The organism is Parvibacter caecicola (assembly GCF_003725335.1).
GTDB classification, from domain to species: domain Bacteria; phylum Actinomycetota; class Coriobacteriia; order Coriobacteriales; family Eggerthellaceae; genus Parvibacter; species Parvibacter caecicola.
Genome location: NZ_QIBY01000016.1, coordinates 1 through 52184, shown reverse-complemented (window position 1 = coordinate 52184; position 52184 = coordinate 1). Strand labels below are relative to the sequence as shown.

Genomic DNA, 52184 nt, shown 5'->3' with positions numbered 1-52184 from the left:
GGCGGCGGCAGCAGTCGCAGCAGAAGCGGCGCCGGGGGCGGGGCAATCGAGCTGCGGGACGGCCATGGCCTCTTCCCAGGTTTGATGGCGAAGGCGCAGCTCCAAACTAGCTTGGGCCAAATCGGCATCCACTTCGGCGGCGTCCTTCGCCACGCACAGGCGCGCCTCCAGCCCCTGCGCCGCCAAAATGCGCACCAGTCGGCACGGCACCTCGTGCAGCAGATACACCGACGCGATGCCCAGCGTAAGGTCGTCTTCGCAGCTCACCGCCAGAAAGTTCAGCCCACGTGTGGAGGTGAGACAGCCGATGGAGCGCACCTCGGCAGCCGCAGCCGGCGGCAGCACCACGCGCCCCAGGTTCGAGAATGTGCAGGTAACCTCCCGCCGCGCCTTCCAATCGCCCAGCGCCAGGGCGGCGTCCTTCACAAACGATGGCACCCAGCGCACCACCGGGTTCTTCTCCAACTTCACCATTTGGTTCATGCGGCGCGCCAGGTTGGCGGGGATGGTGGCGTCGGTCAGCTGCCGCTGCACGTCGCGGGCAATGGCGTCCAGCGGGCCGGTGGCCAACTGCGGGCTGCAGCTGATGAAGGCCAGCCCAAAGAAGTTGCGCAGCGTTTCCGAACCATACACACTGCGCAGGTCAACGGGCACGTCCATGGTGATGGGGCGATTTTCGGCGCCTGTGGACATGCCGGCCCGCAGCGCCTGCACGAGGGCCGCCACCAGAAACGACGTGACGCTCACGCCCATCCTCTTCGCCGCGGCCACCACCCCGGCCACTGGCAGGTGCACCTCCATGAAGGTGGGGTTGGCCTCGTTGCGCCAGCCGGCCAGGCGGTAAGGTCTGGTAGACGGCGTGGCGCCCGCCTTGCTCTTGTCGAAGTAGCGGCTGAAGCTGTCCTCCGCCTCCTGCGTCGTGTTGCCGCCGCCCTGCTCTTCCAGCATGGCCAGCGCCTCCGGCGAAGGGGCCTCGTGACGCAGCAGTTCGGCATAAAACTCCAGCAGCGTTTTCAGGAACGCCAGCGCGCCGCGGCCATCGGCAATCATGTGGGACATCTCCAGATTGATGCGGTCGCGGAAATAACTCACCCGGTACAGCACGCTTTTGCGCCCCGCATGCAGCCCGAAGCACACTGGCTGGTTTTCCGGCTGCACCTGCGGCACTTCCGGCGCCTGTTGCAGGTAACGCCAGAACAGACCGCTGCGCAGTACCACGTTGAACGACGGCAGCTGCCCCACCGTGGCCTCCAGCGCCTGCTGCAGCACATCCGGGCGCACCTCGCGGCGCATCACGGCGGAGATGCGGAACACCGTCTGCTTGGGGTCGCCCGCCTGCGCCGAGTAAAACTTGCCTACATTGTCGAGTCGGTACCAAGCAACTTTATCCATCGCTTCCTGCCCTCCTGCGAAAACGCGCCCCCCAGCCCCAGTGATTCCGCCACGGGCTTGAGCAATGCGGAAAGCGGGTTCTCGGGAACCTCGTCAGCCGCAGAATCTGCGCCCTTGAAAGCCGCCGCGTGCTTCGGCCCGCGGCCAGCCGCTTCGGCTGCGCCCTTGCTCGGCTCCCCGGAAACGCCACTCGCACCCGGCGCCTCTCCTGCGCCGGCGGCCCCGTTCGCATTCGAACCGGCCGCCCCTGCCGCCGCAGCTGCGCCCGACCCAGCCGCCGCCTGGCCGAACGGCCCCTTCCCCCCGTGCTCGGGACTGGCCGTGTTCAAGAATTCCTCCAGCAAATCATAGGTATCGCGCACGAACGACAGCACCGACGGGTACAGGTAGTAACCGTGCACGGCGTCGCGGATGCGCACGCACTCCACCTCGGTGCCGTCGGCCTCCAGCCGCGCGGCAAACGCCTCGCCCTCGTCGCGCAGCGGGTCGTACTCGGCGGTTATCACCAGCGTGCGCGGCAGATTCCCCAGGTCAGGAGTCAGTAGCGGCGCCAGCAGCGGGTTCTCCAAATCCTCGGGGCCGTTGATATACATGTCGGTGTAGTCCACAATGGCCTCGCGGGTGAGGATGAAGCCTTCGCCGTTTTCACGCACCGAATCGAAAATGGTGGCCGGGCTGTGATCGCTGTAGGTGAGCGGGTACAGCAGCACCATGTTGTTGGGACGGAAGTCGCCGCGGTCGCGGGCCAGGCACGCCACGCCGGCCGCCAGGTTGCCGCCGGCGGAGTCGCCCATCAGCACGATACGGGGCACGCGCACGTCCGGCAGCAGCTGCTTGGCGAACAGCGCGCAGGCCACGTTGTAGCAGTCCATCAGCGGACGCGGGAATTTGAACTCGGGGCTGCGGCGGTATTCCACCGCCACCACGCGCCGCTCCAGCTTCAACGCCGTGCGCATGCAGGCGTCGCTGTAGAAGTCCACGTCGCCGTTGGCCCAGCCACCGCCGTGGAAGAACAGGATGGTGCCGCGGTAGTCGTCGGTTACCTTGAGGCCGGTGCGCAGCGAAAAGTCCACGTCAAGCGGGGTGAACACGCGGCAGGGAATCTCGTAGCCGTCGTCGGCGGTTACGCTTAGGTTGTCGATGCGGCAGCGGGGGCTGGCCACCGTCAGCTTGCCGGCGGCGTCTTCGGCCTTGCGCTGGGCCAGGTAGCCTTCGGAAGGGTCGGGCTGCAGGCGCGTGATAGCGGCCACCGCCTTCTGCGCCAGTTTGCTCATTGCCATGGGGCCTCCGTTCGTTCAAAGGACAAAACACACTTCCCATGCTAGCGCAAGCATTCGGCGGCCCTTCAGCCGCAGCAAAACCGCTGAATTTCCGTTAATAACCCGTAGGCGCGGGCGAGGCAGACATAGAATGCCTGCCTTACGAAAAAACGGGCGCGCGGGGCAACCGCAGAAACCATGGGCAATCCGCTCGCCTCGGCGAATCCGAAACGCCCCCGCCGAAATCCGGCGCAGCGGCCCGTCCCCGCTGAGGCCCGACGTTGGCCGTTCGTAGGGCAGAGACTTTATCTCTGCCTAACTCAGCCGCAGGGGCGTACAGCGCAGTTCGAGGCGTTACCCCTGCACCTTCGCGGCGCGCTGGGCTTGCAGCCAATCCACCAGCGCGGGGATGCCTTCGCCGGTGCGAGCAGACGTCTCGAAAATCTCCAGCCGCGGGTTCAGGCGACGCGCCTCTTCGTGCAGCCGCGCCATGTCGAAATCGGGGTTCAGCGGCAGGTAATCGCACTTAGTTACAATCAGCGCGTCCACGGCGGCGAACATGGGCGGGTACTTCATCACCTTGTCCCAGCCTTCGGGCACCGACAGCAGCATGATGCGGGTGTGGGCGCCGGTGTCGAAGTCGGCCGGGCACACCAGGTTGCCGATGTTCTCCAGGAACAGGTATTCGAACTGCTGGCCGGCGAAAGCGGCGAAGGCCATGTCCACCATGTTCATCTCCACGTGACACACACCGCGGGTGTTCAGCTCAACCGACGGCACGCCGGCTTCCTTGATTTTCAGGGCGTCCACATCGGATTCCAGGTCGGCCTCGATCACGCCTAGCTTTTCCACACCGCGGGCGCGCAGCTCTTTAATCACCGCCAGCAGCAGCGTGGTTTTGCCCGCGCCGGGCGAGGCCATTTCGTCTACAAAGAAGGTGCCCTCCGCCGCGCGCGCCGCACGGAACGCATCCGCCGCCGCATCGTTGGCGGCCAGGATGTTCTTCTTCACTTCAATAACGCGCTTCTGCTCCATGGGGGTCCTTTCGCTCGCCGGCCCGGCATTCGTCGCTTTTGGGCGGTTGGTCATTTGCTCGTCACCATAGTAATCCAAGCACAAGGCTGGCGCATGACATTCTGGCCATACGCGGGCTTTCGCCACCATTGCCGCTCCTTGACCAAAAAGGAAAACTTAGGAAAAGAGGGAGGATCGTGAAATCCGTCGAAGCTGAAGCCCTCCCCTTTGACCTTAGCACGGAAAATCTTCCGCCATGCGACGCGATTGCCTCGATTGCCCTCAAAGCCCCTCTTGATGAGGACGGCGTTCCCGTGTTGCCCGGCGCGTGGGACAACGAAGACGAGTAGCTGCCCCTTGCGCCCACGCCACGCAGAGCAGCCCCCCATGAAAAAGGGCGGAGCAATCTGCTCCGCCCTTTTAACTACACACCGCTTCCCGCTAGGCTTTCCAGGTTCGCCCTCGCAGGATGTACACCAACGAGGGCCGATTGCCCACATCGGGCACGCGATGCACCTCGTCTTGCCCGTACGGCTCCGCGATTTCCTTCAGCGTCACACGCGAAGCGTGCACCGCGTCGTAGTCCTTGCTCCCATCCAACGACTCGTAGTCGCCCGGTGCAAGAAAGCCGTCAATCCCCTGATCCAAATCTCCGAAGAAACGGGCACGGCCTCCGCACATGGTCACGCAGTGGGGCAACTCGCCTTGCGCCACTTTCTGCTCGCAGAGGGTGCACTTCTCCACCACTTTCTCTTCCTCGTTCAAGTAGCGCACGTTATAGGGACATGCCATAGCGCAGAATTGGCATCCGATACACTTCGATTTGTCAATTTGCACCGTACCGTCTTCCAGTTTGTGGGAGGCATTAGTGGGGCAAACGCTCACACAAGCGGGTTCTTCGCAATGCTGGCACTGCATAGGCAGGTAGTACATCTCCACATCGGGGAAGTGGCCGCTGCCACCCTCAACGGGGTTTGGCCCCACGCGCAAAACCTTGTTCCAGTAGTTGCCCACCGGCACATCGTTGACCACCTTGCAAGCCACCGAACAAGCCAGGCACCCAACGCAGCGATTAAGGTCCGTAACGATTGAATACTGAGTCATCTCTACCTCCTAATCCTCGTAATGCTGATCGGTGCCGGTTCCGCCTGGCAGCCACGCCTTGAGACGCGGGTCGTCGGGCGTGGAAATCATGGGCGTGCCATCGATGTCACAGGGAGTCGGGTTTCCATTGGGAGAGTTCTCAGGAGTTGCCTTATACAGCTTCACCGGCACGGCTCGGATATTGGTGGCACCGCCGATGGGGCATTGGGCGTCTTTGTCCATCAGGCAGTTGATATTCACCAGCTCAAATCCCTTCGAAGGGCTGGAGAACTCGGGTAGCCACCACTGGTGCTCGCAGTTGATAACGCCCTTGTCGATGCCGTAGTACAAGTCGGCGGTTTGGCGTACCTTGCCCCATTTTGACTCAATCCAAACCCAATCGCCTTGGTTGATGCCCAACTCGGCCGCGTCTTCGGGGTTGATTTCCACTCTCGGCACGGGCCATTGCTCGCGACACCAGGGCAGCTGGCGATGCTCGTTGTGGAAGTAAACGGGGATGCGGCGCCCGGTGGTCATCACGTAGGGGTACTCCTGGCACAGCTCTGGATCGGCAATGGGGCTGTGGGGCGGCTCTTTGTAGCTGGGTAGCTCGAATCCACTGTCGGGCATATAGGTTTCGAGCACCGTGGACCAAATCTCCTGCTTTTGGGTGGGGGTCCAGAAGCCAGGGCTTCCTGCCATGTACTGGCCGGTTTCGTAGCGCCGATAGGTTCCCCAAGTGTCGGGGTATTTCTCCTTGCAGTCGGTCCAGCCGTTGTCCTGGAAGTGCTGGCGGAATTCCTGCCAGGTCATACCGTAGGCTTTCTTCGTGGTTTCCGAGAGCTGTTCCTCCCCCGTGGGATAGTCGCTCTCCGCCGTTGACAGCCATTCCTTGCCCATCGCCTTCACCACGTTGGTATAGATATCGATGTCCCACATGGTGTCCGATGGCGGCTCGATGGCGCGGCAGGTGGCGCCTTCCACGCCCGTTGCGCCTTGGCTGATGCGCACGCAGTCCACCTCAAGCCAATGATGCACCGGCAGAAGGATGTCTGACAACTGAGACGTGGGCGCATGCCACAACTCGGAGGCGAACATGAAGTCCAGCTTCTTCAACTGTTCCCAGGCGTAGCTGGCGTTCACCATGTTCATATGGTCGCCGGAAGACAGCATGCACAAATGCATGCCATAGGGCTTGCCCGTTTCAATGGCTTCGAGCACCGTGCGTGCGTCGGAGAACATGCCCAGCCACGGATACAGCAGAGGGAACTGGTCTTTGCCGAGAATCTTCTCCGTAATCTCGGGCGGGTTCATCTTACCGCCCGGGGTAAACTGGCTTCCCCAGCCGCCCTTGGTGCCGCCGCGGTTGCCGCCGGGAGTATCGAAGTTGCCCGTGATGCCCACCAGCGAGTCAAAGCAGCGCACGTTCTGTACCGCGTTGCCCGAGTGCTCGATGGCCAGCATGTACTGGATGCCACCATTGCCGTAACCGGTAGAGGGGTCGAGCCGCTGCCCATAGGCAAGGGCGGCCTTGCGAATCGTTTCGGCGGGAACGCCGGTGATCCCTTCCGCCTTTTCCGGAGCGTATTCGGCGCACCTTTCCGCATACAGCTGCCAAACGGGAACCACCTTGGCGGATGCGCCGCTCTTCAGGGTCACCTCGAATTCGCCGTAAAGCGCGGGGTCTTTCTCAGGGCTGAACTGAACAGGGTCGGGCAAAAATCCCGGCACGGCGCCCGGCGCATATTGCTCGGACTGCTTGCCCTGGGTTTGAGGGGTCCACGGGCCCTCGCCTTCAAAATTCCCCAGATCAACATCATAAAACGTCAGGCAGTCGTTGCCGCTCTTCCCTTGGGCCTCCAAAAGGTTGTCCCAAATCATAAAGCGCTTCGGGCTGCCGCCGTCTTTGATGTCCGACTCTTTCAGCAGCCTCGTTTTCACCTCAAACATGCGCGTGGAAGGTGCTTTTGTCTCGAACCCAGTGGGCTCGATGTCGGCGCAATAGAGGAACGGGCCGTTGGTCCACCGCTTCACGTAGAGGTCGTCATAAAGTTCGTTTTCGATGATGACGTTCGCCCACGAAAGCGCCATGGCGCCGTCGGTGCCGGGCCGCACGGGACACCAGATATCGGATTCCTTGCCCATGCCCGTCATGCGCGGGTCCACAATGATGTGAGTGTCGGCAGATGAAGCCGCGTCCACCGTAGACCGGCAAGAGTCATCGTAGTTGGAAATCTCGGACGCGCCGCCCCACTGCACATACACCCGAGGCATTTCGGTGGTAGCAAGCCAGAACATGCCGTCGTATGAGCTGATTCGCGTGCCCACGAAACGCGGCCCCTTGCAAATCTGGCTGGCGTAATGCACGTTGGGCGACTCGAAGTAGTAGGTCATGGCATTGCCGCCCGACATCGACCAAATGCGGCTGGTGCCTATCATGCTGAAAATGGACTGGCCGCCGTACTTTGCAATCGTCTCATTAACCTTGTCGCCAATCGTGCGGAAAGCCTCGTCCCAGCCAATTCGCTGCCAGCCGGGGTCTTCCCCTTTTGGGTTGGTGCGCTTGAGCGGGTGCTTCAACCGGTCGGGATGATAGGCCGCCTGCAGCGACGATTGCGATTTGCTGCAGCAGTTGCCGCGGGAATGCCAGGCGCTCTCATCGCCTTCGACCTTCACCGCGCGGCCGTTTTCCACCGTCACCCAAACGCCACATTCCATCTTGCCACACGCGCGGCAGCAAGAACGAACGCGTTTCACTTCCGTTGGAGCCGAGGGCCCGTCAGCCGCGGCCAAGGCCTGCATAGGCTTCGGACCCGCAGCCACAGCAATTGCCCCAAACAACGCACTGGCCTTGATCAGCGAGCGCCGGGTCATGGTTAGCGTACTCATATTCAACCTCCTCTGTTGGCGTTACGCTACGGCGCAAAAACTACCAACAAGAAGGCCGCCTGCCATCCCTTGCCCCAGGGGAGCCTATCCCCTGTTGTATGGGATTTTCTCGTTTCCCCTTATCAGGGGGCTATTTTTCAGGGGCCTGCATTTTGAGGGCGTTATCCACAAGGTCGTACAGCTCGCCGCGCGAATGAACCCCCAGCTTCTGATAGATGTGTTTCATGTGGGTAGCCACCGTGCTGGAAGAAATGTAGAGCTTCTCCTCTATCGCAGAAACGGGCGCACCCTTGGCCAGAAGGCAGAACACTTCCTGCTCGCGATTTGTGAGCCGCCCCTTCTCGCACATGTCCTCGCATACCTGATGGAAAACGCGCTCCTTTTTCGCGGTGCGATCTTCGCCAAACATAAGGTCGCTGTCTTTTTCGGAAAATAGGAATACATAGGCAATCACCAGCAAAAGAACGGCTGCCACCGAAACGAGCTCATCGCCCAGAATAGGCTCGAACGGACCCATGTCCCAAAAGGCGTCGAAGAGAGCGCTGCCGGCAAGGGAGCCGCCGTTCCAGGCTACGCTCATAAAGCTAAAGAACGCCACCGCAGAAAGCCTGTGCTTTCGGCACGCCAGATAGACGATCATCCACACAAGCAGCTGTAGGCATTGGCGACCGGCGGTGCTCACGGAGAAAAGCAGCGAAGAAGCCACTCCCGCATAAGGGAACAATAGCGCCCCTATCACGCAGAGCACCACAGCGCACTTGCAAATAAAGTAGAAACCAGAAGGCTTACCTGAGCGCAGTTGGTGTATCACGCCCGCTGTGATGACCGCCATGATGGCAACCATTATCCAGCTTTCAGCCCCGCTCTTCAGCACCGCCGCCGCGTGCTCTGGGCGCAAAAGCTTTATCATCTCGTTCGCCATGCTCACCAACAGAGCGCCCAGCCCCACCTTCAGCATGAAGGAACTCAGGTTTTGCGACCAGCCCTCAGACATCCAGCTATTACCAGCGCTCTTCCCTTTTGCAAAAAACAGCAGCAGCACCGAAAAAGCCGTGGGCAACAGCGAGAGCACGGTGGCTGTTGCCGAACCCATCAGGCCAGAGGAAGAAAGCAGGCTGCAGACAGCGAGGCCAACTACTGCGACGAGGAACGCCAGGGTGAAATCCAGCACACTACCGGACTCGATGCACCTAACAGCCCAGGTGATGAGCAGGAGAGCAGGAGGAGCGACTGCATGTCCGCTGCGCCGGCAGATGGCCCCGCGCCCAAGGGGAGCCACCGCGTTGTCATCCCCACCTGGAACAACCCAAGCCCGAAATAGAGGACCGGATTCGCCTCCGACAGAACAGCGGAAACCGATTTTTCGACGGCCTGCTCTTTAGGTTCCCTCATTTGCCCTCCCCATGCACGGCTTAACTACAGCGCAACTGCGCAAGCTGATTCCCGACTAACTTTTATAGCAACGCATAAGCCGAACGGCTCGCTAGCCACCCATAAACACGCGACAAGGCTACATCAATAAGAGGAAGGATTAAGTCAAAAGAAAGATGGTGCCCGGGGTGGGATTCCCGCGCCCGCCTGCGGCGAACGCTCAACCCCTCGCAATCACAGATTGCTCGGGCGAATTCCTAAAAACGCCCCACTGGGGCGTTTTCTTAACGGAATTCCACCTCATCGGTTCGAATCCACCCTAATGGGGGCTCGATTCCGCAAGGCACTGCAATCGCGGCTCTTCGCTTTTCAAAATGGTGCCCGGGGTGGGATTCGAACCCACACGCCTTTCGGCATCGGTTTTTGAGACCGACATGTCTGCCGTTCCATCACCCGGGCACGTGCAAAAACGAAGTATAGCGCAACCAGCGCCCCTCACCAAGAAGCATTGCTCCAATTGCCCAAAATGACCAGGAGACGCTGCGGAATCGGCCCATGCACCCAAAGGAAAACCAGAGAGCCCCCGGAGGGGCTCTCTGTGCATGAAGCAGACTCGCAATGGGTAACGGGATGGGGCTTTACTTCTCGTCGGCGGGCTTCAGGGGCAGGAACTTGATGCCGGCGAACAGCACCAGGAACGCCAAACCAATCACGCCCACCGCAATGCCGAACTCCAGCGCCGTAGGCCAGTATACCAGCCCGCTGTAGGCCTGGGCCATGTTGCCCTGCCAGTCGGTCACGGTGTAGGGGGTCAGCACCGCCGGGTAATCGATGTTGGCAATCTGGAAGCCACCCACCAAGAGCTGCACGCGCTTGCAGAAGATGGCGGCGATGGCGCAGATGCCGGCCACCACCAGCAGCGGGTTGGTGCGCAGGGCGGGCACGAAGGCAATCACCAGCGCCACCAGCGACAGCACCACCTCGCCCCAGAAGAACGGCGCCAACGGGCCGCTTACCAGCATGTCCACCACGGCCATGCCGCCGGCGGCCGGGAAGGCCTCGGTGAGCAGGTCGCAACCGAAGAAGTACAGGTCAACGCACACGAACACGCCCAGCAGCTTGGCCAATTTCACCAGGTTGGCACGCTGCACCTTCAGGTAGCCGGCCTTATCCATGGCGATGACCACCACCATCACCAGGCCGGTGCCGCACACCAGCGCCGAACTGACGAACCAGGGGGCCAGCAGCGCGGTGTGCCACATCTCGTGGCTCTGCTGCAGGCCAAAGATCCAGGCGGTGACGCTGTGGACGAGGATGGCGCACACCAGCGCGATGACGGAAATCACCCGCAGGGCGGCAGCGGACACTTTGCCCTTTTCCGCCTGCACCTGCGCCCACAGATACACGCAAGAGAGGATGAGGTAGGTCATCAGCACGATGATGTCCCACATCAGGGGCGACCCTAAGTTGGAGTACACGAACAGCTCCCACACGCGGAAGGGCTGGCCCATGTCCACCACCACGAACCCGATGGCGGCTACGGTGGCGGCGATAGAGGTCATGACGGCCACTTTGCTGATGCCACCGAAGCCCTTGATGCCGAAGGCCTTGGGGACAGAAGAGATGATCAGGCCGCCGGCGGAAAGGCCCACGAAGAACATGAACATGGTGATGTACAGGCCCCAGGAGTCCAGGTTGCGCATGGCGGTTTGCACCATGCCGCCGGAAATCTGCATGGCCCAGAGGGCTATGCCCGCCACCGTGATCACGGCGGAAACGCCGATGGCTACGTTCAGGGCCGCGCCGCTCTTCGCCTTGGCGCGTGCACCGGCCGCCTCGCGAGCAGGCGCTTTCGCGGCGGACATGTCCAGCTCGTCCATAACGGCTTCGGAGTTGTGATTAGTCATGATTGGTCCTCCTTAGCTAGACGAGATAGTAAACGGACGGCTTGGTGCCCATCTCGGGCAGCAACTGCGTGTGCTGACGGCTTGCCAGCATCTTCGACACATCGGATTCCGGATCGTCCAAGTCGCCCCAGAAACGAATGCGCGAGGGGCACACTTCGATACAGGCCGGCTCTTCGCCACGGGCAATGCGGTGCCAGCACATGGTGCATTTTTCAACCACATGCTTCTGGTGCGCCGGAACGTCGGCATCGCCAAGGGCATAATCGGTACCGTTTTTCGGCTCGTCCCAGTTGAAAGAGCGCACGCCCGTGTAGGGACAGGCGGCCATGCACATACGGCAGCCAATGCATTTTTCGTAATCTTGGCGCACCACCCCAGTGTCGGGATCGCGGTACGTAGCGCCAACCGGGCACACTTTCACGCATGCCGGATTCTCGCAATGCTGACACGCCACCGGCGCAAACGAGAGGGACAGGCGCGGGTGCACGCCCGCCGGCGCCTCCATCGTGTCCCCGCCTACGGTCATAATTCGGTTCCACCAGGTTTTCTCAGGCAGATTGTTCTCTATCTTGCACGCAGCCGCGCAGCAATGGCAGCTGATGCAGTACTTTGCGTCTATCACCATTCCATAATGCATAGCTATGCCCCCTGCTCTACTTTCTCGATCTCACAGAGGAAATCGTAAAAGCTGCTGTTCCAACAAAAATCATTCATCAATCGTGGCGTCAGATTCTGCGCATGGCCGCTGATGAAATGATCCGACTGCCACCCTTGGCGAATGCACATCGTTTCGGGGCGGACGCCCTCGGTAACCTCGGCCTTGATAACCACTTCTCCGCGATCGTTGAAAACTCTCACGATGTCGCCTGTGGCAATGCCGCGCGGCTCTGCGTCCGCGGGGTTTATCTGCACCAACGGCTCAGGCTGCAACTCGCGGATAAGGGGGGTATGGGCCTGCTGGGAATGGGCGCTGAAGCGGCTGTGGTTGCTGTTGCCGTAAATCGGATACTTCTCCTTCAGCGGGTTGGTTTCATACGCTTCCGTCGCATCGATGTAGCAGGGAACGCGCTCGACCGAATAGTCCACTTCTTGCCCGAAGTCATAGCGGGGAGCAGGATGCTCCCAATAGAATTCCAAACGTCCCGAAGCCGTCATGCCGTTGGTGAAGGTCTGTTCTTCCGTGAAGCTCATATCCAGGGGACACTTTACCAGCTCTGCCCGCGAGGCCGCATCCAGCACCATCTTCGAATTGATGCCGAACATCCCCATAAAGGGAGTGTCGAACATGGCGGAAATGTACTCCTCGTCGGTCTTGTCGTACAAGTCCCCGAAGCCCATCTTTTCCGACAGCTCGCGGAACACATCCATATCGGTCTTGCATTCGTAGCTTGGCTCCACCGCTTTGACGAACGGATGGAAGTAGCCAGTAGGACAGCTGCTGAACGGTGCCGAAATATCAACCTCTTCGAAGGGATGGCAGATGGGAAGGAGCAGGTCGGCCATTCGGGCGGTGTCCGTCATAACGCTTTCGGAGCACACAATGAAATCAACCTTATTGACCGCCTCGATCAGCTCCGAACGGCCGCTTTCCATGGCCATGGGGTTGCCGTTCATGAACCAAAGGGCCTTGGGGTTGATCTTGTACTGGCCTATACCGCCATTGGCCATCACGTCCGGGAAGAGCATGCCCGGAACCATCGCAACCGGCTTCGGATCGGGGGCAACGCACTCGGCGTAGTCGAGGACGAAGTACCCGCGCATCACGCCGCCAATGGAGAAGATACGCCCTTGCTGCCCCTGGTTTCCCGTCAGGGCCGCAAGCAGAGCCAACGACTTGTAGTTGTGGTGGGAATTGTTGTGGTGCGAGAAGCCGTTGTAGGTAATGAACGAGGACGGCACCGAGGCAAACTCTTCGATGAGTGCGGTGATTTCGTCAAGGTCCATTCCGCAGCGCTCTGCCGCCACTTCCATGGTGTATTCCTTGATGGCCTCACGGCACAGGCTCAGCGTGGTCGTGGTCTTGAACCCACCCACCTCGTATTGCCCGTACAGCGCCGGCTGCACGGCTTCGTCCCGCGTACTGTGGGAGTTCGTGCTCTCGTCCCAAACAACGTAGGCGTCATAGGGGACTTCCATGCCGGTGTTCGGATCCATGACCATGGCCGGCTCTATGCCCAAATCGCTATTGCGCAGATAGGTTCCGTCTTCTTTGAGAAGGTACGGGGCCACGGAGCCCTTTGTTGCGAATTCATAGTTCACGAGGTCGTTGTCCATCAGGTAGTTGCACCACGCCATGAACAAAATGGCATCGGTTCCAGGTCGAATGGACAGGTACTGGTCAGAAACGGCCGCCGTCGTTGAGAAGCGGGGGTCGATGGTCACTAGGCGGGCGCCTTGCTCCATGGCCTTCTTGATGAAGGTCCACTCGCCCTGCATCGAGTTTGCGGGGTCGCCGCCGCAGCAGATAATCAGCTTCGAGCCAATTACGTTGACGGTGCTTCCGGTTGAGAAGAGGCCGCAGAGCATCGTCCCCCAGATTCCACCCCAGTCAGCGGCGGAGTCGAACGAAGACGCGCCCACCTTCGAAGAAAAGCGTCCGTATCCGATATTCGTCGTGCCGTGCGTGTCGGCCCCGTTCAAAAAGCCCTGAGACCCATAGCCTACCCACATGCACAGAGAAGAGCCTCCGAATTGGTCGATGACATCCGTGAACTTCGTGGCCATAAGGTCAAGGGCCTCGTCCCAGCTGATGCGCTCGAATTCTTCAGTGCCCCGCTCGGTGCCCTCAATGCGGCGCATGGGGTACTTAAGACGATCGGGATCGTACAGGCGCTGCGGCTGCGAAAGCCCCTTCACGCAAATGCGCCGATAGAGTTCGTCTCCCTCGGGCATGTCGGCGGGTTCCGTTTTTACAACTTTGCCGTTGCGCACTTTTACCTTGAGCGGGCATTTGCCACCGCAGTTGCTGCGGCAAGAGCCTATGACCTCTTTGTTCTGCGCGGCCTCCTCCGGGCCGCCGGCCGCATAAGCCGCCACTCCTGCTGTTCCCGCAACAGCCGCTACACCAGCCGCTGCCGCAGTGGTCTTTAGGAAGCTGCGCCTGCTGAGCGAACGCGAAGTGCTTGCCTTTTCAGCCATCTCTCCTCCTTATGTTGGTTGGAAGGCCAATGCGGCAACTGCGCGAGACGCGTTTCCCTGCGCTCGCCCACCACGCCAGGCTGCATTCATGTAAGGCTTGGCAAAATCCCCCAATTTCGCCCTGATGAATCGCCAACCGAACGGGCCGCCCGCGGCAGCCCTCGCCTTCCCCCTGCATTGCTATCAGATTGGCCAATCTTGATGGAGCCACCATATCAACTTATCCTAGGACATTCAAGACTTATCCTAGGATAAATTTTCCCCGTATTATTTTATTTTGAGGATAGCTGAAGCTTACGCCCCACCACCAACACTGCAAACGCCGCCACTCAACAGCTCTTCAGGTTCGGCCCCTGCGCACATCGGGTGCTATCTTTTCAGGGCCGCCACCATATAAACCGGGCAATAGGCAATGGCCCCATCAACCGACAAATTGTCCTCACATAACACAATCGCTTCGGAAATCCCGTAATTGGTAGTGTCAAGCAGGTTGCGCAGCGCATTGTGACGCTTGTAGCTTTTCCCCGACTTAACCTCAATGGGTAAAACGGCATCATGGAGCTGAATGAGGAAATCAACCTCCCCTACTTTTCGGTTCCGGAAGAAAAATCCGCTAAACCCGTGGGAACGCAGCTCCTCCGCCACCGCGTTCTCGTATATGGCCCCATAATTCATATTGAATTCATTGGATACCATGCTGCGCGCCGTCTCAAGCCCAAACGCCCTTGACAAAAGCCCCACATCATTCATGAACAGCTTGAAAAAACTCCGGTCCTCCGACAGCCGCAGCGGCCTTTTCGGCTCCTTTACATTTCGAACAGGAATCGCGACCCCTGCATCCACCAGCCATACAAAGTCTTCCTTGTAACGCTCGTAGGTGCCGCGCGGAGCCAGTGTCGAGAAGTTAAACCGCTTGCTCTGCGAATCCAGCTGCGACGGCATTTCGTCGTAGATTTCTCGAATCATCAGTTTTTTATCGACGTTGGCGTACTTTGCTATGTCGAACCGATACAAGTCTAGAATGTCCATCTGGCGCTGCTGGGCAACTGCCACATTGGTGCTGCGAAGGAATGCGTCCACCGGGCGCGGCATCCCACCTATAAGCAGATAGAGATGGAACAGCTTGAGCAGCCGCTCATGAACGGCGGCCTGCACCGGCCGTTTCTCACGAAACGCCGCCAGCATTTCCTGCCAAGCCTCATTGCCCACGCCATTCGCCCAGCAGAATTCCTCAAAGTCGAGCGGAAACATCTCGACAATCGTCAAGTAGCCCACGGGGGCAGATCGCAGATCCTTAAGCTCCACTCCAAGAAGCGATCCGGACAAAATGAAGTCGTACTCCGTTCTTTGAGCAAAGTATTTAATCAGCGTAAGAGCCTCTTTGCACTCTTGGATCTCGTCGATGAAAACCACGGTGCTGCCCGGTACCAACCCCGCGCCTGCAAATGCGGAAATTGCCAAGAACAAATCGTCGGAAGAAGTTGCAGCGTCAAAAGCTCTTTTCACATCGGCCTGGTCAACAAGGTCGAACTTCACAACATGCCGGTAATTGTCCTCGATGAAGCTCTCTATCAGGAAGGTCTTTCCCACCTGGCGAGCCCCCATCACTAAAAGGGCTTCTTTGTGATGGTCTTTCTTCCATTCCATCAGGGATTTTTCAGCTTTTCTTTTGAGCATAATTGGTCCTTTTCCTGACTTTGCAAACCATTAATACCACGATTTTATGTACTTTGCAAACCAGAAATAGGGATGGTTTTGGTATTTTGCAAACCGAAAAATGTCGTGTTTTGCGTATTTTGCAAACCTCAGGCGACAAGGAATCAGTCACCTTTGGCACACAAGTCTCTGCAGCGCCCACCGGCTACTTCGCGGCGGCCTTCACCACGTCGGCCACATCGCCGCCGTCGGGGGTGAAGCCGTCGGCGAAGGCGCTGGGCAGCACCACCGTGCCGCCGGTGTCGCGCACGCTCTCGTACATGAGGTGCATCCGGCGCACGTCCAGCGCGTTCTCGTTCCCCTCGTAAGCATCGCCAATCTCGGCCGCCATCTCGGCGATGGTCTGCTCCGCCTCCATCAAAATGATGCGCGCCTTCTTCCGCTGCTCCGCCTGCGCCTCCAGGCTCATGGACTCCTGCAGCCCTTCCGGCACAATGATGTCGCGAATCTCCACCGACAGCACCGTGATACCCCATTCCGACACCTTCTGGTCCAATACCTTGGTAAGCTCTTGGTCCAGCTGATTGCGGCGAATAGTGATGCTGGCAACGGTGGAGCGCCCGATGGCATCGCGCAGCGCGGTTTGAGCCGCCAGCTGCACCGCCAGGCTGTAGTTGTTGATTTCCATGCAGGCCTTTTCGGCGTCCCACACCATCCAGTACAGCACCGCGTCGATGTCCAGCGGCACCAGGTCGGCCGTGAGGGTTTCCTTTGCGCCGAACGGGATGGAGCGGGTGCGCATGTCCACGTACAGGGCGCAGTGCTCGATGATGGGCACGGTGAACACCAGCCCCGGGCCGGAAACGCGGTTCAGCTTGCCCAGCCGCAGCACCACGATGCGCTCCCACTGCTGGGCGATGTGAATGCCGGAAACCCCCAGCCAGCCCAGCGCCAGGCCCACCAAAATGCTGGCGAAGGTGAGCTGCCCCGCCAGCGCCAGCCCCACTGCCTGCACCAGCCCGAACAGCACCACGAACAGCGCCGTGGAGAAGATGAGGGCGCCGGCCCGCGATGCGGTGCGGTCGGTTTCAAGCACCTGGGAGTCCACCACTACGCCGCGGCCCCATCGGCCGGCGGGGGCCGCTGCCGGGGTTGCCGCCGCAGCTACGCCATGGTTGTTACGAATGCCTCTCGCCATCTTGCCGCTGCCTTTCCATCTCGTGTATCTTCTTCTTGATGCGCTTGCTCACTTCGTCGAAATCCAGGCCCATGGCCAGGCAGGCGTCCACGCAATCTTCAATCAGCACGTCCACCGATTCCAACTTCTGGCTTTCCTTCTCGCTGATGTTGCGCACGATGGTGCCCTTGCCGGGCTTCGATTCGATGAACCCCTCGTCGGTAAGGCTGATGTAGGCCTTGTTCACCGTGTTGAAGTTCATCGACACCTCGGCGGCCAGGCCGCGCACGGTGGGCAGCTTTTCGCCCGGCTTGAAGTAACCGGACGTGATGAGGTAGGCCAGGCGATTGCGCAGCTGCAGCCACGGGGGCAGATCGCTTTTCGCATCCAGCTCGAACAGCGCCATGCGCGCCGGCACCTCCTTCGCACCACTCGTGCGGCGCCGCGCTGCCGCCGCGGCCGCCATCTAGCCCGCCCCCAGCGCAACCATCACGGCTGCCGCCACGTCGGGGGCCATTCCCACTTGCACAACACACCAGCGCAGGAAAAAGCAGCTGATGAGCAGAGCCGCTGACACCGAGAGCATCATGCGCTGGCTGCCAAGGCGCCCGAGGCGTTCGGCCAGAAACGGGAACACCAGGCCCGTAGCCACCACCATGATCCAAAATTGCGGGGCAACGCTTCCACTGAGCAACATTGTGGCAGACTCGCGCGCCGTAGTACCCTGGAAATACGCAGATAGCAGCAAAAGAATGAGGCAGGCCGCCTCGATGGCGATGGCCAGCGCGTCCCACTGCTTGATGCGCAGCAGGGTGGTGCGGAAGGGGCCGTCGCCGCACAGCACCACAGCGGCCACCACCAGGCCGATGCCGGTGGAGATGTCGGACGCGATGAACAGCAGTGGCAGCCACGCGCTGTGCCAGAAGGGGACCGCTTGCATGCTGGCCAGCAGAAGGCCGGTGTAGGTCATCACCGCCACGGCGCAGAGAGCGCAGCCGGTGCGGGCCGCTGCCACCAGGCCGCGGGGCAGGTGACTGGCGCCGTAGCACCAGATGGCGCACAGCAGGCCCGCGCACAGGCCGAGAGCCATCAGCAGCCACACCCCTACCGAGATGAACGATAGGGTGGGGGCGAACAGCAGCCGCAGTAGGCGGTCGGGGCGGCCCAGGTCGGCCAGCAGGCACAGGGCACCCACCACCACGGCAATGAGCCCCACACCGTATGCGGGGCCGAAGAACTGCGGGAAGGGGGCGCGGGGTGCCGCCGGCATGGCAACGCGGGAGGCGATTCGCGCGAAGCCGTTGCGCACTGCGGCGTCTGCAGGCCCCACCGCTTCGCAACAGCGCACTTCAAAGGGAGTAAGAGCTTCCAATACGGCGGTCACCAGCAGCGCACCGGCGCCGGCGCCGGCCAGGAACAGGTACCAGGTGGCAAGTTCGCCAATCACGCCGCACCTCCCCCTCTCCGTCTGCCGCCTTCGCCATGCGCCGTCCCAGGGACGCCTTTTCAACTTAGCCTAGGACAAGTTGCGTTCCATGGTAGCGAGGAGCCCTGCCAAACACAAGTGCCGCCTTGCCAACAACGCCCTGCACCCCCTGACGAGCCGACCCGCGCGGCCCCACGCACGCCGCGCCGATCGGCCACCACTGCGCCCGCGCCCGCCATGATTCCCGCACCTGCGCCTTACCAAAGTCGAATAATCGATCGGCGGCTTACGCGTTTTTACAACTTTGGTAACGAAATCCGCCCCATTTTAGGGACTTTGGTAACACAAGCCCCTTCGCAGAGAAATCAAGCTTTGTTGCTTTTACGTTTCTCCAGTTCACAGCCGTTCCTGTTCAGCAGCCCAAGCGCAAACGCGCCCCCGGCGTACCAAAGCCGCCAAAACGTGCACAACGCTCACTTCGGCAACTTTGATAGCGGGGGCGAAAACGTTACGCGCCTCTACAACTTTTCCTTGGCCTTAATCTCAACCTTCACCCTGCCAGGCCTTATTGCGCAGGATGTACGCAAAACTAGGACTGTTGCCCACATCGGGCAGATGGTGTACATCGCTTTCGGCATAATCCCTAACAGCGTCGCCGAACAAGAAGTTGCCACCGCCACGGAAATCGGACCAATCCGCCTGATCCAAATCGCCGAACCACTTCGCCAGCCCCACGCACTGGCTGACGCACTGCGGAAGCGCACCTTGGGCCGTTTGCTGCTCACAAAGGGTGCACTTCTCCACAACCCGCTCTTCCTCGTTCAGATAGCGAACGTTATATGGGCAAGCCATGGCGCAAAATTGGCAACCGATGCACTTCTCCTTGTCCACCTGCACGGTGCCATCATCCAATTTGTGGCTTGCCTCGGTAGGACACACGTTCACGCATGCCGGGTTGGCGCAATGCTGGCACTGCACTGGCAGGTAGTACCACTCTACATCGGGAAACTTCGCCCCTTCGTACTTGGGATTGGGCCCCACACGCAGCACCTTGTTCCAAAAGCTGCCGATAGGAACTGCGTTTACGGTCTTGCAAGCGGTATTGCAGGCCATACAGCCCACACAACGATTGAGGTCAGTAACAATTCCGTATTGCGTCATAGCTGGTCCCTTCCTTCCGTAATCAATTGCGCCCACTCCTTCAAGCGCGGGTCAGAGGCATCGGTGATGATGGGGGTTCCGTCGTCATCACACGGAACCGGATTGCCAAACGGGCTGTTCTCGGGAGTAGCTTTGTAAACGTTTACCAGATAGCCACGCAGCTGCGGTGCGCCCTCGGCCTCGCATTGAGCCCACGCATCCACAAGACAATTGCAGCCCGACAAATCAAAACCCTTGCCTACCCGTTTCAACTCAGGGAACCACCAGCTGTGCTCGGCGTTCATGCGACCTTCACCTACGCTGGCGTTGATGTCCACGCATTGGCGTATCTTGCTGAAAGGCGTTTCGATCCAGGCCCAGTCGCCCTGGCTCAACCCCAGCTTCTCGGCATCGGCCGGGTTCACCTCCAGACGCGGCACCGGCCACACCTCGCGGCACCAGGGCAGCTGGCGGTGTTCGCTGTGGAAGTACACCGGAATGCGGCGACCGGTGGACAGAATGAAGGGATAGTTCTCGGGAGTGTAATCGGCATATAGCTCGCGATTAGGGTTGTCAGGGTTGCTCATCTGCTGCTTGCGGAAAGCATCACTGGCCGGCGACGACTTGTTCTCCACGTAATAAGGCAGCGCGAAGGACTCACCGAACGGCTCGCCGGTAAGCTGGTTTATCTGCTTGCGCATAGCATTTTCAAAGCCAGTGCTCCAGATTTCATAGCGCGATGTATTGGTGCGGAATCCAGGGCGCCCTTGGAAAGGCATAACCATCCATCCCGTTTCATAGCGGCGGCAGGTGCCAAAGCCCTCCGGGTTATAGCGCCGAGCGTCAAACCAACCCTCCTCCAGGAACTTGGTACGGAACTGCTGCCAATCCATCCCCGTTGAAGCGATGGCTTTCGAGCGCAGAAAGTCGCCCATCTCCCACGGATCGCCACCGTCTTCGCGGTCCTCCCAAAACTTCAAGCCGTTTTTCTTGTACCACTCTCCCACAATGTCGATGCCCCACTTTACATCGCCAGGCATTTCAACGCACTTGATATGGGCGCCATAATAGCCGCCGGAACCCTGAGCGCATCGTCCGCATTCCACCTCCAGCCAATGAGCCTCGGGCAAAATAAGGTCCGCCAAGTCGGAAATAGGATCGTGCCACAAGTTCCAGTTGGTGTAGAAGTCCAGGTTCTTCACGCCTTCCCACGTGAGATGGAGGTTGGTTTGGTTGAGCATGCCGCCCGCTTGCGTAAGGCCGCCCTTGATGGGGTACGGGTCTCCGGTTCGCATAGCCTGATACACGGCGGTGGCATCGGCGTTAGGGTACAGGGGGAACTTGCCGGTACCGATTTTGCGCGCCGCCTGTTCCGGGTCGCTGACGCGGTTCTTGGTCCCCACGCGCAAAAACTGTCCCACCAACAGCGTGTGCTGGTTTTCAAACACCGAGGCAGTTCGGGTGGATCCGCGATGACCACCAGGGGTATCAGTGCGACCCATGATGGCATCGAAGGCGTCGAAGGTGTGGATGAGCTTCATGGCGTTGCCGGTGTGTTCGTGAGTTACGGCATAATTAATGGCACTGTCGCCATAGCCATCTTCGTTCAACTGGCAATACTCCAGACCTGCCGCCTTGATTAGATCGGCCTTCACTCCAGTAATTTCCTCGGCGCGTTCGGGCGTGAACTCCTTGCAGTTGTCGTAGAGATGCTCCCAAACAGTACGACAGGTAACGGTGCGGCCGTCTTTCAAAACCACCTCTACGCCCTCGGTCCACAAGGCCGGCTTGGTGGGCGCCTCACAACCCTCCACGGTGGGCATGGGGCTCTGGTCGGGCAGGAACATGTCGGTTATTCCCTCGCGCGGGTTGCTGACCATCTTCCCCTGAGCCGGCTCCCAATCATATTTATCCTGCAGATTGGCAGCCGTTACATAGTCCCAATCGTGGAACTTCGGCTTAAAGGTCTCCCCTTCCCAGCAGCCGGTGCCTGCGTGCAGGTAGGTAAAGCGATTGTTGGCCTCGTCCCAAACCACAAACTTCTTCGGGTCGCCGTCTTCACGCAGGTCCGACTCTTTGAGCAGAATGGTCTTCACGTTGCGCTTGGCCTTTACAATGCCCACCAAGCCCACGTTGTCGTAAGTTTCTTCCCAGCCGCTGGGCTCCACTTCTTCACAAACCAAGAACGAGCAGTCAGTCCAGCGACGAACAAAGTTGTCCTGGTACAGATTGTTCTCCATAGCCAGCTTAAGCCAGGCCATTACCAGCGCACCATCGGTGCCAGGGCGAACGCCCAGATAGTAATCTGCCTCCTTTGCCAAATTGCTCATGCGGGCATCAACGTTGATGTAGGTTTCCGAACGAGCTGCATTGTCCACTGCCGTGCGTCCCGCATCGTCGTAGTTTGAAACCTCAATGCCGCTACCCCATTGCACAAAAGTTTTTGGGCGCCAGACGTTTTCCACGAAGTAAAGATCTTGACCAGCGGTTTGACCAGTAACGTATCCGCGAGGGCCCTTGCACACCTGGGCTGGCGACACGATGTTGGGAGAATCGTACAGATAGGCCATAGCCGACATGCCCGACATGGCGTAGATACGGCTCGTGCCGCCAAAGAACGCCATCGAAGCCCCTCCGTACTTTTCTTTCAACTCGTCCATCTTCCCGACGCCCAACTCATAGGCCTCATCCCAGCTGATGCGCACCCAGCCAGGATCCTCGCCCTTGGGAGTGGTGCGCTTCATGGGATAGTACAGCCGATCGGGGTGGTAACAGGCCTGAAGGGATGCCTGCGACTTCGCGCAGCAGTTGCCTAGCGATCCAGGGTACGTAGGGTCACCTTCAATCTTCACCGCCACGCCATTGCGCACGGTAACGAACACTCCGCACTCGTACTTGCCGCAGCCGCGACAGGCAGTACGAATCACCTGAATGTCCTCGGGTGCCGTCTTCTTCCCCTCGTCTTCCGCCAGCGCCGTCAATGGGGCAGCCGATGTGAGACCAATAGCAGCTCCTGTGGCTGCCGCCGCCTTCAAAAACGAGCGGCGGGTAAGGTTTAGCTGTGCCATTCCTCCTCCTAACTCTCTTGTCTATCCCCAGAGCCTCCCTTGGCCCTAGGATGCTTTTCAGCCTAGAAAAGGCGGTCGCCCGGAAAATACCCCAAATAGAGGTAGTTTTGATTTGAGTCGTTTTCCTATACTTATTTCCGGGGGAAATTGCGAAGGAGGGGCCATGCGAGAGACGAACAACGGAGGCGCTGCGCGGCCGCGCATAGACGAGGGCTTGCTTTTGGCCTCATTGGGCTTAGCCCTCTGCTTTGTATTCCGCTCCACCGATCGCTACACCGCCATTGCCTTCCCTAACCAGGATTCGCTGTTCGATTCCGTGCTCATGGGCGTGTCCCGTCTTGCCCCCCTTTTGGTGCTGACGCTGATTTATCACCGGCGGTTGCAGTCGAGCAAAGGGGTGGCCACCTGTCTTTCCGCGCAAGGGATTTTCATCTCTCACGCGCCGCGCCTTATATTTCTGGCGCTCATGGCATCAGTGGGGCTAAGCGTGCTTTACATCTCGTCTTTCGGCCTGCCGGTGACCGCCGAAACCATCACCATAGGGAAGATGTTGCTGGGGGTGGCCAACACTCTTTTCCTTGTCGCGTATGCCGAGCTTGTCCTTCCCCAGGGTAGAACCGTCACTGTGACGGTATTCGTTACCGCTTCATTCACTTTCGGCGTTTTGCGCATCGCGCTGGGGCTGCTCTCGCCCCAGGCTGCGCTGGTACTGCTACTGCTGTGCCCCGCATTTAGCTGTCTGTGCTTATACGAGGCCACCGGCCGCCAGCGTCCCTTCGCCCACGATGCCGCCTACCCCGGTGTCTCTAGCTGCCCAGCGCGCCATTCGAAGGCGGGCGCAATCGAACCGGGAGACGCCTACCGCCCGTTTCTTTCCGGCCATACCATCTCCCTTCTAGCAAGCATCGCAGCATACACCTTTATCTTTTCCGCACTACATATGAAGTGGCTCAACCCTCAGTCTTCCAGCCCCTTCGTCACCATCGCGCTTCAAATGGCGCCGGGTCTGGGCATCATGGCGGGCGCATTCTTCGTGAGCAAAGCCCGAAAGTTTCTCACCATCGAACGCGTGGCCTCCTATTCCATGTTGCTGCCCCCTTTGGTTATTGCCGTGCTCTATCTCAGCACTTTCGCGTCTGATTATTTGCTAATCGTTTTTGCCATTCCCCTCTTCGCTGTGCAGCGCATGGTATTTTTTCTCATATGGGTTATCGCCGATGCCCAAGAAGGGTCTTTGCAACGCATGCGTATGTTCTGCATCGGCATGAGCTGCCTAGAACTGGGCACCTCGGCCTTCTATTGCACCGCCGGCATCGGCCGCCTGGCTGGAAGTACCGAAGAAATGCTTTTCTTCCCGACAGTGCTTGTTCTGGGAGTGCTAGTTACCCAACAAGTGGCCACGTGGTTGCTCTCGGAGAAAAAGCAGTCCGAAGAACGCGCCCGCGCCGCCGAGGAAGCGGCGATAAAAAACGATGTCGACATGATCCCCCAAGAGATGGCCCTCCGTATCAATGCGGTAGCCGATTACTACAAACTCACGAAGCGAGAACGCGAACTACTGCCCTATCTCATGCTGGGGCGCGCGCCAGATTACATCGGTCGAGCCATGTTCATCGAGCCGAGCACCGTGAAGACCCACCTGAAGAACATCTATCGCAAAACCAATGTAGGCAAGCGCACTGAACTGCTATTGCTTATTGAGAATTGGAGCAGCCCGAAGGAAGACTGATGAGCGTCCGCGAATTCCTCCACGCATAGGCCCCTCCACCAGCGAAGCGAGACGTTAGGGGCGTCCCTTTGTCTCATGAGGGGCTACTTGCCCAGTTTGTCTCCCAGGCGGTTCATGATTTTCTCGGAGAACACGATGGCGAGAATGGCCACGGCCGCCGCGATGGCGAAGATGACAATCGACTCTATGATCTGGCCGTTTACCAGGCCCGATGCCGCATAGGTGGACAGGATGACGCCGGGGATGCGCCCCACGTTGGTGATGACCAAAAACTTGCCCAGCGGCATTTTCGTCAGTGGCACGATGTAAGTGAACACGTCTTTGGGCATGCCAGGGATAAGGAACAGGATGAACACGATGGTGTCGAATTTGCTGGATTGCTCGAAGGCGCTCAGCTTGTCGATGTACTTTGCCGGCACCATGGCGTGCACGAACGGCGCGCCCAACTTGCTGACCAGCATAAACACGAATGCGCTAGAGAACACACAACCCACCAGCACCAGCAGCGCTCCCAACCAAGGGCCATACAGGGCGCCGGCGGCCACTTGCACCGCTTCGCCGGGGATGAAGGCCACCACAATTTGCAGGAACTGCAGCCCCAGCAGCATCAGCACGCCCACAAAGCCGTTGCCGCGCACTTCGTCCAGCGCTTTTTCCAGGCCGTCGGGCTCGAACAGCATGCCAATGTAGGGCCACACCAGCCACACGATAACACCCATCAGCACGAAGAATGCCACCAGACCGCACAGCTTGAAAATGTCGGCGGTGCTCATCTGATGGCCGTGCACCACCGAGGTGCCGTGGGCCTTCTCTTTCACCTTTTCCACCGGATGCGCGTTGCGCAGCGAGTGGTTGGCGGGCTTGGCGCCGGCGCCCTGGGGGGCCGTTGTGCCTTCGCCGGAGTTGGCGGGCGCGGCGCCGCTGCTGGCGGGCGCGTCCTGGTTTTCCCCGGTCACGGGCTTTTGCTGTTCGGAATTACTCATGGCGGGCCTTATCGTATTCTTCCTTGAAAGCGCTGAACATGCCACCGGCCTTCTTCAAATGCGCCCCCACCGCGCGCCCAGCGCTGCCCGAGGTGCTTTTTGCGGCCTTCTTGGCAGCGGGCCGCGGCTTCGGCTGCTCGATGGGAGTGCCGTCCGGGTGCACCGGGTTGCCGTCTTCGTCCACGTACTCCACTTCGTTGCCGTCCTCGTCCATGTACACGTACTCCACTTCTTCCTGCGCGGGAAGCGGAGCTGCGTCGGGGGCGGCGGCCTTCTCGTACTCGTCCTTAAAGGCGCCGAACATGCCGCTGGCCTTCTTGATTTGCTTGCCCGTGGCGTAAGCGCCCTTGGTGGCGACCTCCCCTGCCGCGTGGGCCGCCTCGCTCATCATCGGCTTAGCGGAGTCCCACACTGCTTGGGCGCGATCGGCCACCACGGCGGCAGCGGCACCGGCGGCATCGGCCACGCCGCCTTCGGTTTCCAGCTGCTTCACCGAGTCGTTCACCAAAATAGCGCCGCGGATGATGTCCTCTTCCTCATCCACCTCATACTGGTTCAAAGCGGCGCCCATACCGAAACGGAAGCCCTTGATCTCGCTGGCGGGAATGCGACGCGTGCCCAGCAGCGCGTTGGCGGTCATGCCGCCGTCCACCACAAGGGTAAGCACCTCGCCGGTTCGGCTGTTGAACTCCACGCTTCCCACCAGGCCAAACTCGGTGCCGTCGTCGCACATCACCGGCAGCCCAATCCACAACACGCATTCGTCCAGGTCAACCCCCAGCGCCTTGCACGCCCCCTTGTCGGTGGCGTCGTCGGCGTCGCGCACCATGATGCGGCCGTCCACGATGTCAAAGCCATTCACGCCTACAAACAGGTCTTTGCGATGGAACATCAGCGCCACGTCCGGGCGCTTCACCAGAAAACCTACCAGCCGCTTGCCCTTGGGATGGAACACGAAATTGCGCAGCTTCCCCACGCGCTTGGTGGCGTCGGGGTCTTTCTTGGAAGCCTTGGGCATCACCACACGCAGCCCCTGCAGCTCTTTGCTGTCGAAGATGGGCACTCCCTCGGCGGTCACTTCGGCCACGTAGCTGACCTCGCCGTCCACCGGAACGATGGCGTTTGTCTCATCCATGTGATTCCCCTTTGCGAATTGCTCGGCCCCCACGCAGCGACGTTTCGGGCAGGATGAAAATCATATCCGTTTGGAGAAATGATGACGGACGATGCAACCAATCCCCACAATCCTGAACAGGTTGTAATGAAGCGGGCACCGCGCGCCCACAGCAGACCGGCCCACTGCGACGAACAACCCAGCTCGGTGGCAATCGGGCGCAAAAACGAGGATGTGGCAATTCCTGGCCTCGCGTTTGCCATATCCTCGTTTTTTTGACGGCCCGTGTCACGTTTTCGAGGATGTGGCAATTCTGGAGCCTTATTTTTGCCACATCCTCGTTTTTTTGGAAGAAACTGCAAGAAACAGAAGAATATGGCAATTTTTCCTCTGATTTTTTGCCACATCCTCGTTTTCGTGACAATCGATGTACAAAAAACGAGGATGTGACAAAACGCCGCCACAAAAGAGGCGAGGCGGCACGAAAAAGGCCGCCCAGCGAGGGGCGGCCTTGGGGTTCGCACTTGCGGAACCTGCGGTGCTGGCGCCATGCACTGCGATGCCGAGCTGATGCCAGGCTTTGCCGAGCGAGCACCCGGCATGTGGGCCAGGGCACCGGCTTTTGAAGCCTGCAGCTTAGCTGTGGGCCACGTTATCGGCAGCCTGCTTGGCGGCGTCGGCGGCGGTGTCGATGGCAGAAACGGCCTTGTCGGCAGCGGCCTCGGCCACATCGCTGGCCTTATCGGCGGCGGCATCCACAGCGCTTTCGGCCTTGTCAGCCGCAGCGGGAATCTCGGCGCTCATAGCGGCGGCGGATTCCTCGGCGTTCTTCTGCACCTGAGCGGCGATGCGGGCACGGGCGGCCTCGATCTTGTCGCGCAGGTCGTCATTCTTCTCGGTGAAGGCGGGGCGCACCACCGCGGCGGCCTCCTGCACCTTGGCCTGGGCGGCATCCACAGCGCTCTGGGCGCCGGTTGCCGCAGCCTGAGCCACCTCATGGGTCTTGGCGGAAATGGCGTCTACCACTTCCTGGCCCTTCTCGGTAGCCTGCTTGAAAGCTTCCTGGGCCTGGGCGCCGGCCTCGTTGCCCCACTGCTGCGCGCCGTTGAACACGTCGCCAGCCTTCTCGGCTACCATCTGGCGAGTTTCCGCGCCTCTCCTGGGGGCTAAAAGCAGGGCGCCAATCGCGCCGGCCAGACCGCCCAAAACGAAAACTGTAAATTTGTTGGCCATAGCTGCCTCCTAATTTCGAAATTACCGTCCCACCATTATAGACAAGTGACCCCGCACTGGCCCCACTGGTTTAATAAGTTTACGAAACGTTGGGAGTACGGAGCATTTCCGGAAAAAGAACCGCCGCATGCGACAAAAACCGCATACTCAGAATGAGGTGGAGGCCACGATGCCTACGGTGCGAGGCAGGACAGATCAGCCAGGGCGTTGTGAAGCGCTTCGAGGGCGATGAGGTCATCGGCGAAGTCCACCTCGATGCGGGCGCGCCCCTCGGCGCGGCTCACCCATGTGGTGGCCCCACGAAAATAGAGGGGAACAGGCGCTGAAGCGGAAAATGCTGGAGCAGCGGGCGAGAGGCGCAGCTGCTGGCTGATGATGAGGTGCTCGAGCAGGTGGGCCGTGCTGGTGTGATCCATCACGGCGGCGAAGGTGGGGCCTTCGTCGTTTACGCAGGCGTGATGGGGCAGGTCGGGATAGCGCTCCAGAAGCAGCCGCACTTGCTGGGGTGTAGTTTCCGCAGCTTGCGAGGCCATCCGCACCAGCACCGTCATGCGTCCAGCGCCAAACTGCACCTTCTCAACAAAAAGGAAGGGCGGGTTATCCGTTTTCATCGGCATTTTGAGCATCGCCGTTGTCAGCTGCATCGCCGCTTCCGTCTGCGTCGCCGCTTCCGGCCGCGTCGCCATCGGCGCCCGAGGAGAGCAGCCCCTTCCCCGAAGCATCGGCAGTGGCATCGGTCATCGCGCCGCCCGGAGCCGGCGCCCGATTCAGATACGTGGCGTTCTCCATAGTGGGCAAGGGGTACTCCTCTCCCCTGGCCTGGGCCAACAGCGCCTGGATAGTCCACCAGAAATCCTCCAGCAGCGTTTCGGTGGCATGGTCTTGCCCATCCACAATCATCAGCTGCTGACGGTTCAGCGAAAATAGATAGCTGCCGCCGCCCTTCAAATTGCCAAATTCCAGCTGGATGGTTTTGTTGGTGGCGTCCAACTGATAATCATAGGCCACGTCACCAGTGAGCACAATTTCATCAGGCGTAATCTGCACAGCCACGTTGGTGCCATTTAGGTACCAGGTGCCCTGAATGTCCTGAGCATCATTGCCGCTGTCGCGCACGTGGTTAAAGGCAATCATCGAGCTTACTCCAACGGCAACCACCGCCACCAGCACCGCCGCCAGCGCAATCTTCACCACCAGTCCCACCGACACCTTGCGGCCACGGGCGGCCTGCGCAGCGTCTTTGGCCTTCTGGCCCGCCGCGTTCACGGCCCCGGCAATGCGCAGATTGCCGGCTACCTTGCCCTTGGCGACAGCCACCTTGCCCTTGCGCTTCGGGCGCCCTTTGCCCTCAGCCTCCTGCTCCCGCTGCTTGGGAACGGCGGAATAGAAGACGGCGCGCTCCTCGTCGGAAACCTCCGCCGGGCCCGCGGCGGCGGGGGTATCGCCATACGCGGCAGCCTCCCCTTCCCCTTCGGGCGCTGAACCGGCAGCACCCGATGCGTTCGCTGCCCGGCGACCGCGGCCACTGCCCTTACCTGAGGCTTCCTCGCCGTCAGCAATGGCCGACGCCTTCTCGCCACCGCGAGAAACGTCCTGCCCGGCAGCGGAAGACACCGTCTCAAGCGATGACTCCTCCACCGCGTCGGCCCCATCGTCGGCAAGGGCGCTGGGGGAATCTGCCGCCGCATCGCCGCCGTGGCGCGCGAGGCTTTCCACCACAACGCCGGCGCCCATTACGGCAGAAACCGCATTTTGGGGAAGCAGGCTATCGGCCGCGCGAGCCCGCCGCGAACCTTCGCCCGACCGGCCCTCGGCCCCGCGCCCGGCGCCCGGCAGCTCATCGGCAGCGCCAGCACCATCGGGCGCCTGGGCCCCGGCGGCCGCGCCCGCTGCCCGCCGTTTACGCGCAGCAGCAAGCCGGGGCGAATCGCCCTCATCCAGGCGGTCTTCCTGTTGGGAAAAATCCTCGGCCGAAAGGGGCGAGCCGCTGTACAGGGCCCCTTCGGCCAGGTCTACAGCTGAAAAATCCTCATACGCCGCAGCATCCGCCGGAGTATGCGTGCCGCTTGCCGGCCCCACGCCAGCCGCAGCGCGCCGAACAACGCCAGCCCCGCGGGCGCCCGCACTCTGCCGCGCGCCCGTGGCCACCTGCTCGTCCGCGGCCCCTTGGGCCGCCGCAGTGGGCTCGGCTGCGGGCGCAGCAGCGCGGCCCCTCTTTGCAACAGAGGGACGCTGCGGTTCTCTCTTCGGTTTCTTTCGCCTGGTGGGAGCCATGTTCGCCTTCAGCAGAAGCCCAGCGCAACCAACGTGCGCCCTCTTCGCCGTTTGCCTGCTTTAGGCCTCGGGGCCAATCACGGTCACGCCGCCCATGTAGGGCACCAGCGCGTCGGGCACTTTCACCGAGCCGTCCGCCTGCTGGTAATTCTCCAAAATGGCGGCCATGGTGCGGCCCACTGCCAAGCCCGAGCCGTTCAGGGTGTACACGTAACGGGAGCCCTTGAAGTTCTCGGGGTCCTTGTAGCGGATGCCCGCACGGCGCGCCTGGAAATCGGTGCAGCAGCTGCAAGAGGAAATCTCCTTATAGCCGTTGTAGCAGGGCAGCCACACCTCAAGGTCGTAGGTTTTCGCAGATGAGAACCCGATGTCGCCGGTGCACAGGCTGATCACGCGGTAGGGCAGCTCCAGCTTCTGCAGGATGTTCTCGGCGTCGGCCACCATCTTCTCCAGCTCATCGAAGCCGGTTTCGGGGGTGGCGTACTTCACCATTTCCACCTTGGAGAACTGGTGCACGCGGATGATGCCGCGAGTGTCGCGCCCGGCGCTGCCGGCCTCCTCACGGAAGCAGGGGGTGAAGGCGGTGTAGTTCAGCGGCAGCTGGCTGACGTCCAGGGTTTCCTGGGCGTGCAGGTTGGTCAGCTGCACTTCGGCGGTGGGGATGAGGTACAGGCCGCCGGTGGTTTTGAACAGGTCTTCCTCGAACTTCGGCAGCTGGGCAGTGCCAGTGAGGGTGGTGGCGTTGGCTATGGCGGGCACCCACCACTCTTTGTAGCCGCGGCTGGTGTGCTGGTCCAGCATGAAGTTGATGAGCGCGCGCTCCAGGCGGGCGCCCAGGCCCCCCAGCACGTAGAAGCGGCTTTCGGCCAACTTCACGCCGCGCTCGAAATCGATGATGTCCAGTTCGGGACCCAGATCCCAGTGGGCCTTGGCCTCGATGCCCTCGGCGGCAAAGTCGCGTGGGGTGCCCCAGCGGCGCACCTCCGGGTTGTCGTTCTCGTCTTTGCCCACGGGGGTGGCGGCGTCGGGCATGTTGGGGGTGGCCAGCAGCATGTCGCGCAGGGCGTTGTCGGCCACTTCACGGCGGCGGCTCACCTCGGCCAGCTCGTCGTTGATGGCGCGCACCCGCTCCTTCACCGCTTCGGCATCTTCCTTCAGCCCCTGCCCCATCATGCGGCCGATTTCCTTCGAAGCCGCGTTGCGCTCGGCCTGCAGCGCCTCTTCCTCCTGGATGGCGCGGCGGCGCTCTTCGTCCAATTCGGCAAAGGCCGAGCCGTCCCACGTCGCGTTGCGGTTGCGCATGGCCTCAGCCACCGCCTCTTGGTTTTCACGCACGAATTTGATGTCCAGCATGGGGGCTCCTTTTTTGCCAACGAACAGAACCTATATAAGTGTAGTAACCGAACAGTATACCCGTTCTGGCGCGAGAGAAACGGATTTGCCCCTCCCCGGCGCCCGTATCGCCGCAGGTGTACGCCCTTAGCTGGCGGGCAAGCGCGGGAAGGGCTTGCCGGCGGCGGCGAGAGCCTCCGCCAGGGCCGCCATCACCTGGGGAACATTAATGGGCTTAGAAAGGTGATTGTTCATGCCGGCGCGCCGCGATTCCGCCACGTCACTGGAAAACGCATTGGCTGACATGGCCAGAATGGGGATGTTGGCAGCATCGGCATGAGCTGAAGCACGGATGGCACGGGTGGCCTCGTAGCCGTTCATGCGGGGCATGCGCACGTCCATCAGCACCGCATCGTAGTACAGCGGCTCGGAGGACTCGAACATATCCACCGCCTCCTGGCCATCATGGGCCCAGTACACCTCCATGCCTTCCTCTTCGAAGATTTCCGTGGCGATCTCGGCGTTCAGCTCGTTGTCCTCCGCCAAAAGAACGCGCACTCCCCTTAGGTCGGGGCCGACCGGCTGCGCGTCGGTGGCGCTCCCAGACCGGTCTGAGGCATCGCTTTCCGAACCGGCGCCCTGCCCGGACAAGCCCGCTAGTCCGGGCCCGGGTGCGGAAACGGGGCTCTCGGCGGCCCCCGGGGAGGGCTCTTGGCCGGATAACCCCGCTAGTCCGGGCAGAGCGTCGTCCCGCGCGGCCATTTCCCCTGCGGAATCCGATTTCTGGCCGGATAACCCCGCTTGTCCGGGCACGGGGCGCGAACCGGGAGGTTCCGGGGCCCTGCGGGAAGGTTCCTGCCCGGACAAGCCCGCTAGTCCGGGCACGGGGGCAGAAATCGAGGGCTGAGAGGCTTCTTGGGAGGGTTTTTGGCCGGATAACCCCGCTAGTCCGGGCACGGGGCGCAGGTCGGTCACTGTCGCAGCCGCGTTCGCGCCCTCCGCCCCTGCAGCCGCGGCCGCCCCTTCAGGCGCAGGCGCCACGGCGGCCGCCCCCGCCCCCACAGCCGCAGCCGCGGCCGGCGCCTTCCCCACGCCGGTGTAGCGCGCCGCCGCCCGCACGGCCGCCCACGCCTCACAGTCAGGCACTTCACAAGCCAGCCGCTTGTCCAGCACCACCGTAAACTTCGTACCGCGCCCCAGCTGCGACTCCACCTCGATGCTGCCGCCCATGGCGTTCACCAAGCTTTTCACAATCGAAAGCCCCAAACCCGTGCCCTCGGCGCTCGACCGCCCCTCCATGGCAAAGGGCTCGTACAAGTGCCCCAGATACTCGTGGCTCATGCCAATGCCGTTGTCAGCCACAGTAAACACCAGCGTCTGGTACCCCTCCACCCGCGAGGGTCGCATTTCCACGGCGAAACTCACGTTCCCACCCTCTGGCGTATACTTCACTGCGTTCGTCAGCAGGTTCACCAGCAGCTGCCGCAACCGCGTTTCGTCACCAATCAGCATAACGTCACCCACCTCAGAGGCCTGGCTGCAATAGTGCTGCCGCTTGTGGGCACATTGGGGCTCGATTAAATCGTCGATAGATCGCACCAACTCGCCCAAGCTGAGCGGGGCGTCGATGAAGTTCACCTTGCCGCTTTCGATTTTCGAAATGTCCAGCACTTCGTTGATCAGCTCCAACAAGTGATTCGACGCCCGCTCGATATCCTCCAAATCGGTCTCGATGCGTGCCGTGTCGTTCACGTGGTGCCGTGCCAGATGAAGCTTGCCGATAATCACGTTCATAGGGGTGCGGATTTCATGGCTCATTTGGGAAAGGAATGCCGATTTTGCCTGATTGGCCGCCTCGGCGGACCTCATGGCCTCCTTCATGGATAGCTCCATGGTCACCGTTTCGGTATCGTCCCGCAGCACCACCAGAATTTGGTCCTTACCCTCGTAGCGCAGCGGCTTCACTGAGTAATCCACAAAGCGCTTACGCCCTGTCAGCGTCGACACCAGCGAAAACTGTCCGCGCATGGTTTCGCGCACCGCGCCGCGCCGCAGGCGCTCCAGCAGCACGCGTCCCTGCACCGACACCTTCAACTGCTCCTCTAACGCCGGCGTTGCCAGCAGCTCTTCCAATGTATGGCCGAAAATGCGCTTGTTTTTCGCCACGATGGTGGTCAGCCTGCCGTCACTAGGGGAATAGAGGGAAACGCCGAACTCCATGAGATCGGAAAACGCGCTGTACAGCCGTGCTTTCATCTCGCTCTGCTGGGCGCGCAGCTGGCGGTAGTACAACAGCAGCGCCACCGCAATTGCGATGACCAGGCACACCGCCGAAAACCCCATGGCGACGTCCAGCGCTGCGGAAACCATGGAGGCGTCGGCCCGCACCGAGTCCACCGTCAGCACGTTGCCCACGCACCAGGAGCCGCGGCCGGTGGGGGCCAGACAGATGTAGCATTCGCTGTCGCCCACCAGCCCCACCACGATCACCGACTGATCGCGCCGCAGCAGGTTTTCCGCTTCCCCCACTGTGGAGGTGAGGCGGTCGGACCCCAACAGCGCCGGGGCGCCACTGGCTCCGCGCTGCCAGCGATCCATGGAATCGCCCACAAACTGGTAAGCGGACGTGCCAGCAACGGGGAAGTTGGCCATTTCCGACGAAACCAGCAGCACTTCACCCGTGGCGGAATCGAACAAAAACGCCCCCAGGTGCTGGCGGAATGAGCCGATGGAATCGCTAGCCACCATCGAAAGGGGTATCTCCACGTACAGTGTGCCGATTTTCCGCCCATCCAAAAATAGCGGCTTTTGGGCAATGCGAGAATACTGACCACTAGCGCTCAAAAACGCCGCCGAATAGCCCATCTCCCCCTGGCTCAGGGAGATGTCCTGGGGGAAATCGGAAGGCTTGAACGGCTTGCCCTCGGCCGTAACGCCGTTGCCGTCTTCGCCGGCGAAAGCCACGCCGCTGAAGCCCATCGAGTTCTTCAGCGCCAAAAGCGCCGGCTGAATACGAGATGGGCTGTCGTCCTCAACGGCGAAGGCCCCGATTGCCGACTGGATGAGCAGCGCCCGCTCCCCCACCGACTGCGCCGCTTGCTCGGTGAAGGCCAGCGCCTCATCTTCGCCGGTGCTTTGCAGCCACCGGTTCAGGTAACTGGCCACCGACAGCATGACGCCCACCAAAACAGCAACCGCCACCACCACAACGGCGACGATTATTTTGGAATGGGGAACTCCTTCCCGCCTTGTGTTTTGGCGCTCTGGGGCCATCAATTGCCTGCGCTTTTCTATCCATCGTGGAGATTTGGGCAACCGCGAACGGCGCGTTGGTATTCAAATCCCAATCGTGTAAAATTGGCGATTGTGATTTTGCCACAGGCGAATGAACCCCCAGATTCACTGTAACGAGGATGTATATATGGATTTCGAGGCGCTTTACCACTTTCTTTTCGAGTCGTTTGCCGGCATCGGCGTGCTGATTGGCGCCGGGCTGGTGATCAGCGTGATTGCCTGCGTAATCATGGAGCGCCGCACTCGCAAGGTGTACAAGAACCACGAGAAGACGGCCGACGACTGGTCGCTGTTCGACGATGACGACGAGGAAGAGGAAGAGCAGAAGTAGCGTGTTCGGCGCCTCGGCGGCCAGGCCGTCAGACCCCGCCGCGCCCGACGGAGCTTCGGCCGACGCACCACCCCCCCCCGCACGAGAAACGCCCGAGCCTTTCGGCCCGGGCGTTTTTGTTTCCAGCAGAAAACGAACGCCGCCCCACTCGCCTCCGGGCTGGAATTCTTAGGGCAGAGATTCTATCTCTGCCCTAAGCAGCAACCCTCACGTTGCTCGCCGACGGAGCTACTCCTCCAGCAGAGCACACACCTTCCCCAGCAGGGGTTCGAAGCTCACGCCGCGCTCCTGGAAATGCGGCTGCTCGGCGGATACCAGCATGGCATCGTGCACGAAGGAGCCGGCGAAATCCACCGCCTCGCTAAGGGAGCGACCAGCCATGATGGCGGCCAGCAGGCAGGAGGCGTACACGTCACCGGTACCGTGCAGCATATAGGGAAGGTACTCGTTGTGCACTTCCACGGTTTCGCTTTCAGCACTGCCCACGAAGTTGCGGATGAGGGTTTCGCCTTCCCGCTGGATGCCCTTCAGCACCACGGTTTTGGCGCCGCGGCCGATGAGCGCGCGGATGATGCGGTTGGCCTCGGCGTCGGAAATATCGGTGCCCTGCCACTCTTCGCCCAGAATGATGGCGGCCTCGGTGAGGTTGGGGGTAAGCACGTCGGCGTCGCAGGCCAACTGGGCCATGGCCTCGCACAGTTCGGGGGTGTAGGTGGGGTACACCTTGCCGTGGTCGGCCATCACCGGGTCTACGATGCGCAGCGCGTTGGGGTAGGTTTCGTACAGGCTGCGGATGATGTCTACCTGCTCGGGCGCGCCAAGGAAGCCGGAATAGATGGCGTCGATGTCCACGTCGATGCCCTTCCAGGCGTTGAGGTATTCCGTGAGGATGCTGGTGGTGTCGTGCATGTACCAACCGGGGAAGGCGGTGTGGCTGCTGAACAGGCCGGTGGGCACCGGGCACACGTCGCAGCCGGCGGCGGACAGCACCGGAATGGCCACGCCCAGCGAGCACTTGCCGTAGCCGCACAGGTCGTGAACGGCGGCGATGCGGGGGATGTAGGCGCCCTCGCGCTGGTACAGGTACAGTTCAGGCGCGGGGGAAACCGCAGGGGCGGAAGTGATTTGGGGCATGGGGCCATCTCCTTAAGATGAGGTTTCAAACGGCCATGATGGTAGCACTCTTTCGGGACAAAGTTGCCGCTGGCGCTTCACCAGCACCCAATCGCAACCGGCCAGTTGCTGACAGCGAAGCTTGCGGGCGGCGAAGGCGGCGAAGAGGCGCCCCGATGCAGTAGAATAGGCGCCAACAAAAATGCGAGGCCGAGGAGTTGCGCCGCCGTGGCAAAGCAAAAGCTGCTGCTGGACAGATACCGCGTGGTGAAAGCCGTGGGAACCGGAGGGTTCGCCACGGTTTACGAGGCCTTGGACACGCACCTGAACCGGCCGGTGGCCATCAAGGTGTTCGAGCTTTCGGAAAGCGATGCGGCGGGCTTCCATCTGGCGGCGCTGGATGGGAAGATCGCGGCGGAGCTTGAGGGCGCGGGCGAGGGCTCGGCGTCCGGAGGCGCGGGCGGCGGAGCGGCGGCGCACGGGGACGCGGCGGGCGGCAGCCAAGGCGCAGCCCCTGGTCAGGGCGCGGGCGGCGGGGCCGATGGGCCAGAGCCGGCCACGGCGGCCTTCCCTTCCGACCCCTCATTTCTGCGGGCGCGAGAAGAGCGGCTGGCGGCCCGCAACGGCGCCAGCCTTCGCAAAAAGCCGAACTTCGAGGAACTGGCCCAGGCCTTTGAGGAAGAGCTGGAGCAGGAAGAGCGGGCGGCCCAGGGAAGCGGCGCGCAGGCAAGCGACCTGGCCAGTGGGGCGGCAAGCGCGAACGGCGCAGCCGAGGCCGCGGCCCTGAGCGACGCCGGCAAGAGCGGCGTCATCAACCTGGACAACACGGTGCCCTGGGATGAAGAGGAAGACCTGGGGCCCGATGAATATTTCGAGAGCGCCAGCGATTCGCCGACCGCGGAGGGCGATGACGGCAGCAGCCACGGCGCCCATGCGGCCCCGGGCGCCGGCGATGACGGATTCGACGACGAGCCGGAAGACGAACCGGCCCTTGCCTTCAACGGGCCCGCCAGCCTTCCCATCATCGGGGCGGCGACCGGGCAGGGGGCGAGCGCGCCGGCCCATGGCGCCCACGCCGCGCCAGCCGAAGGTGCCCCCGCCGACGGCTCCGCTTCCGCCGCAGATGCGCCGGCCGCCAGCCAACCGGGCAGCGGCACCGCCGTCATGCCGGAAGCCGCGACCCCTTCCGCTTCCGCAGAGCCTTCCGCCCCCGCAGCCGCAGCCGATGCGACCGACGAGGACGACGAAGACGACGCCGATTCCCTCACCTCGGCTTTCGACAGCATCCCCGCCATTGTGGAGGCACGGCTGATCGCCAGCCTGAACGACCCCAACATCGTAACGGTGTACGACTGCCAGGAAAGCGAGGGGCGCGCCTACATAATTATGGAGTTCGTGGACGGCCTGACGCTGGCGCAACTGCTGGACAAGGTGGGCGACCAGATTACGCTGGACATGGTGGCCGCCATTGTGGCGGCGGTAACGGGCGCGCTGGAGACGGCCCATCGCCATAATGTGCTGCACCTGGACATCAAGCCGGAAAACGTGCTGATAGACCAGCAGGGGCAGGTGAAGGTGACCGACTTCGGCCTGGCCACACTGGCGGACGCCTCCGGCCACGGCCACGCCGCCGCCGGCACCATCGGCTACATGCCGCCGGAGCAGCTGCGCAGCCAGCCGCTGGACATGCGCACCGACGAATGGGCGGTGGCCAGCCTCACCTACGAGATGCTCACCGGTACCAACCAGTTCATCGTGGACGACTTGAAGGACGCGCTGCCGGCCATCGAGGATTCGGAGCTGCCGGTGCCCTCGCAGATGTGGGACGAGGCCGGCGACGGGCTGGACGACGTGGTGTTCGCCGGTTTGGACATCGATCCGGACGACCGCTATCAAACGGTGGAGGAATTCGCCCAGGCGCTGCTGCCGCAGCTAGGCAGCGTCCGCAAGGGCAAAAAACAGCTGGCAAAGGCCGTGGCCGCCGAAGAAGAGCCGGAAGAGGTTGAGGAAGAAACGGTGCCCCAAGGGCCGGTGATTCCCCTGGTAGACCGCGTGGGGCCGCGGGGCGCCCAGCTGCTGGTGCGCATTTTGAGCGCGCTTTGTTGCGGCGGGTGCGCCGCCGTGGCCATGGTGAACTTCCATGCGCTGGGGCTTTCCAGCCTGGGGCTGGCCGTAGATGCCCCCTTTGTGTTCTGGCCGCTTTTGGTGGCAGCCGCGGCGTTGGCGGCAGTCCGCCCCAACTTCGGAGCTTTAGCGGCGCCGCTGTTCTTGGCAGTGAGCTTCTTCGCCAACGGCGCGTTTCTGCTAGCGCTGGGCTTCGGAGCCCTCACGGTGCTGTGGTGGGTGAAATTCTGCAGCCAAGACGAGGCCATGGCCCTGTGCGCCCTGCTGGGACCGGCCGCGGGGGCCATCGGCATGGGGGCGGTGGCGCCTCTTACGGCCGGCGCCCTGATGTCGGTGGGGCGCGCGGCGGTGTGCGCCGCCTACAACGCGCTGTTCGCGCTGGTGATGGCCTGCTTGGGCTCATGTACGCTGCTGGGGTGGAACGCCGCCGCCAATGCGGTGTTCTCCATCAACATGCAGTCGGTGTTTTTGAACGTGGTGCAGCGGCCGGAAACCTGGCTGATGGCCGTGGCCTGGGTGGGGGCAGCGGCGCTGTTCGGCCTGTTCTGCGCCCGGGGCACCCGCTTCTTCGACGTGCTGGGAAGCGCCGCTGGCGCGGCAGTGCTGCTGGTGGCCGGCTGGGCCTGCGCGCAGCTGTCCACTGGTTTCGACCCGCTCTCGCTTGCCGGTTGCATCCTGCCCGGCGCCTTCGCCGTGGTGCTGGCGCTGCTGGGAGTGCCCGACCGCGCCCGCCGCGACATCGACGACTGGGAAGCCCTCCGCAACCTAGACGACCTGGCCTAACGGGAGGCCGTACCAGTAGCCGGCCCGACGGGAAGCCGCACTGGGAGGACTCGTCGCACGGCAAGTCTCACGAGCGAGCAATGCCCATGCCCTGAAGCAGCTCGGCGATGCGGGCGTCGGACTCTTCGCCCGAAATGGCAACTGCGCCCGACCGCTCCTCCAACTCGGCCTCCCGCAGCCCCAAACGAGCACGCTCACGCATCGCCGCATCACTCGTTTCGCCGCCGTTTTCCCAAGTCGCATTTTCCCGCAGCATCATAGCCTCACCATCTCTCTCTTCACCGCATCCTTGAAAGGCCCCGATAGCAACTCGGACCTCTCATACACGTCAACGGGAAACAACGCAGCTCGAACAACGTACGCGCTCCCAACTCTGCCCCACTCGCCCCATTGGGCAATTCTTTCGCTTGGGGTAATCTATTCTCCTGACAGCAACAATGCTGATTCGGTGCCCCGCACTAAAAGGAGCCTCTAATGAAAAAGGCACGCCACTCTTCCCGTCTTGCCCTCGTTGCAGTCGCGGCAATTTCCTTGGCCATTGCCCTTGTGACGTTTGGCTGCAAGCCCGCCTCGCAGGAGTCCGCGAAACCTGAGGACTTTTATGGCACATGGGTCATATCCTCGATGGACGTGGATGGCGAAACCGTTTCTTTTAATGGCGAAGACGATGAGATGTTCGCCATGGGCCTGAGCGTGAGCGAAGACGGGATGGCTTATTTCTTTGTTGGTTCCGAAGTGACCGCAGACGAATACTCCATTAAGGGGAATACACTCACAATTAAGGATGCCCTTGATGGAACCACTATGCCGTTTCGTCTGAAAAACGGAGTCTTGTCACTCGACTGGAACGACGTAAAGGGGCCCGCTCGCGACGAGGCGGGAATTGATGGAAACGTTGTGCTGCGCTTTACGCGCACTCATACGGACTCCAACGCCAAGCAAGAAAACTACCTCGGGAAATGGACCGGCTATGATGTCATGCTTTCCGACGGCGACGGCGAGCCTATGGCCCTGGCCGACATTGGCATGTCAAGCAGCTTGATCATAAATAATGACCTCACTGGCCGCCTGGTAATCACGATGGATGGCGATGAGGACGTCTACGACCTTCGGCTTGAGCAATCCACAAAAACGTACGGCTACGTCGCTTACGTGGATGGCTCGGCGGAGCCTCAAGCCTCCTTGTCGTACCTCCAAAGCGAGGGCGGAACCGACTGGCTAACCCTAACGATTATCCTCGACGACGGCAGCTTCATGCAATTCAGCTACACAAAGGAGTAGGGCGAGCTTCCCCATTACGCCGAACGAAGCTCCTGCAGAATCTCGTCAACTCGAGCGATAAACAGGGGAAGCTCCTGCTCAATCACGGCACCAATCATTCGCCAATTGGTTCCCTCGTAATTGTGCACCAGGCGATGCCTAAGACCAGCAATGCTAGACCACGGCTGGTCCGCATAAGAAGCAATCAATTCATCGGACAAACAGTTCACCTGCTCGCCAATATCGAATAGAGGAGTAGCGACCATCCACTGGAGCTTAAAATCCTCCATGATCGCTTCCTGGTTAATGCCCTCCTGCGCAACAACCGAAAGAAGCTGATGACCTATAGCAGACACGCGTTCAAGACGATAAATGTCTGTCTTCATAGCAACACCAGCTCTTTGTATACCGCATCTCTGAAGGGGCCCGGAGAAAGCTCCGACTGCTCGTATACGTCAACCGCTTTTCCCGACTGCCTATGGAGTTCCTCGGCCAGACCAAAAATACCCAACGGGCGGAACCCTTCGTTGCCCACCAGGAGCACGTCAATGTCTGAATCCTCATCGGCGTCGCCTCGTGCATAGGAGCCAAAAAGAGAAGCGCTCTTCATGTCGTAGCGATCGAGAAGGGGCAAAACAATGTCCCGTATCTCATCTTGAGTCAGAACCACAGCACCCCTCCTTCTTGCATTGACGCCTTTTGCAAGACGATTCTAGCATATCGGGGAAACTGCGGCCGCCCAGGGGCCGCCGCGGCATCGACTGCTACGGCCCTGTTAGATTAGCCCAAATTGTCGGCGTACTGTGCGTAGTAGAGCCGGGGCTGTGCTATCTAAAAGCCAGTGAATCCCGATATGCTATAGGCAAGGGCACCCAAAGCGGAGGAGGTATCAATATCAAGAGAATAGAGGGCCACGAGGGCAAATACTATCACGACATACAGGACAAAGAAGGCGATAATCACTCCGAAGCCCGCAAGTGCAGCTCCCCCTGCCGTTATCTCCTCGTCATCCTCCATGATAAGCAATTTGATCAAAACACATATGGCACCAGCCGACAACCAAAACCAGACAAAAAATGGTGCAGTTTCAAGGTGAAAAAGGTAGGGAAGGCCAAGCATGCAGATGGATATGAACTTATAGATAGCCTCGCCGGGAAAATAGAAAATGCAGGCCGCAAGAGGAAGCACAAGTCCCAAGAGTACAAACAGCCCTAGCTCAATCCATAAAAAAACTCTTCTAGCATTTATCATCGTTCCACCTGACCTCTTTCTCTTTTAACCGTCTCGATAGGGAGATGATACGCATCGGCAGTAACCCCATTGCCCAATAGGGTGCCCCTGCTTTGACTAGAGTGGGCCTGGTCGCCAAACCACGAGTTGCGCGCATTCCATGCAGGGTATAATCCCCTGCATGGAATGCTTGACCTGCCATAACGCACACCGCCCGCCCTCTTCCAGCCTCACTGCTTGCGCCGCTACAGCCCTACTGAATCCGCTCCGGCTACTGCCTGCTCATGAGTGAACCCCTCAAATTCGAGCTGCTTAATGAGCCCTGAACGGGAGAAGGGCTTTAGGTCCATGTAATCTTTTGCCTTCGGCCTAGCCCGTGGGGCACGGCGCTTACATAATTATTCCGTTCGCGACATTTCTTTGAACTTCCGGTTATATTATCGCGCTCGCGATAATTGCAGCTAAATCCTATGCTATTATCGCGAACGCGATAACGAATGGAGGTACTCGTGAGCGTGCTGACCGCCAAAGATTTTGGGTCTGCAATTCGAACTAGACGAAAGAAGCTCGGCTACACTCAGGCGCAACTGGCCGATGCGTGCGGCGTAGGCGTCATGTTTGTCTCGCAGTTGGAGAACGGGAAAGAAACCACTCAGCTGGAAAAAGCCCTGCGCGTAGCCAACATGGTGGGACTGACTATCGATCTTAAAGAGCGAGGTTGATTTTGGAACTGCACGTTTTTGGCGAGATCGATGGCACCCGCCACCTTGTAGGTGCCCTCCAGACCGTGCCCGGCAAGGAGGAGCAATTTACCTATAGCTCGCAGTTCCTGGATTCCTTCCCCCAGTGTCCCTTGTCTGTGGCACTGCCCTTTTCCGTCGGTACATTCCCAGCCCGGCCCACTCGTGCCTTCTTTCGCAACCTGCTTCCCGAGGGAACTGCTCTGGCCGCAGTTGCACGTGCTCTTGAAGTGAAAAGTACCTCCTACCTTAAAGTTTTGAAAGCACTGGGCACCGAGTGTATTGGAGCGGTAATCCTGAGCGACAGTGAAGACGCGGCGGAATCCGATGGCCATTACATACCCATCTCGCGTGAAAGCTTGCACGAAACGATGGGAAAGGGCGCCGGTGGGATTGCCGAGCTTCAAGAAGAGGCGAAGCTTTCGCTTGCAGGAGCACAGTCGAAAATGGGCCTTTATGCAGAAAAGCGAAGCGGCAGTATCTCTTACGCCATCCCCATGGAGGGAGCAGCTTCCACTCATATCGTGAAGGCTCCCAACAGGCGGTTCGAACAGTTGAGCGAAAACGAGCACTTTTGCCTCATCCTCGCAAAGTGCGCCGGGCTTCGAACGGCGGATTCCACGATCGATATTCTTGGAGAAGACGCCATTTATGTGACTAAGCGCTTTGACAGAGAGTTCTCCACGCACGAAAAGATGCCGCAGGTCGAAAAGAGCCCCCGAGTTGTTCGACTGCACCAAGAGGATTTTTGCCAAGTTCTGGGGAAGCTGCCTGAGCAGAAGTACGAGAAACCAGGCCAACAATATGCAAGACTGGTCAGGGAGGCCATTCTGACCAACTCGTTGGATCCCTTGGGTGATATGGATCAATTTGTTCGCATGTTGATTGTCAACGCCATTGTGGGCAACTGCGATGGGCATCTTAAAAACCTCACCGCCTTGCGCGGAGGAGACTGGCGCCAATTCCGCCTGGCACCCGCCTACGACATTGCGTCAACCGTGATATACAAAGGTCTCGACCGTCATATGGCAATGCGTATAGGCGAAACGAATAAAATCGATACAGTATCGATGGAGGACTTCTTGGCCTTGGCGAAGGAACTCTCCCTATCTCCAAGGGCTATGGCGAGTCTCGTAGATGAGGTTTGCTCTCATATATCCGCGGCAATGGATGCAGAAGCTGTAGCCCTCGAAAATGCGCTCAACCGTCCTCTTGGAAAGGTTCAGGAGATAGTCGAATTTGCAAGAGCCCAGATAGACAGAATAGGCGTCACGTGCTCCTAGCGGAAAGCCCTAGCGCCGTTCGCGCTCAGCAGGAAAAGGGCTATTTGGCCAGGCAGTTCCGAAGCCTTTGCCTTGAGGATGAACAACATGTCCAGGAACTGTTCCATGGCTCTCCTTTAGAAGCTAGGCCACACAACGAGTCGTGAAGTTTCCTTAACGTTGCTACCGATAATGGCTCACGGTCCTTCAGCTATCCCTCTTCCTGCTCCAGCCAGTCACACATGCGCATAGCCTTTCGCCTCCTTCTTCTGGAGACGACGTCCGCAATGACACCAATTGGCAGAATGATGATTGGGGCAAGGATTAAAATCAGCAACAGGCCAGCAAAAACAGGGTTCCCCCCTTCCCCGCCGGTGCTTCCAAGCACATCATATTGAATAATCGCAATCTGTAGTGATATGTCAGCGAACGAACCGTCGAGCGCGTTTTGAGACGGCTTCAGGATAGCGGCACTATGGAGAAGGAGGGTGCCGCCCGGACAACCGCCCATCGCAAGAAGAACTCGCATCCGCAGCAAGGTATAATCCCCTGCATGGAATGCTTGACCTGCCATAACGCACTGCCCGACGATGCGGCTTTTTGCCCTCGTTGCGGAGCGCGTTGCGCTGACGCGTCGGAGGCGGCGGATTTTCGCTATGCGGCCTTCATCAGCTATCGCCACATCCCGCGCGATGCGCAAGTGGCCAAGCAGGTGCAGCGCGCCATCGAGACCTTCCGGCTCCCTCGGCATATTTCACGTGAAACGCTGGCCAGCCCAGATGCGGCCACCGACGCCCCAGACTCCTCCAGCAGCTCCTCCGGTGCCAGCGCCACAACCTCCTGGCCCAAACCCGGCGCCCCGCTGGGAAAGTGCTTCCGCGATCAAGACGAGCTGGCCGCCACACACTCACTGCCCCAAAGCATTCGGGACGCGCTGGCGCAATCCCGCGCGCTGGTGGTTATCTGCTCACCCGAGGCGAACGAAAGCGCCTGGGTGCAGCGGGAAATCGAGATGTTCGCCCAGCTCCACGGCCGCGAGCGCATCTTCTGCGTACTGGCCGACGGCAGCTCAAGCGAAAGCATCCCTCCCCTTTTGAAATCGAAACTGACCGCCGACACAAGCGGCGTGATGCGCGAGATGCCCGCCAGCCCCCTCGCAGCCGACCTGCGCCCCAAAAGCCCGCAGCCGCAGAAGGCGGAATTGCTGCGCACCATCGCCGCTGTGGCCGGCCTGAACTACGACGACCTGAAGCAGCGCCAGCGCGCTCGGAAGCACCGCCGCATCGCCGCGGCCCTCGGCTCGGCCGCGGCCATCGTGGCCCTCATCGGCGCATTGGCTTTCCAGTCCTACAGCGCCTACCAAACCGCGCTCATCGAAGAGTCAAAGTCCCTCGCCGCCCAAGCGCTCAGCCTTTTTGCCGAAGGCGATCGCAGGCAGGCCATCGAAACGGCCCTGCGCGCACTGCCCTCCTCCGAAAGCGATGGCAGCCGCCCTCTGGTCCCCGAAGCACAAGCGGCCCTCGAAAAAGTCTTGGCCGCTAACCCCGATCCAAACCAACGATGGGTCCCCCTGTACTCCATCGATATGGAAGACGACATCATCGATTGGGCGCTTAGCGGGGACAATCGGTGGGTTGCCCTGCTCGACAAATCGGGTACGGTTTCCGTCTTCAACGACCATACTGGAGAAGAACTCACAACAGTGAAGCCCAAAGCATTTGCCGATCAAACGCTGAGCGACCCCAGGCTAGATTGGTTCATCGAGCCCTTCGGTCCCGTGGGGCTGCTGATGGCAAACCGCAGGGGATCAGGGGATCTCTCGGCCATGGCGCCCCCTGACGCAGATACGCTCAAATCTTTCGAAGATATGTACGCACTCTGCACAGCGGCATCCGGTTCCGACGGTGCCTCCTGCATATTTCAGCGGATGGAAGACGGGCTTTACGCCTGGCGAATAGGACTAGAGGACGAAAGCGCCTGCCTTGTTGCCCGCGATTTCTCTGGCTTCTGGTATCCAAATCAAACTCTTATTATGAAAGACATCCTCCTTCAGGATTCGCAGCCTCAAATCCTGCCTCCCGACCTGAGTGGTTTTTACGCCCGCTGCCTCAACGATGATTCTTCGGCCGCCTATGCCTTCATGGGGTCCACTCTCTATTCTTTTGACTTTGAAAGCGGGCAGGCTTCCTCGATAAGCTTTGCGGGACAGACGATGACCAGCATGATATGGCTTGACGGCGATCTGTTTTATACCGCGACCGACCAGTCCGAGAAAAACGATGCAGCCAGCCTTCCTTTCTCTATTGGTGCAGTGCATGCCGACCCTACTCCAGACAAACAACTCTGGACCCATGAAGACACTTACCAGTTCACCTACATGCACCGAAACGGCAATCTCTACTCCGCCATCAACCCACCTCGCATATGTGACATCATTAAAGAGCCCGGCGAGCATCTTTTGCTTATAGCCGCAGGTTCAACCATCCTTGCAGTTGATGCGAACACCGGCGAAGCTACCTATCAACATACCTTTGGCAGCTCCATCGAAAACGCTGCATTTTGCTTCGTCGAAGAAGACCAATGGGCCTATGTCGTGGTTTTAAATGACGGCACCATCGACATCCTTTCTCCCATGTATTCGGTTACCACAATCAGCGACCAAAGCGCGTTTGCCACACCCTATATCGTCGACTTTGCCGACATCTGCTTCTCCAGAGGCACTGGAAACCCCGTCGCCTTCATTCATGCTGCAGACCAGCCCAACCGCATCGTTTGCTATCAGTTCCTGCCCACTTACGAAAACACCGAATTCGTTGAATGCACCCTCGACGAGCTTATCGAGATGGGCAATTATTTCCTCGGCCGCGCTTAGCCCCGTCCCATTGCCCAATGAGTGGAGCGCCAACGTTTATCATGCTTCTTGATGGAAAACTAGCTTCGCCAACGGGCGCAAACCCATGCAGGAGGAAACGGCCAGCCATGAGAAAAGCCAGGTCACGGGCAACGAATCCCGCCGAGGCCGTGCAACGTGCCCTTGAGCACGAACTAGCCAAGCGCAATGGCGACATGAAGCCCATCGAATTGGTGAAGGTGGCCATTTCCGCCTATCAGTCCTTCACCTTCAACGAGGATGGCCCAATGGCGGACGCCGATCCCTGCGCAGTGGAGTCCGCCGACAGCATTGGCCTGCGCAGGGGCACTCAATCGGCCGTCGACCGGTTGCTCTTCAACGCCAACTACTGGTGCGCCGCCTACGAAAATCGCATCGTGGCCGCGTGCGACACACCTGACGACGCCCGCGCCTGCCTGCAGGCCGTCTCCGTTTGGACCGCTCACACCCTGAAGCTGAACACGCTCTCCCCCACTGAAACAGTGGCCATCTTCGAGCGGTTTTGCCCGCCCTTCGCGCTGAACCATCGCCGCGGATCGCACGAGCGCTCCCGCACTGGCAAAGGCCCCCTGCCCGACCTGAAGCGGGCCATCGACGAACTTCGCCCCCATGCTTCCCAGCGCTCTTTGGAGGCGCTGGACGAGATTGTGCGCAGCATGGAGCGCGAAGCCGCCGACTACGAAGCGCTGGGGGTAAACGGCTCGCTGCAAGCGCTGTTCGACATCCTATCCGCTTGGTGCCTGCAGGACCGAATTCCGCTGGTCAGCGGCGCTTGGTGGAACGACAGCCGCGTGATGGAAAACCTCGTGAATGCGCTTCACCAGCGCTTTCTGGAGCTGGGGTTCTGCGAATCGGCCTGCGACTACTTCCTCGATTCGTGCCTTGAGGCGCTGGACGCCTACCATCGCGACCTTTCGAGCGAGCCGTCTCCCTTGAGCGAGCTGGACATTCCCCAGATCATCGCGCTGGTGCAAACGGCCCGGGAAACATACCCCAACTTCGAGAGCGAAGACTACGGCGATGCGCTGCCCAGCTGGCTCATCAGCAAAGAGCAGCTAATTTGGAACATCTTGGTGTGCGCACTGTACGGCCCCGCCAGCGCTCGACCCCTACTGGTAGATTCGCCTGCGCTGCTGGCGAAGGACGGCTACGCGGGCAAAACCGATGTCATTACCGAACTGGCCCAAACCTCGTTCATGCGCTACACCGCCGATCGCATCGCTTCGCAGACCGACATGGAGTACGCCACATTCGCCAGCCTTCCAACCGATCTGCGGAATTCCTCCATCGCCTACATCAGCAGCATTCACAAAAAGCTGGAAACGCTGGGATACGAAGTACTGCCCGCCGGCAGCTGCTACCCCGACCGCTGCGTGAGCGCATTCACCGCCAGCGAGGTGGAGTGCCTTGCCATCCTTGAACACCGCCGCTGGCTGCGGGAACGGCAAAAGGCCGGCTGGCACTACGGGCCCGCCAAGAACACCATCCTCAAGGAGAGCCCTTACATCGTGCCCTGGGAGGAGCTTCCCGACCGCGCCAAAGAATGGAATCGCTCGGCGGTGCGCAGCATCCCCAGCCTACTAGCCAGCGTCAACCTCGCAGTAGTGCGCTAGCGCCTTTGCCCCCTCGGCGTGCCTTCCGCAGCTAATCCCTTGCCCGCGCATGGCCGCACCCGCGGCACCATAAGTATCTTCGCCATTTTCACCAATTTGGCGAAGATACTCGCCTATATGGCGAAGATGCTTCCCTCGCCTGAAGCCTCCGGATGCCCCCAGGCACCATCGAGAAGGTGGGGGCTGCGAGGCTGCGGCTTATCGGCGGGTTGCGACGGCGCGCTGACGCAAATTTCTTCCCTGCCGCAAAAAACTTCTTGCCACACGCGACAGGGTTGGGTATTATTAACAACGCTCTTCAAGGAGAGCCACGCATGCGGGCGTGGCGGAATTGGCAGACGCGTACGGTTCAGGTCCGTATGGGGGCAACCCCATGGAGGTTCAAGTCCTCTCGCCCGCACCACTTACTTACAAATCGCCGCCAGGCGATTTTTTATTTCTCCTCTGAAAAACGCCCTGTTTTGACAGCTACCTTCAGTTTCGCGTCAAAAGTGGCCTTTATTCCGAGCCGCCCTTGTCGAACTGCGCCCACAGAGGCGAGTCCTCTCTCCGGCTTCTATCGGGCCCACTGGCTCTTGCGGGGAAGAGGCATCCGGTTTGGCGAACTGAAGAGCAGGCAGGGGCGCAAAAGAAAAGCGAGCCGGGGGTTGGCTCGCTCTTTGTTGCCGATGACGCCGCCAGGATACCCAGGAAGAGGAGAGAGGAGGGAAACCAGGATGGCTGGCCAGCTCATCGTGCCGTGTTGACTTTGGACCCGATTAAGAGGAGAGAGCTCGGGTCCGCAGATTTTCAAGGCGTCAGAACCATGTCCGTCTTTCTGACAAGGCGAAGTTTACCATAGTTAACACCTTTGTAAACCCTTTTGTTAACTTTTTCAAACTTTTTGGGAATCGCCGCCTTTTGCTTCGCAAAGAAAGCGGCAGAGATAGAATCTCTGCCCCACGAACGGGGGTATGGATGGCAGCCGGCGCGGCGGCGTTGAGCTCGATGAGAATCTCTGCCCTACGAAGGTGGGGGGCCGTCCACGGCGAGGAGTGAGACAGAGGGGCCCGGCGAAGGCGAGGGCCCGGCTAATGAGGCAAAGTAATTGAGGCAAAGGGACAGCCCTAATGACTCATGCGCATGAGTCATTAGGGCTGTCCCTTTGCCTCACTCGCTGGTGCGCTTTAGCGGGCGTGGCGGCCTCGGGGTTCGGAGGCGTTGCTCCAAGGCATGGAGCGCTTGCCCTCCACCGGATTTTTCGGACGATCGGCCATGCGCTGGTCGTAGGGAACCTGGCCGGGGTAGCCGCCCTCTTGGCTATGAGCGTCGAAGGAGTCCACCATACCGTCGAAGTTATCGGGGTGGGCGGGGCGCGCCTTCACGCGAGGCTCTGCCGGGGCCGCATGGTAGTTGGGGTCGGAAGGCACATAGTGCACGCCGCCGGGGGTTTGCACCGACGGGCTAGCCGCCCCGCTGTAGCCCCCCTGGGAAGGAGCCGGATGATAGGCCTGCTGGGCCGCGGCCTGGGCTGCAGCCTGCGCCGCCGGCCGCCCCGCCGCAACTCCGCCGCGAGCCGCCACCGTGTATCCGGCCGCTGCCGCAGCAGCGCCGTAACCAGCAGCCGGAGCGGCCGCCGCCTGCTGCTGGGCCGCACGCATCTGGGCTTCGCGGGCCGCTTGCTGACGCACCCGCGCCGCCTGGGCCGCACGGACCTGGGCCTCACTGCGCGGATCGAGCCCCGCATAACCGGCGCCACCGGTTTGATCTACTCCATAGGGAACATTGATGGCACCGCGGCCACCGCGGCCCCGCTGCTTGCCTTGTGTCGGCTGTTGAGCCTGGGCCGCAGTCCGCGCGCCCGCCTGGCCAGCAGGCGCAGAGCCCATGGGCGTACCAGCAGCTGCCTGCCCGGGCATCGGCTGGGCCGCCACCGGAGCCCCCATGGGCCGGCCCCCCATCGCCTGCCCGCCGGAGGCCTGGCCCGGCACTGGCTGGCCGCCCATGCGCTGCCCGGCCGCAGGAGCCACCGGCCGCTGCGCAGCCTGTTCGCCGGCCGGCGCCGCTGCCGCCTGGGGCCGCCCTGCCGCTGCGGCACCTTCGCCGCCAGCCGCCCGGGCCCCTACCGCAGCGCCCGACTGGGGCGCCCGCGGGCTGCGACGAGCCCCATCATTACCGCGCCGGCTCAAGAACACCTGCATCTCGGCCACTTTGCGCCGCTCCTGTTCAAGGCTGTCCACCATGCCGCGCGTGCGGCGGTCGATGGAAAGCACCCATGCCACCATGCCGATGATGGCTACGGCCAGAACTCCCAAGCCAACACTGACCAGGGAAAAAGGAGAGGACAAGAAATCGATCACAGGATCACCGTTCTCACGCAAAGAAACCACATATGGTGTGCATCATACCAGAAGCAAACTCTAAATAGTGGGATGTAACCATAACGCGCCTGAATGCACGGCGGCGCCAGGGCGGCACAGCAACGCAGGCCCTACAAAGCCGGCGCGATGTCCTCCAGCGCCAGTTCCAGCGGGCGCCGCAGCACATCTTCGCCGGCGCGGTCTTTCTGCACCATGGCCTCCAGCGCGTCCTCGGCCCCCTGGCTCTGCGACGCCCTTTGGGCGCACCCGGGGAACCGCAGCGTCACGCGCGTGCCCTCCCCCAACTGGCTGTCCACCTGCATGCTGGCATCTGGGCCGAAAAATCCCTTCATGCGGTCGTGCACGTTCTTCACGGCAATGCCCAACCCCGTGGATGACTCCGGGTGCATGATGCTCTCGCACGCCTCCTGACTCATGCCCACGCCGTCGTCTTCCACCACCACAATCACGTCGTCGCCGTCGATTTGGGCCGAGATGCTCACGGTCAGCTTCCCCTCCGAAGGCATGGCGTGCTTCACCGCGTTCTCGGCGATGGGCTGCACAATAAACGGCGGCACCATCATGGAGCTGAAATCGTCGGTCTGGTTCACCTTCAGCTCCAGCCGGTCTTCGCCGAAACGGGCCACTTCAAACGAGAAGTAGCGCTGGGTTTGCTGCAGTTCGCGCTCCAGCAGAATGCGGTCGGAAGAATCCTCCAGCGTGGAGCGGTAGAACACGGCGAAGTCGCGCAGCAACACGCGGGCTTTGGCGGGGTTGGTGCGGATGAGTGAGGCGATGGTGTTGATGGTGTTGAACAGGAAATGCGGGTTGATCTGGCTCTGCAGCATTTTCAGCTCCATGGCCGTGGCCAGCTTGCGCTGCTCTTCGTACTCGGCGGCGGCCATCTGGCTGGACAGCATGAGGCCGAAACCCTCGGCGATGGACTTTTGGGTTTCGGTGATCTTCTTGCCGCTGCGGTAGTAGAACTTCAGGGTGCCGTCCACGGCGCCGCCCACCTTCAACGGCACGATGATTGCGGCATTCACCTGGGTTTTCGTATCGGGGAAGCCAATTTCTTCAGCGGTGTAGAGTACGTAGGTTTCACCCTCTTCGATGGCGTCGTACGTGGCGGAAGTGCGGATAGGGCCGCCCACCGGGTTCTCAAAAGCCTCAACGCCGGTGTAGCCCAGCACCTTTTCGCAATCGGTAATGGACACGGCGATGGCGGAGGTGGAGGGCAGCAGCAGATTGCAGATTTGCTGCGCCGCCTGCTGGTTCATGCCGTCCTTCATGTAGCCCAGCATGCAGCTGGCCACCACCAGCACCTCTTCTGACTGATGGGCGCGCACCGAATCGGGGTCCATCACCAGGCGAATGACGATGACGATGGACAAGGTGAACACCACGCCGGCAATCACCACAGCAGGGATGGAGACCTGCGGCGAGAACAACATCCAGATCATAGCCAGCGCCGCCAGCGCCGACACCGTGAAAGTGAGCATTTCCAACGTGAACGAGCGGGGGAAACGCTTCTGCGCGTACTCCGCGTCGCGGTAATTCTTCAGAATTTCAGCCATGCCCTAACCCCAAACACCCAATTGGTTGACCACCATCAGCGCGGCCACTACCAGCAAAAACCCACCGAACATCAGGCGTAACGCCCGCTCCGGCATCCATGGCAGCACTTTAGCACCAATAACGGCGCCCGGCATAGACCCCACCGCCAGCGAAATGCCGGCCACCCAGGCCACGTTGCCCAGCAGCGCTTGGTACACCACCGACGGCAGCGCCAGAATAAACACGGCAATCAGCGACGTGCCGGACACCAGCCGCATGGGGGCTTTCAGAATCTGCAACATCATGGGCACCATGATGAAGCCGCCTCCCACGCCCACGTAGCCGCTCATCACACCGGCGCACAGGCCGATGAGGGCGCCTTTGGCCACCAGGGGGAAGTTGGGGGCGAAGTCGCTTTGGGTGAGGGAGTCGGCCGCAGGGGCGGAGGGGGCGGGCGCGGATG

The 52184-nt window shown here is 60.7% G+C and carries 40 protein-coding genes, 2 tRNA genes and 1 pseudogene; 10 read left to right on the top strand and 33 right to left on the bottom strand.

Annotated features, from left to right (window positions below; all coding sequences use genetic code 11):
- The 3 genes from DMP11_RS08360 to hypB form a co-directional block, all read right to left on the bottom strand.
- The coding region (locus DMP11_RS08360) for a phthiocerol/phthiodiolone dimycocerosyl transferase family protein (RefSeq protein ID WP_148041123.1) at positions 1 to 1392 on the bottom strand (1392 nt) is incomplete at its 3' end.
- Positions 1356 to 2672, bottom strand: coding sequence for an alpha/beta hydrolase (locus DMP11_RS08355; RefSeq protein ID WP_211329095.1), 1317 nt, complete (start codon positions 2670 to 2672; stop codon positions 1356 to 1358). The genes DMP11_RS08355 and DMP11_RS08360, both read right to left, overlap by 37 nt.
- A gap of 333 nt (positions 2673 to 3005) precedes the next feature.
- Positions 3006 to 3686 (bottom strand): hydrogenase nickel incorporation protein HypB, encoded by a 681-nt coding sequence (hypB, locus tag DMP11_RS08350; RefSeq protein ID WP_123186035.1) that lies wholly within the window; start codon positions 3684 to 3686, stop codon positions 3006 to 3008.
- 176 nt (positions 3687 to 3862) lie between these two features.
- On the opposite strand from hypB, the gene DMP11_RS10325 reads away from it, so the two are divergent.
- Complete coding sequence (locus DMP11_RS10325) at positions 3863 to 4015, top strand: hypothetical protein (RefSeq protein ID WP_161555341.1); 153 nt, start codon at positions 3863 to 3865, stop codon at positions 4013 to 4015.
- Between the two features lie 91 nt (positions 4016 to 4106).
- Here DMP11_RS10325 and DMP11_RS08345 read toward each other — a convergent pair whose 3' ends face one another.
- The 13 genes from DMP11_RS08345 to DMP11_RS08285 all read right to left on the bottom strand — a co-directional run bounded on the left by DMP11_RS08345 (position 4107) and on the right by DMP11_RS08285 (position 22520).
- Positions 4107 to 4769, bottom strand: coding sequence for a 4Fe-4S dicluster domain-containing protein (locus DMP11_RS08345; protein WP_123186034.1), 663 nt, complete (start codon positions 4767 to 4769; stop codon positions 4107 to 4109).
- Between the two features lie 9 nt (positions 4770 to 4778).
- Positions 4779 to 7550: a molybdopterin-containing oxidoreductase family protein gene (locus DMP11_RS08340; protein ID WP_268935268.1), complete on the bottom strand. Its 2772-nt coding sequence runs from the start codon at positions 7548 to 7550 to the stop codon at positions 4779 to 4781.
- Between the two features lie 217 nt (positions 7551 to 7767).
- Positions 7768 to 8808, bottom strand: coding sequence for a response regulator transcription factor (locus tag DMP11_RS08335; protein WP_123186032.1), 1041 nt, complete (start codon positions 8806 to 8808; stop codon positions 7768 to 7770).
- Positions 8809 to 9383: 575 nt separating this feature from the next.
- Positions 9384 to 9467: transfer RNA gene (locus tag DMP11_RS08330), tRNA-Leu, on the bottom strand.
- A gap of 179 nt (positions 9468 to 9646) precedes the next feature.
- Positions 9647 to 10915, bottom strand: coding sequence for an NrfD/PsrC family molybdoenzyme membrane anchor subunit (nrfD, locus tag DMP11_RS08325; protein WP_214647083.1), 1269 nt, complete (start codon positions 10913 to 10915; stop codon positions 9647 to 9649).
- A 16-nt stretch (positions 10916 to 10931) separates the two neighbouring features.
- Positions 10932 to 11552 carry a 4Fe-4S dicluster domain-containing protein gene (locus DMP11_RS08320; RefSeq protein ID WP_123186031.1) on the bottom strand — a complete coding sequence of 207 codons (621 nt, stop codon included), beginning with the start codon at positions 11550 to 11552 and terminating at the stop codon, positions 10932 to 10934.
- Positions 11553 to 11554: 2 nt separating this feature from the next.
- Positions 11555 to 14053, bottom strand: a complete 2499-nt coding sequence (locus DMP11_RS08315) for a molybdopterin-containing oxidoreductase family protein (protein ID WP_123186030.1) — start codon at positions 14051 to 14053, stop codon at positions 11555 to 11557.
- 369 nt (positions 14054 to 14422) lie between these two features.
- Positions 14423 to 15730, bottom strand: a complete 1308-nt coding sequence (locus tag DMP11_RS08310; protein ID WP_123186029.1) for an ATP-binding protein — start codon at positions 15728 to 15730, stop codon at positions 14423 to 14425.
- A 184-nt stretch (positions 15731 to 15914) separates the two neighbouring features.
- Positions 15915 to 16907 (bottom strand): slipin family protein, encoded by a 993-nt coding sequence (locus DMP11_RS08305; RefSeq protein ID WP_123186028.1) that lies wholly within the window; start codon positions 16905 to 16907, stop codon positions 15915 to 15917.
- On the bottom strand, positions 16888 to 17292 hold the full coding sequence (locus DMP11_RS08300) for a GntR family transcriptional regulator (RefSeq protein WP_123186027.1): 405 nt from the start codon (positions 17290 to 17292) through the stop codon (positions 16888 to 16890). The genes DMP11_RS08305 and DMP11_RS08300 overlap by 20 nt, the downstream gene beginning before the upstream one ends.
- A 60-nt stretch (positions 17293 to 17352) precedes the next feature.
- Positions 17353 to 18333, bottom strand: a complete 981-nt coding sequence (gene nrfD / locus DMP11_RS08295) for an NrfD/PsrC family molybdoenzyme membrane anchor subunit (RefSeq protein WP_123186026.1) — start codon at positions 18331 to 18333, stop codon at positions 17353 to 17355.
- 522 nt (positions 18334 to 18855) lie between these two features.
- On the bottom strand, positions 18856 to 19473 hold the full coding sequence (locus tag DMP11_RS08290) for a 4Fe-4S dicluster domain-containing protein (protein ID WP_123186025.1): 618 nt from the start codon (positions 19471 to 19473) through the stop codon (positions 18856 to 18858).
- On the bottom strand, positions 19470 to 22520 hold the full coding sequence (locus DMP11_RS08285; protein WP_123186024.1) for a molybdopterin-containing oxidoreductase family protein: 3051 nt from the start codon (positions 22518 to 22520) through the stop codon (positions 19470 to 19472). The genes DMP11_RS08290 and DMP11_RS08285 overlap by 4 nt, the downstream gene beginning before the upstream one ends.
- A gap of 163 nt (positions 22521 to 22683) precedes the next feature.
- Between DMP11_RS08285 and DMP11_RS08280 the strand changes: the two genes are divergently transcribed.
- Entirely contained in the window at positions 22684 to 24249 is a 1566-nt protein-coding gene (locus DMP11_RS08280) for a response regulator transcription factor (protein WP_123186023.1), read from the top strand.
- Positions 24250 to 24332: 83 nt separating this feature from the next.
- Here the strand turns inward: DMP11_RS08280 and DMP11_RS08275 are convergent, their stop codons facing one another.
- The 7 genes from DMP11_RS08275 to DMP11_RS08245 form a co-directional block, all read right to left on the bottom strand.
- The gene (locus DMP11_RS08275; RefSeq protein WP_214647084.1) at positions 24333 to 25232 is read right to left on the bottom strand and encodes a TVP38/TMEM64 family protein; all 900 of its coding nucleotides are present in this window, start codon (positions 25230 to 25232) and stop codon (positions 24333 to 24335) included.
- Positions 25225 to 26367 carry a PRC-barrel domain-containing protein gene (locus DMP11_RS08270; RefSeq protein ID WP_214647085.1) on the bottom strand — a complete coding sequence of 381 codons (1143 nt, stop codon included), beginning with the start codon at positions 26365 to 26367 and terminating at the stop codon, positions 25225 to 25227. The genes DMP11_RS08275 and DMP11_RS08270 overlap by 8 nt, the downstream gene beginning before the upstream one ends.
- Before the next feature lie 615 nt (positions 26368 to 26982).
- Entirely contained in the window at positions 26983 to 27579 is a 597-nt protein-coding gene (locus tag DMP11_RS08265; RefSeq protein ID WP_123186022.1) for a YtxH domain-containing protein, read from the bottom strand.
- Between the two features lie 173 nt (positions 27580 to 27752).
- Positions 27753 to 28223 (bottom strand): hypothetical protein, encoded by a 471-nt coding sequence (locus tag DMP11_RS08260; RefSeq protein WP_136845964.1) that lies wholly within the window; start codon positions 28221 to 28223, stop codon positions 27753 to 27755.
- Positions 28177 to 29853, bottom strand: coding sequence for a prolipoprotein diacylglyceryl transferase (locus DMP11_RS08255; RefSeq protein ID WP_148041122.1), 1677 nt, complete (start codon positions 29851 to 29853; stop codon positions 28177 to 28179). The genes DMP11_RS08260 and DMP11_RS08255 overlap by 47 nt, the downstream gene beginning before the upstream one ends.
- A 60-nt stretch (positions 29854 to 29913) precedes the next feature.
- Positions 29914 to 31206 carry a serine--tRNA ligase gene (gene serS / locus DMP11_RS08250; protein WP_123186019.1) on the bottom strand — a complete coding sequence of 431 codons (1293 nt, stop codon included), beginning with the start codon at positions 31204 to 31206 and terminating at the stop codon, positions 29914 to 29916.
- 126 nt (positions 31207 to 31332) lie between these two features.
- Entirely contained in the window at positions 31333 to 34458 is a 3126-nt protein-coding gene (locus tag DMP11_RS08245; RefSeq protein ID WP_148041121.1) for a hybrid sensor histidine kinase/response regulator, read from the bottom strand.
- Positions 34459 to 34606: 148 nt separating this feature from the next.
- On the opposite strand from DMP11_RS08245, the gene DMP11_RS08240 reads away from it, so the two are divergent.
- Positions 34607 to 34810: a DUF6724 family protein gene (locus DMP11_RS08240; protein ID WP_123186017.1), complete on the top strand. Its 204-nt coding sequence runs from the start codon at positions 34607 to 34609 to the stop codon at positions 34808 to 34810.
- A 228-nt stretch (positions 34811 to 35038) separates the two neighbouring features.
- Here the strand turns inward: DMP11_RS08240 and DMP11_RS08235 are convergent, their stop codons facing one another.
- Complete coding sequence (locus tag DMP11_RS08235) at positions 35039 to 35944, bottom strand: pyridoxamine kinase (RefSeq protein WP_123186016.1); 906 nt, start codon at positions 35942 to 35944, stop codon at positions 35039 to 35041.
- 207 nt (positions 35945 to 36151) lie between these two features.
- Between DMP11_RS08235 and DMP11_RS08230 the strand changes: the two genes are divergently transcribed.
- Complete coding sequence (locus tag DMP11_RS08230; RefSeq protein ID WP_123186015.1) at positions 36152 to 38830, top strand: serine/threonine-protein kinase; 2679 nt, start codon at positions 36152 to 36154, stop codon at positions 38828 to 38830.
- 67 nt (positions 38831 to 38897) lie between these two features.
- Here the strand turns inward: DMP11_RS08230 and DMP11_RS08225 are convergent, their stop codons facing one another.
- Positions 38898 to 39089 (bottom strand): hypothetical protein, encoded by a 192-nt coding sequence (locus DMP11_RS08225; RefSeq protein WP_123186014.1) that lies wholly within the window; start codon positions 39087 to 39089, stop codon positions 38898 to 38900.
- 215 nt (positions 39090 to 39304) lie between these two features.
- On the opposite strand from DMP11_RS08225, the gene DMP11_RS08220 reads away from it, so the two are divergent.
- Positions 39305 to 40111 (top strand): hypothetical protein, encoded by an 807-nt coding sequence (locus DMP11_RS08220; RefSeq protein ID WP_123186013.1) that lies wholly within the window; start codon positions 39305 to 39307, stop codon positions 40109 to 40111.
- Positions 40112 to 40125: 14 nt separating this feature from the next.
- Here DMP11_RS08220 and DMP11_RS08215 read toward each other — a convergent pair whose 3' ends face one another.
- The 4 genes and pseudogenes from DMP11_RS08215 to DMP11_RS10715 form a co-directional block, all read right to left on the bottom strand.
- Positions 40126 to 40476 carry a HepT-like ribonuclease domain-containing protein gene (locus tag DMP11_RS08215; RefSeq protein WP_123186012.1) on the bottom strand — a complete coding sequence of 117 codons (351 nt, stop codon included), beginning with the start codon at positions 40474 to 40476 and terminating at the stop codon, positions 40126 to 40128.
- Positions 40473 to 40760 carry a nucleotidyltransferase family protein gene (locus DMP11_RS08210; protein ID WP_211236193.1) on the bottom strand — a complete coding sequence of 96 codons (288 nt, stop codon included), beginning with the start codon at positions 40758 to 40760 and terminating at the stop codon, positions 40473 to 40475. The genes DMP11_RS08215 and DMP11_RS08210 overlap by 4 nt, the downstream gene beginning before the upstream one ends.
- Before the next feature lie 161 nt (positions 40761 to 40921).
- Positions 40922 to 41341 carry a hypothetical protein gene (locus DMP11_RS08205; RefSeq protein WP_123186011.1) on the bottom strand — a complete coding sequence of 140 codons (420 nt, stop codon included), beginning with the start codon at positions 41339 to 41341 and terminating at the stop codon, positions 40922 to 40924.
- Positions 41342 to 41565: 224 nt separating this feature from the next.
- Positions 41566 to 41682, bottom strand: a pseudogene (locus tag DMP11_RS10715) (Ltp family lipoprotein); the annotation flags it as partial.
- A gap of 147 nt (positions 41683 to 41829) precedes the next feature.
- Between DMP11_RS10715 and DMP11_RS08195 the strand changes: the two are divergent.
- Both DMP11_RS08195 and DMP11_RS08190 read left to right on the top strand, forming a co-directional pair.
- Positions 41830 to 42042 (top strand): type II toxin-antitoxin system Y4mF family antitoxin, encoded by a 213-nt coding sequence (locus tag DMP11_RS08195; RefSeq protein ID WP_214647086.1) that lies wholly within the window; start codon positions 41830 to 41832, stop codon positions 42040 to 42042.
- Positions 42039 to 43343 (top strand): HipA domain-containing protein, encoded by a 1305-nt coding sequence (locus DMP11_RS08190; RefSeq protein ID WP_123186008.1) that lies wholly within the window; start codon positions 42039 to 42041, stop codon positions 43341 to 43343. The genes DMP11_RS08195 and DMP11_RS08190 overlap by 4 nt, the downstream gene beginning before the upstream one ends.
- Before the next feature lie 190 nt (positions 43344 to 43533).
- Here DMP11_RS08190 and DMP11_RS10320 read toward each other — a convergent pair whose 3' ends face one another.
- Complete coding sequence (locus DMP11_RS10320) at positions 43534 to 43896, bottom strand: hypothetical protein (protein ID WP_161555340.1); 363 nt, start codon at positions 43894 to 43896, stop codon at positions 43534 to 43536.
- On the opposite strand from DMP11_RS10320, the gene DMP11_RS08185 reads away from it, so the two are divergent.
- From DMP11_RS08185 to DMP11_RS08175, 3 genes are all read left to right on the top strand, one after another.
- Positions 43876 to 46194 (top strand): TIR domain-containing protein, encoded by a 2319-nt coding sequence (locus tag DMP11_RS08185; protein ID WP_161555339.1) that lies wholly within the window; start codon positions 43876 to 43878, stop codon positions 46192 to 46194. The two genes, DMP11_RS10320 and DMP11_RS08185, sit on opposite strands and share 21 nt — an antisense overlap.
- 107 nt (positions 46195 to 46301) lie before the next feature.
- On the top strand, positions 46302 to 47825 hold the full coding sequence (locus tag DMP11_RS08180) for a RyR domain-containing protein (RefSeq protein WP_161555338.1): 1524 nt from the start codon (positions 46302 to 46304) through the stop codon (positions 47823 to 47825).
- Between the two features lie 316 nt (positions 47826 to 48141).
- Positions 48142 to 48228 (top strand) — tRNA-Leu (locus tag DMP11_RS08175).
- A gap of 763 nt (positions 48229 to 48991) precedes the next feature.
- Here DMP11_RS08175 and DMP11_RS08170 read toward each other — a convergent pair.
- From DMP11_RS08170 to DMP11_RS08160, 3 genes are all read right to left on the bottom strand, one after another.
- Positions 48992 to 50164 carry a hypothetical protein gene (locus tag DMP11_RS08170; RefSeq protein ID WP_123186005.1) on the bottom strand — a complete coding sequence of 391 codons (1173 nt, stop codon included), beginning with the start codon at positions 50162 to 50164 and terminating at the stop codon, positions 48992 to 48994.
- A gap of 131 nt (positions 50165 to 50295) precedes the next feature.
- The gene (locus DMP11_RS08165; protein ID WP_123186004.1) at positions 50296 to 51741 is read right to left on the bottom strand and encodes a histidine kinase; all 1446 of its coding nucleotides are present in this window, start codon (positions 51739 to 51741) and stop codon (positions 50296 to 50298) included.
- A 3-nt stretch (positions 51742 to 51744) separates the two neighbouring features.
- Positions 51745 to 52184, bottom strand: a 440-nt coding sequence (locus DMP11_RS08160) for a sulfite exporter TauE/SafE family protein (RefSeq protein ID WP_148041120.1), incomplete at its 5' end; no start/stop codon positions are given.

Excerpts from the sequence above, each read along its gene's own strand:
- DMP11_RS08185 (WP_161555339.1), top strand. The coding sequence starts at position 43,876 with ATGGAATGCTTGACCTGCCATAACGCACTGCCCGACGATGCGGCTTTT.
- DMP11_RS08280 (WP_123186023.1), top strand. The coding sequence starts at position 22,684 with ATGCGAGAGACGAACAACGGAGGCGCTGCGCGGCCGCGCATAGACGAG.
- DMP11_RS08300 (WP_123186027.1), bottom strand. The coding sequence starts at position 17,292 with ATGGCGCTGTTCGAGCTGGATGCGAAAAGCGATCTGCCCCCGTGGCTG.
- DMP11_RS08340 (WP_268935268.1), bottom strand. The coding sequence starts at position 7,550 with ATGCAGGCCTTGGCCGCGGCTGACGGGCCCTCGGCTCCAACGGAAGTG.
- DMP11_RS08270 (WP_214647085.1), bottom strand. The coding sequence starts at position 26,367 with ATGGATGAGACAAACGCCATCGTTCCGGTGGACGGCGAGGTCAGCTAC.
- DMP11_RS08260 (WP_136845964.1), bottom strand. The coding sequence starts at position 28,223 with ATGCAGCTGACAACGGCGATGCTCAAAATGCCGATGAAAACGGATAAC.
- DMP11_RS08265 (WP_123186022.1), bottom strand. The coding sequence starts at position 27,579 with ATGGCCAACAAATTTACAGTTTTCGTTTTGGGCGGTCTGGCCGGCGCG.
- DMP11_RS08245 (WP_148041121.1), bottom strand. The coding sequence starts at position 34,458 with ATGGCCCCAGAGCGCCAAAACACAAGGCGGGAAGGAGTTCCCCATTCC.
- serS (WP_123186019.1), bottom strand. The coding sequence starts at position 31,206 with ATGCTGGACATCAAATTCGTGCGTGAAAACCAAGAGGCGGTGGCTGAG.
- DMP11_RS08215 (WP_123186012.1), bottom strand. The coding sequence starts at position 40,476 with ATGAAGACAGACATTTATCGTCTTGAACGCGTGTCTGCTATAGGTCAT.
- DMP11_RS08165 (WP_123186004.1), bottom strand. The coding sequence starts at position 51,741 with ATGGCTGAAATTCTGAAGAATTACCGCGACGCGGAGTACGCGCAGAAG.
- hypB (WP_123186035.1), bottom strand. The coding sequence starts at position 3,686 with ATGGAGCAGAAGCGCGTTATTGAAGTGAAGAAGAACATCCTGGCCGCC.
- DMP11_RS08235 (WP_123186016.1), bottom strand. The coding sequence starts at position 35,944 with ATGCCCCAAATCACTTCCGCCCCTGCGGTTTCCCCCGCGCCTGAACTG.
- DMP11_RS08355 (WP_211329095.1), bottom strand. The coding sequence starts at position 2,672 with ATGGCAATGAGCAAACTGGCGCAGAAGGCGGTGGCCGCTATCACGCGC.
- DMP11_RS08305 (WP_123186028.1), bottom strand. The coding sequence starts at position 16,907 with ATGGCGAGAGGCATTCGTAACAACCATGGCGTAGCTGCGGCGGCAACC.
- DMP11_RS08320 (WP_123186031.1), bottom strand. The coding sequence starts at position 11,552 with ATGCATTATGGAATGGTGATAGACGCAAAGTACTGCATCAGCTGCCAT.
- DMP11_RS08275 (WP_214647084.1), bottom strand. The coding sequence starts at position 25,232 with ATGAGTAATTCCGAACAGCAAAAGCCCGTGACCGGGGAAAACCAGGAC.
- DMP11_RS08290 (WP_123186025.1), bottom strand. The coding sequence starts at position 19,473 with ATGACGCAATACGGAATTGTTACTGACCTCAATCGTTGTGTGGGCTGT.
- DMP11_RS08315 (WP_123186030.1), bottom strand. The coding sequence starts at position 14,053 with ATGGCTGAAAAGGCAAGCACTTCGCGTTCGCTCAGCAGGCGCAGCTTC.
- DMP11_RS08310 (WP_123186029.1), bottom strand. The coding sequence starts at position 15,730 with ATGCTCAAAAGAAAAGCTGAAAAATCCCTGATGGAATGGAAGAAAGAC.
- DMP11_RS08240 (WP_123186017.1), top strand. The coding sequence starts at position 34,607 with ATGGATTTCGAGGCGCTTTACCACTTTCTTTTCGAGTCGTTTGCCGGC.
- DMP11_RS08220 (WP_123186013.1), top strand. The coding sequence starts at position 39,305 with ATGAAAAAGGCACGCCACTCTTCCCGTCTTGCCCTCGTTGCAGTCGCG.
- nrfD (WP_214647083.1), bottom strand. The coding sequence starts at position 10,915 with ATGACTAATCACAACTCCGAAGCCGTTATGGACGAGCTGGACATGTCC.
- DMP11_RS08180 (WP_161555338.1), top strand. The coding sequence starts at position 46,302 with ATGAGAAAAGCCAGGTCACGGGCAACGAATCCCGCCGAGGCCGTGCAA.
- DMP11_RS08205 (WP_123186011.1), bottom strand. The coding sequence starts at position 41,341 with ATGATAAATGCTAGAAGAGTTTTTTTATGGATTGAGCTAGGGCTGTTT.
- DMP11_RS08255 (WP_148041122.1), bottom strand. The coding sequence starts at position 29,853 with ATGGCTCCCACCAGGCGAAAGAAACCGAAGAGAGAACCGCAGCGTCCC.
- DMP11_RS08285 (WP_123186024.1), bottom strand. The coding sequence starts at position 22,520 with ATGGCACAGCTAAACCTTACCCGCCGCTCGTTTTTGAAGGCGGCGGCA.
- DMP11_RS10320 (WP_161555340.1), bottom strand. The coding sequence starts at position 43,896 with ATGGCAGGTCAAGCATTCCATGCAGGGGATTATACCTTGCTGCGGATG.
- DMP11_RS08345 (WP_123186034.1), bottom strand. The coding sequence starts at position 4,769 with ATGACTCAGTATTCAATCGTTACGGACCTTAATCGCTGCGTTGGGTGC.
- DMP11_RS08225 (WP_123186014.1), bottom strand. The coding sequence starts at position 39,089 with ATGATGCTGCGGGAAAATGCGACTTGGGAAAACGGCGGCGAAACGAGT.